The organism is Pseudomonas sp. 1L-B-1-E-C1, assembly GCF_057291835.1.
Map to the genome: position 1 here is coordinate 57,672 of NZ_JBXAWN010000011.1, position 54,923 is coordinate 112,594.

Sequence of the window (54,923 nt, forward strand, 5' to 3'; positions counted from 1 at the left end):
CGGTCAGGGTGAAAAAGTCTGTCTTAAGGATGTGCAACAGGTGTTCGAGCAACGGTTTGCCGGCTTCGAGGCCAGCAAGATCGACCCACCAGGCGCCATCGCGAAAGTATTGCAGCAGCAATTCCGCCACGCGCAATGCCACAGTGGTTTTGCCAACACCCGGCGCACCGGTAATTGTCATCAAGCGGCACACCGGCATTTGTCGAACCAGACTCCCGACCAAGGCATCGCGCCCGCTGACTGGCGTCAGTCGTGCCGGAAGATTGTGCAGAGCCGTGAGCGCGGCGACGGGCGTGGGCAGCGCATCACTTGTGTGCCGCTGCACCGGGGCGACAAAACTGTAGCCGCATTGCGCCACGTGAATGATATAACGCTGCCCGTTGCTGCCGTCGCCCAGTGCGCGCCGCAATGCCGCAATGTGCACCCGCAGATTGATCTCTTCGACGATCGACGTCGGCCACACCTGAGCAATCAATTGCTCTTTGCTGACCACCTCGCCCGCGTTATCGAGCAGCACCTGCAGAATGTCCATGGCGCGCCCGCCCATGCGCAGCGGCTGCTCTCCTTCAAGGACCAGACGCTGGCGCACATGAAAGGCGTAGGGGCCAAAACGCAGCACCGAACCCTGGTTTGTGTCGTTGGGATTATTCATGCCAGACATCTTGGCACCCTTGCGTGACGATACAACCGCCACAGCCGACACAGTACGGACATCCGGCTGCGCCAGACGGACAGAACCGCTCTAGCTGAACTGTTCCCGGTACTGCAAAGGCGTAAGGCCGAGCTTTTCGGCGAACAACGAGCGCATGTGCCGGACACTGCCGAAGCCACTTTTGTAGGCAATTGTTTTGAGGGGCAGATCGCTGGTCTCCAACAGGTTTCGCGCGCAGTCGATGCGGGCGTTCTGCAGGAATTCCATCGGCGTCATGTTGACGTCACGAGTAAACAGACGAGCGAAGTGGCGTGCGCTCATGTTCGCCAATCCGGCCATGCGCTCGACGGTAAAGACCTCGTCAAGATGCTCAAGCACGTAATTCTGCGCGCGGGTAATGGGTGTCTCCTGCGGAGAGACTGCCGCCATCAAAGGGCTGAACTGCGCTTGCCCGCCTTGGCGCTTCATCACCACCAACAAGACCTTGGCCACGTCCTGAGCGATTTTCTTGCCGTGATCTCTGGCCACCACCGCCAGTGCCAGGTCGATGCCGGCGGTCACACCACCCGAGGTGATCAGATTACGATCCTCGACGTAGATCTGATCGGTGGTCACCGTGGTTTTCGGAAAGGCCTTGATCAGCCGCTCGGTGTAATTCCAGTGCGTGGTGACGCGATAACCGTCCAGCAAACAGGCATGGCCGAGGATGAACGCGCCAGTGCAAATCGAACCGTAGCGTTCGGCGCGCGGCACGGCGTTTTTCAGCCAGGTGAACAGCTGCGGAAATCTCTGGTTGTAAGCGCCGGGTCCGCCGGGCACCAATAACAGGTCATAGCGCTCGGCCGCTTCGTCAATATGCAGATCAGCCTGGACCTGCACGCCATTGGAAGCCCTCAGCAAGCCGCGCTCCGTGCCCAACGTCGTCAGTTGATAATGCAAATCCGGTTTCAGATAACGGTTGGCGACGGAAAACACTTCCAGCGGCCCGGCCATGTCGAGCATCAGAAAGTCAGGAAACAGCACCATTGCCACGGTTTTCATGGGAGGCATCACACATTTCAGGGGTAAAAACGCACGCTGCAACCCGGCCATTATGGCCAACTCAGGCGTAATCAGCGCACACGAATGGGTGAACCATAACGCAAAACTGTCAACCTGAGCCGGACAGTCTTTCAATTTCCATCTACTTATTGCCTTGTCCGGTAACCAGTAACCTTCTCCTCACTCGGACGAATTCACGTCCCGCCAGGAGATTTCATCATGCTGACTCTTCGCAAAGCCTCCGATCGCGGCCTCGCCAATCACGGCTGGTTGAAGTCGTTTCACACCTTCTCTTTCGCCAGCTACCGCAACCCGCGTGAACAAGGGTTTTCCGACCTGCTGGTGATCAACGATGACCGGGTCGCCGCCGGCAAAGGTTTTGGCCAGCACCCGCACCGCGACATGGAAATCTTTTCCTATGTGCTCGAAGGCGCGTTGGAACACAAGGACACCCTCGGTACTGGCTCGGTGATCCGCCCCGGTGATGTGCAATTGATGAGTGCCGGCAGCGGCGTGGCGCACAGTGAGTTCAACCACTCGGCCACAAAGCCCGTGCACTTTCTGCAAATCTGGATCGTGCCGGATGTCAGCGGCGCCAAGCCGCGCTATCAACAGGAACACTTCAGCGCGCAGAAAAAACGTGGTCGCCTGCAACTGATCATCTCGCCGGATGGCAGCAACGGCTCCCTGAAAGTCCGTCAGGATGCGCGGGTCTACGCCGGGTTATTTGACGGCGAGGAAAGTGCCACGCTGAAATTGCCGGCCAATCGTTACGCTTACGTGCACGTTGCGCGTGGCAGCGTCGAACTCAACGGCCAGACCTTGCAGGAAGGCGACGGCGTGCGGGTTCGTGAAGAACAGCTGCTCACCTTGAGCAACGGGGTCGATGCCGAAGTGCTGGTATTCGACCTGCGCCCACAGGAGTTGCCTGAAATGCCATGATTTGGCGCGCTGCAGAACGGCCTTCCACTGAAGGCCGTTTTTCATGGCGGCGGCACCGTTGTGGGTCGTGCGACTGGGTGGGGGACAGACACCTCTTTGCCAATCTGAATCGCCGCCAGCGTGGTTTGTATTGTGGTCAACACCGCCGCCTGATTGGCGAAATGCGCGCCTACCAGCAACGAAGCAACGCCGAGGAAATGCACGGTGGTGGCAGCCCAATAGTTGGCCTTTACCGTCGATGCCTGCCTGATCGCTTCCCGCGATTCGTCGGCGATTTTCTGCACGCCCATCCACATCAGGTCATAACGCTTGTCCCGTTCCAATAGGGCCTTGTTCTGCTCTGCCTGAGCAGCGAGGAACCCGCGAATGTCGGCGCGCATTTCTGCTACGCGGCCGTCCATTCTCGTCTCGATGGTTTCTATCCTGGCATCGAATTCTTCGCGGCTTAAGGTGCTCATGATTTGCCTATCCCGACTTGCGTCCGATCTGTCCGTGACTGCATATGGATTCACTTCCCTGATTTTCAATTCGACACCTTTGTGTGGCTACCGAGGCCTTCCCTGGCGCTTCGTTTCGATGCGGGCCTGAGGTCTGCATCGAGCTGCGGTCACAATAGAATTCATCAGTGTCGACGACAAGCCGGCCCATTCTGCCTCGGACGTAGGCTGTTTCGTCAGACGTTGTAGCCTCGGCAAACCCCTGAATCCACTATTGGTTTTCCAGCGCAAAAGCCTCAACGATTTGCTCGATGGCCGCACGTACCCGCGCGGTGTGACGCAGGTCGGCGTGGGTGACCAGCCACACTTCATACGGCCACGGCCGGGTCCGCTCCGGCCAGAGTCTGACCAGGCCGTCGCGCTCGCCCATGTACACCGGGATCTCCCCTACGCCGAGGCCGGCAGCAAGGGAGCGACGCACCAACAGGCTGGAACTGAGCGTCGCGACGATGCGCCCTTTGTTCAACGGTTCGGAGACCAGGGTCAGATCTTTTTTATTCTGCAGATAGGGCTGATACACCACCAGATCATGCCCCTCGAAAGCACTGCCGGGCTGCGGTTCGCCATGACGGTCGACATAGGCCTGCGCTGCGAAAAGTCCTACAGGCCAACGGGCGATTCGCCGGGCGATGAGATCCGGGTTATCCGGCCGGGTATTGCGCACCGCGATATCCGCCTCGCGCTTGGCCAGACTGAGGATTTGCGTCGAGGCATCCAGCTGGATCTGCACATCAGGATGCTGATCATGCAAGCGCGCCATCGCCGGAATAATGAAGTCAATGGCCAGCGAGTCGGTGGTGCTGACCCGCACATTCCCTGTCAGGCGATCATCCAGCCCATGGATGTGCCGCTCCAGTTCAAGCGCCGAGTGCTCCATTTTTTCCACACTTTTGAGCGCCGCTTCACCGACGGCAGTCAGTGCGTAACCGTCGGACGTGCGCAGGAACAGCGTCGCACTCAAAGACTTCTCCAGCGCAGCAACGCGGCGTCCGACCGTGGCTTGATCCACGCCCAGAACCCGCGCAGCACCGCGCAATGTTGACTCCCTGCAAACCGCCAGAAATACCCGCGCATCATCCCAATTCATGCTGAACCTCTTCGAAGCGTTTTTGCATCACCGTGCTGCTTAATCGCTGCATATGCGCAGCAACGATAGCCGATAAGCTGAGCGCCATACACCTCTTGTGAGATCGCAATCATGCGTACTTCTAACTTTTCCGGCATCTGGCTGCCGATCTTCGCCGGACTTTGCGCCAGTCTGGTCAGCATCGGCCTGGCGCGTTTCGCTTACACGCCATTGATCCCTTCGCTTATTCAGGCGCAGTGGTTTTCGGCCAATGATGTCGTTTATCTCGGCGCGGCGAATCTGGTCGGCTATCTGATCGGCGCCCTGCTCGGTCGGCCAATGGCCCATCGACTGGGTAATCGCAACGCTTTGCGACTGATGATGCTGGCGGTCACGGCAGCATTTTTTGCCTGTGCTTATCCGCTGTCGGTGAGCTGGTTCTTCGGCTGGCGTTTGCTGTCCGGCATTGCCGGTGGCGCGATCATGGTGCTGGTGGCGGCAACCGTGCTGCCTCACGTTCCGGCGGCGCGCAGAGGTCTGGCCAGTGGCGCAATCTTCCTGGGCATCGGCCTCGGAATCGCCGGCTCCGGGACCATCGTACCGCCGCTGCTGAGCCTCGGCTTGCAAGCGACCTGGCTGGGACTGGGCGCGCTGGCGTTATTGCTGACCGCGTTGAGCTGGTTCGGCTGGCCTGCGGATACCGCGCATCCTCTGGCTGCGCACGCAACGTCGGCTGATGAGCCGACACCGCCGGGCGTTTACCTGTTGTTCGCTCAATACGCGTTCATGGCCGCCGGGCTCGTGCCAGCAATGGTTTTTCTGGTGGATTACGTTGCTCGCGGATTGGGTGCCGGGGCGCATGTCGGCGCAATGGTCTGGGTGATGTATGGCCTGGGAGCGATAGTCGGGCCGGTGACGTACGGTTTTCTGGCCGACCAGCTTGGCGCACGCACTGGCATTCGCGTGGTGCTGGTGGTGCAGGCCATTGCCCTCGGTTTGCTAGCCGTCTCCCATTCGTTTCTGGCGCTGGCGTTACTGGCGGTGATTCTCGGCTCGTTCCCGCCGGGCATCGTGCCGCTGGCCTTGGCTCGGGTGCATGAACTGGTGCCATCCCATCACCGCCAGCAGATTGCCTGGAGCCGCGCCACCGTGTCGTTCGCCACCTTTCAGGCGCTGGCAGGGTTTGCCTACTCCGCACTGTTCAACGCTTCGGGTGGGCAGCACACATTGCTGTTTGTGATCGCCGCCGGCGCAATCGTCGTTGCCCTGCTGCTGGAGCAAGCCATGCGCTGGCTGCCCTCGGCGCCAGAAACCCGTTGCGCGGCGAACTGAAGGGAATCATTGCGCGCTACCAGTGCTCCCATCTACACGACCTTTTTTCACAGGAATCGACATGTCACTGCCCAACGAAATGACCCGTATCGAAATCACCGAGCCCGGCGGCCCTGACGTATTGCAAGCCAGACGCGTGCCTCTGCCAACCGTCGCCGAAGGTCAGGTGCTGATCCGCGTTCACGCCGCCGGTATCAATCGCCCCGATGCCTTGCAGCGTGCCGGCAAATACCCGATGAAACCGGGCATGGATCCGATTCCTGGCCTGGAAGTGGCTGGCGAAGTGGTTGCACTGGGAGCCGGAGTAACGCGGTTCGCAGTCGGCGATCGCGTCTGCGCGCTGACCAATGGCGGTGGCTACGCCGAATATTGCGCGGTTCCAGCCGGGCAAACGCTTCCCGTGCCGGACGGAATCGATTGGGTCCAGGCCGCCGCGATTCCGGAAACCTTTTTCACCGTATGGGCGAACCTGTTCGGCCTCGGCGGTGCCCAGTCAGGCCAGCGGGTACTGATTCACGGTGGCACCAGCGGCATCGGCACCACCGCGCTGATGCTCTGTCGTGAATTTGGCATCGAGGCGTTCGCTACCGCTGGCAGCGTTGAAAAATGCGCCGCGATCAGTCAGCTGGGCGGACAACCGATCAACTATCGCGAAGAAGACTTCGCCAAGGTCATTGCCGAGAAGACGGCAGATCAGGGCGTGAACGTGATTCTCGACATCATGGGTGGCTCGTATTTGAACGGCAATATCAGTGCCTTGGCAATGGACGGGCGTCTGGTAATGCTCGGCTTCCTCGGCGGCGCCCGCGCCAATGACGTTGATTTGTTGGCCATCCTCGGCAAACGCGCGGTGGTCACCGGTTCGCTGCTGCGCGCGCGCACGGCTGCGGAGAAAGCCGCGATCGCCGATCAATTGCAGAAACATGTGTGGCCTGCCCTCGCCGCCGGACGCTGCCTGCCGATCATCGACAAGGTTTACCCGCTTGCTGACGCGGCGCAGGCCCATGCCCGCATGGAGGGCGGCGACCACATCGGCAAGATCGTGCTGCAGGTGGCGTGAGCGATTGCAGCATCTTGTAATCGTTGCGCATGCACGGTGGTCAAAAAACAGTCACGCGCAAACCGAGGCATCTGGTAAAAAGCGTTCTTTGTCTGCGCCGTGGTGAAACGATTGATGTTCCTGTCCTTCCTGACTCGTCTGCGACGCCGCCGCCTGGCGTTCGCCATGATGGCCGCGCTGATTATTGGCGTGCCGACGAGTTGTGCGGTGCTGGAACACACCGAGCGCAAACTGCTGTTCCGCATCGAACCCGGCACCGCCGGCTGGTATCGCGGTCTGCCCGGTAGCGTTCAGGAACTCGATCTGCAACCGAAAAGCTTCAAGGCCGGGCAGAATATCCATGCCTGGTGGTGGCCGGCCGAACGTGCCAATGCGCCAGCGATTCTGTACCTGCATGGCGTGCGCTGGAACCTGACCGGGCAATTGTTTCGCATCGAACAGCTGCGCGCGGCGGGTTATTCGGTGTTGGCTATCGACTATCGCGGGTTCGGCCAGAGCAAGGGCGATTTACCGTCCGAAAGCAGCGTTTATGAAGATGCCCGCGTAGCTTGGGAGCGCTTCCAGCTGCTGCAACCCGATCCGAACAAGCGCCTGATCTACGGCCATTCTCTCGGTGGCGCAGTGGCGATCGATCTGGCGGCTGAGCTTGGGAAGAATGCCGCGCGCAACCACACGCCTCTGCCGGTGCGCGGGCTGGTCATTGAATCGACCTTCACCTCGCTGGCCGATGTGGCCGCCGCGGTGGCTAAGACCTCGCTACCGGTGCGCTGGTTGCTGTCGCAGAAATTCGATTCCATCGACAAGATCGCCGACATTCACATGCCGCTGCTGGTGGTGCATGGCTTGGCTGATGCCTTTGTACCGCCGCGCTTCAGTGAGCAGCTGTTCAATGCCGCTGAGCAGCCCAAGCGCCTGTTGCTGGTGCCAGGGGCAACTCATAACAACAGCATGGCGCTAGGCGGGCAGGGTTATCGCAAGGCTCTGGATGCGCTGATGCAGAGCAAACCGTTGCCGCGAATTGCGGGGCCGACGCTGGGCAAGGGTTCTCGCGACTCCTGAGCCATGTAGTCAGTATCGGTAGAACAGCATCAACGTCGGGCCAATTCGTGGCGCACGCATTGTTCGTAATAGGTCTGCTTGACCGCCGCAGGTTTGAGCCGGGAGCTGCTGTTATAGGTCTGCTCGGTAATCCCCATTGCCGTCATGCGCATCCAGGGCTGCTGAAATCGGCGAACCTGCAATTGCCTGCGAGCGCCGTACAGCGAAACGCCGGACAGCTTGGATTGCTGCGCACCGGCAGCAATGTCCGAGCCCCACGTGCAGGCAAAGCGATGGCCCTTGCTTAACTCTTTTGCCTGCACTCCCGAGGCGATCAAAGCCAGGGAAAGCGTCGCAACGGTGATCACAATCGTCCGCATATAGCCAACCTAACCTTTTGAAAAAAGGCGATTTTGCCGGGGTGTATTGCGTCTGGGGGCCAGCAATTTGCCTGCTGTCGGGGATATTTTTCATCAGGTGAAATTCGCCGCTCGTCCAGTCCCGCGCACCTTTGGCAGGCAGGCCTATCCAAAGCAGTACATCCCCCGAGTAGAAGGCCCACGAGATGAACAAGAAAATTCTCGCACTGTCGTTCTTCAGCCTGTGCCTGATCGGCCCACTCCATGCATGGGCAGCCGAAACGACAGCGGGCGCCGCCACCCCCGCCACCGCCCTGCCCGGCGTCAATCACGCAGAAAGCTCACGCGATCATGATGAGAAGGCGAACAAGAAAGGCGAAGAGTCATCAGGCGCCAATGCGGGCTCAGAGCCGCATGAGACGGAAAAGGATGCGGCGACGTCGAGCGACTCCAACGACATCGATAAAAAACCCGCGCAGTAAGAGTGGTTTCGCTTTTAGTTACGAAAATCCGATGTCGAAACTAGCGCAACACAGGGTGATATCAATATGATGCGCGCACTGGCGACCATAGAGGGTGGCCAGAGGAAAATACACCCAAGGAATGCAAATGAAAGATTTCGTCATCGGCGTCAACAACATCGTTCTCTACATCGCACTGGCAGTCATCCTGATCGTGTCTCTCTTCATGATGAGTCAGAGCTTTCTCTCGGGTCTCGGCATGTTCGTAGGCGGCACCTTGGGCTGGTGCATCGTCTCCGGCTTCTGGTTCGTGCAGTCGGCAACTTATGAAGAACTGCGCAAGTTGAACTCGAAAACCAACTGATCGGCGCCGAGTATTCGTTAAAGAGAAAAGGCCAATGTCATCGACATTGGCCTTTCTTTTTTAGCGGCGAAAAGACTGCTTCGTCATTGCTTGGTGCATTGAGCGCCCAGCCCCATGCCCATGGAACCCAGAGCGACCATCGGGCCGCTTGGCAGTTCGCAGGTGTATTCACCACCTTCGGTTTGAGCGGTGTAGAAGGTTGTATTGAAATCGCTGCGGATGTTGGAAACCTTGATGACGGGTTTGCCGATGGTGGTCTGTGCTCGATTCTTGAGATCACTCTCTCCCGGCTTGACGGTCTGGCATCCAGTGACCACTAGCGCCAACGTTGCGAATAAAGCGAGAACCGGGATAGTCCTTGATGAGTTCATGCAGATCGACCTTTTTGATTTTCATACCGGAAAAATTGTGGCAATAAGCTGCCAAGCGAAAGGACTTTAAAGTCGAGCCGGGACAGGGGCAATTAGGTCGGATGTGCTAATGGCCGAAGGCTAGCGGCGCTCGATGAGGTTTCGCAACAGATTTCGGGGCGGCCCGCCGCTGCTGAGCAGTTTGGTCATGTGCGGCATAGTGAACGCTCCACCACTTGCCATCGTCGGCAGTACGTGGCGTTATCCTTTGACGCACACCACCTGACGCAAGGTGTGCAGCACTTCCACCAGCTCACGCTGGGCGTGCATGACTTTGTCGATGTCCTTGTAGGCCATCGGAATTTCGTCGATGACCGCTTCGTCCTTGCGACACTCCACATGGGCGGTGGCGCGGATCTGATCGGCGACGGTGAAGGTATTCTTGGCCTTGGTGCGGCTCATGGTGCGGCCGGCGCCGTGGCTGCAGGAACTGAACGATTCTGTGTTGCCCAGACCGCGAACGATAAAGCTCTTGGCGCCCATCGAGCCCGGAATAATCCCCAGTTCGCCCTTCTTCGCTGACACCGCGCCTTTGCGGGTGATCAGTACCTCCTGACCAAAATGCCGCTCTTTCTGCACATAATTGTGGTGGCAGTTGACGGCCTCCAGCGCCACTTCGAACGGCTTGCGGATGATCTGCCGCGTGGCCTGAATCACTGCGCGCATCATCAGTTCGCGGTTCTGTCTGGCGAAGTCCTGCGCCCACCCCACTGCTTCCGCGTAATCATCAAAGTGCTGGCTGCCTTCTTCGAAATAGGCAAGGTCACGGTCCGGCAGGTTGGCGATGTGCTGACGCATATCGGCTTGGGCCAGTTGGATGAACAGGTTGCCAATGGCGTTGCCGACGCCGCGCGAGCCACTGTGCAGCATGAACCACACCCGGTTGGCTTCATCCAGGCACACTTCGATGAAGTGGTTGCCGCTACCGAGAGTTCCCAAGTGCCCACGATTGTTGGTGTGGGCCAGTTTCGGATACTTGTCGGTGATCAATTTGAAGCGCGGCTGCAAGCCCGCCCAGGCCTGATCGGCTTGCTGCGGAATCTCGTCCCAAGCGCCTTTGTCTCGCCGCGAACGACTCAAACTGCGGCCATGGGGAACCGCCTGTTCAATGGCACTGCGCAACCCGTGCAGGTTGTCAGGCAAATCGGCGGCAGTCAGCGATGTGCGCGCAGCGATCATGCCGCAACCGATGTCGACGCCCACCGCCGCCGGAATGATCGCGCCAATTGTTGGAATCACGCTGCCAATCGTCGACCCCTTGCCCAGGTGCACATCGGGCATCACCGCCAGATGCTTGAAGATGAATGGCATTTTCGCCGTGTTCATCAACTGTGCGCGGGCTTCGTTTTCAACCGGGACGCCTTCGGTCCACAGTTTGATGGGTTTGCCGTTGGCGACTTCGAGGAGTTGGTAGGTTTGGTCTTTCATATCGGTTGTCCTGTTCGTTTCCATCAGCTGAAATCGCAGGCACAAAGTGAACTGCAGCGCCCTGATCACACAGCCTCAATGATTACCGTAGAAAAAATGAATTAGCCGCCTGATCCCTCGGTCAAGAATTATGAACGCAGTAAATCTGACGAGGTGACAGCAATGACTATCCAGGCAGAGACACTCGTACAATTGACCGAAGCGCTTCAAGAGCGCGGCATGAAGATGGTCTCAGACGTCCACTTTACGCGCGCGCCATACCGATACAACCACCGCTGGATCTGCATAGTAGAGTGAACATGCTTGCTGCCGGCGCCTGGATCGAAACGTCCAGCCGCCGGCGCCGTATGGCTTCGCCCACTCAAAACCAGATGACCACCTCCGTTTAGATCTCGGCTACGTTGCTAGCGAGTTCGATGGCAATAAAAAAACCCGGCACGTTGGGCCGGGTCTTGTACACGATATGAATTCCATGCGCCTATTTCGCGCCGCCGTTATTTCGGCCCGTCTGGGCATCTTGATCTGAGCCAGGATTCCCGGGTGGCGGATTCCAGTCCTCTGGTCGTTCGTCGGCACCTTGCTTTGGCTCAGAGTCAGCCTGCTCCAGGCCGGAATCATGACCCTGGCCAGAGTCAGGGGTTTGCTCGCCTGGTCCCGGATATGGCGCTTCAGGGCCGTTGTTGTCGTCGATCATCATTTTCTCCCGTCGGTGGCGCAGGGGCTGCGCATATTATTGAGAGAAAATGCGCAGCCCCGGAGTGCAATCTGCTCGACGAGCGGGCATAAAAAAGCCTCATACAACGACGAGGCGACAAATCACTTATTCCGTTGCAGCCACCCTATCAACATGAACACCAAGCCAGGTATCAATAGCCCCGGCGCTACGTGAGCCAAGGTTCCGCTGGCGAGAAGACCATTGAGGCCGAAAACGAAGCCGCAAATTGCAAGTGGCAGCCCAACAACAAACATTGGCTGTTTGAACGCCTTATCCATGACTCGACTCCATTCGCAAATCTCACGCACATGAAAAAGGCCAATGCTGTGAACATCGGCCTAAGTCATTGAAAAATATGGTCGGGACGGAGTGATTCGAACACTCGACCCCTAGCACCCCATGCTAGTGCGCTACCGGACTGCGCTACGCCCCGACTGATGTTGCGTTTCGCTCTTCACCTCGAAGAGCGCTCAAGAATATATCGCAAGCATTTGAAAACTGGAAGTATTCAAACGCAGCTTTTTATTTCTTGAGCACCACCAGGACATCTTCCAATTCCGCAATCATCTGCCGAATCATCTGTTTGTACTGCGTGGTGTCGTCCTTGGCTTCATCGCCGGATAGGCGCAGACGCGCGCCGCCGATGGTGAAACCCTGATCGTAAAGGAGCGCGCGGATCTGCCGGATCATCAGCACGTCTTGGCGCTGATAATACCGGCGGTTTCCGCGGCGTTTGACGGGGTTGAGCTGAGGAAACTCCTGCTCCCAATAGCGCAGCACGTGTGGTTTTACCGCACACAGCTCGCTGACTTCACCGATGGTGAAGTAGCGTTTGCCCGGGATGACGGGTAGCTCGTCGTTATGACTTGGTTCCAGCATAAGCCTCAACTCGGGCCTTCAACTTCTGCCCTGGACGAAAGGTGACCACACGGCGAGCCGTGATCGGGATTTCTTCCCCCGTTTTCGGGTTGCGGCCAGGCCGCTGGCGTTTGTCCCGAAGATCGAAATTGCCGAAACCGGACAATTTGACCTGCTCGTTGTCTTCAAGAGCGTGCCTGATTTCCTCGAAAAACAGTTCGACCAATTCCTTGGCTTCCCGCTTGTTCAGGCCCAGCTCTTCATACAGACGTTCCGCCATCTCAGCTTTCGTCAAAGCCCCCATACGTCACTTCCTTAACGTGGCGTTCAACCTTTGTTCGAGCGAGGTGAGGATGTTTTGCGTCGTCGAATTCACCTCATCGTCATTAAGAGTGCGCGATGGATGCTGCCAGGTCAAGCCGACTGCAAGGCTTTTTCTATCAGGATCAATACCTTTACCCTGATACACGTCAAACAGCCTGAGCTCTGTGAGCCATTCGCCTGCATTTTCACGGATTACGTCCAGTACAGCCGAGGCCGCGACGTCTTTATATGCGATCAATGCAAGGTCACGACGCACTTCAGGAAAGCGCGACAACTCGTGGAATTTCGGCATTTTACCGAGTGCCACTTCCGCCAGAACCAGCTCGAAAACGAACACCGGACGATCCAGCCCCAGAGTTTTCGACAATTCTGGGTGGATTGCACCGATGAAGCCCACTTCGCGACCTTCACGCTCAATGCGGGCGGTCTGACCCGGATGCAGCGCCGGATGTTTGCCCGGAGCGAAAGTGAACGAGTCCAGTGCACCGGCGAAACCCAGCACCGCTTCAACATCGGCCTTCACATCGAAGAAGTCGACGGTGTCGCGGCCCTGCGCCCAGCCTTCCGGCAAGCGGCTACCGCAGACAACACCGGACAGCATCGGCTCTTGCTTCAAGCCTTCAAGCTGGCCGACGAAGCGCAGACCACTCTCGAACAGACGCACGCGATCCTGCTGTCGGTTGAGGTTGTGCTGCAGCGCCTTGACCAGACCTGGCCACAGCGACGAACGCATGGCCGCCATGTCGTTGGAAATCGGATTGGCCAGCAACAGTGGCTCGACGCCCGGGTTGAACAGCTCGAACTGCTTCGGATCGATGAAGCTGTAGGTAATCGCTTCCTGATAACCCCGCGCGACCAGCAGACGGCGCAGCTCAGGCAGATCGCTACGCGCTTCAGCCTTGGCTTGCGGCGCCAGGCGCGCTTGCGGGTAGCGAACCGGCAGACGATTGTAACCGTACAGACGAGCCAGTTCTTCGATCAGGTCGACTTCCAGACTGATATCGAAGCGGTGGCTTGGCACTTCGACGCGCCACTGCCCTTCCCCGTCAGCGCTAATGTTCAGGCCCAGGGCGCTGAGCAGACGCTCGACCTGTGCCGCATCCATTTCCATGCCGAGCATCTGAGTGATGCGCTGGGCACGCAGAGTGATCGGCGCGATCGACGGCAGATGTTGCTCGCTGACGGTCTCGATGATGGGGCCAGCTTCGCCGCCGGTGATCTCCAACAGCAGGCCAGTGGCGCGCTCCATGGCTTCACGGGCCAGTTGCCAGTCAACACCGCGCTCGTAACGATGCGACGCGTCGGTGTGCAGGCCGTAGGAGCGGGCCTTGCCGGCAACAGCGATCTGGTCGAAGAACGCAGATTCGAGGAACACATCACGCGTGGTCTCGGAAACACCGCTATGCTCACCGCCCATGACACCGGCAATTGCCAGCGCCCGGGTGTGGTCGGCGATCACCAGAGTATCGCTACGCAGGCTGACTTCCTGACCGTCGAGCAGCACCAGCTTCTCGCCCTCTTCAGCCATGCGCACACGAATGCCGCCGTTGATTTCGGCGAGATCGAAAGCGTGCAACGGCTGACCCAATTCGAGCATCACGTAGTTGGTGATGTCGACGGCAGCGTCGATGCTGCGCACGTCAGCACGACGCAAACGCTCAACCATCCACAGCGGGGTTGGCCTGGACAGATCGACGTTACGGATGACCCGACCCAAGTAACGTGGGCAGGCTGCTGGCGCCAGCACCTCGACCGAACGCACTTCGTCGTGTACAGCGGGAACCGCAGCCACTGCAGGGCGGGTGACCGGCACGGCGTACAGAGCGCCCACTTCACGGGCCAGACCGGCCAGGGACAGGCAGTCGCCACGGTTCGGGGTCAGGTCGACCTCGATGCTGGAGTCTTCCAGATCCAGGTACACACGGAAGTCTTCGCCCAACGGCGCATCGGCCGGCAGCTCCATGAGACCATCGTTGCCTTCACCGACCTGCAGCTCGGCTTGCGAGCACAGCATGCCGTTGGACTCGACGCCGCGCAGCTTGGCTTTCTTGATCTTGAAGTCGCCCGGCAGTTCTGCGCCGATCATGGCGAATGGAATCTTCAGGCCCGGGCGCACATTTGGCGCTCCGCACACGACCTGGAAGGTTTCCGCGCCATTGCTGACCTGGCACACACGCAACTTGTCGGCGTCCGGGTGCTGCTCAGTGCTCAGCACTTCGCCCACCACGACGCCACTGAATACACCGGCGGCCGGAGTAACACTATCGACCTCAAGACCGGCCATCGACAGACGGGCAACCAGCTCGTCGCGATCTACCTGCGGGCTAACCCAGCCACGCAGCCATTGTTCACTGAATTTCATCCTGCTCTCCTAAGAATTCGTTACGACTAGCGAAATTGCGCGAGGAACCGCAAGTCGTTGTCGAAGAACAGACGCAAGTCGTTCACGCCGTAACGGAGCATCGCCAGACGCTCGACACCCATGCCAAAGGCAAAGCCGGAGAACTCTTCCGGATCGATGCCGGACATGCGCAGCACGTTCGGGTGAACCATGCCGCAGCCCATCACTTCCAGCCAGCCGGTCTGCTTGCAGACGCGGCAGCCTTTACCGCTGCACATCACGCATTCCATATCGACTTCGGCGGATGGCTCGGTGAACGGGAAGTACGAAGGACGGAAACGAACGGCCAGTTCTTTCTCGAAGAACACTCGCAGGAATTCTTCGATGGTGCCTTTGAGGTCGGCAAAATTGATGTCGCGATCAACCAGCAGACCTTCGACCTGGTGGAACATCGGCGAGTGGGTGATATCGGAGTCGCTGCGATACACGCGGCCTGGGCAGACGATGCGGATCGGCGGCTGCTTCGATTCCATGGTGCGGACCTGTACCGGCGAGGTATGGGTGCGCAGCAACATGTTGGCATTGAAATAGAAGGTGTCATGCATCGACCGGGCCGGGTGATGGCCTGGGATGTTGAGCGCTTCGAAGTTGTGATAGTCGTCTTCGACCTCAGGGCCTTCGGCGATGCCGTAGCCGATGCGGGTGAAGAACTGCTCGACGCGTTCCAGAGTCCGGGTGACCGGATGCAGACCGCCAGAGGTCTGGCCACGGCCCGGCAATGTCACATCGATGGATTCGGCGGACAGTTTGGCAGCCAGCTCGGCTTCTTCAAACAGGGCCATGCGCGCATTGAGAACGCCTGTAACACGTTCCTTGGCAACGTTGATCAGCGCACCGACTTGCGGACGCTCTTCGGCGGGCAGATTCCCCAGGGTCTTCATCACCTGAGTCAATTCGCCCTTCTTGCCAAGGTATTGAACCCGGATTTGCTCCAGGGCATTGATATCTTCAGCGCTTTGCACAGCCTCTAGTGCTTGAGAGACCAGCGCATCCAGGTTTTCCATGTACAGACTCCAGATACAAAATAGGGGAAGAGCTTGAAGGCTCTTCCCCTATTTATGACGTTTAACACCTGGCCCCACAGAGGTGAGGCCGGGTGACTGTCGGGGGTACTTAAGCCAAGGTGGCTTTAGCTTTCTCGACAATCGCAGCAAACGCCGCTTTTTCGTTCACTGCCAGATCAGCCAGAACCTTACGGTCGATCTCGATGGACGCTTTTTTCAGGCCAGCGATGAAACGGCTGTAGGACAGACCGTTAACACGAGCACCAGCGTTGATACGAGCGATCCACAGAGCGCGGAACTGACGTTTTTTCTGACGACGGTCACGGTAGGCGTATTGGCCTGCCTTGATTACCGCTTGCTTGGCAACACGGAATACGCGGGAGCGTGCGCCGTAGTAGCCTTTAGCAAGTTTCAGAATTTTTTTGTGACGCTTACGGGCAATGACGCCACGCTTTACACGAGCCATGAGTTACTTCCTCTATTCTTGACTAAATTAACGAAGGCGCAGCATGCGCTCGACTTTTGCCACGTCAGACGGATGCAGCAAGCTGCTACCGCGCAGTTGACGCTTACGCTTGGTCGACATTTTAGTCAGGATGTGGCTCTTGAAAGCGTGCTTGTGCTTGATGCCGTTAGCAGTTTTCAGAAACCGCTTGGCAGCACCACTTTTGGTTTTCATTTTTGGCATGTTCGGATACTCCGCATTCAGTTGATAAACATAATCAGAAGGCCTGCCGTGCCCTGTTGATTACTTCTTCTTTTTCGGGGCGATGACCATGATCAGCTGGCGTCCTTCCATCTTAGGATGCTGTTCGACCGAACCGTACTCGAGCAGGTCTTGTTCAACCCGCTTGAGGAGTTCCATCCCCAGCTCCTGGTGGGCCATCTCACGGCCGCGGAATCGCAAGGATACCTTGGCCCTGTCCCCGTCACTCAGGAAACGTACCAGGTTGCGCAGTTTTACCTGGTAATCCCCTTCCTCCGTCCCTGGACGAAACTTGATTTCTTTAACCTGAATCTGCTTCTGGTTTTTCTTCGCCGCGGCAATCTGCTTCTTCTTCTCGAAGATCGATTTGCCGTAGTCCATCACCCGGCAAACAGGCGGGACTGCATCTGCGGAAATTTCCACCAGATCAAGCTTTGCTTCTTCAGCGATACGAAGCGCTTCATCAATCGAGACGATGCCAATCTGCTCGCCATCAGCGCCAATTAACCGAACCTCGCGTGCCGAGATATTCTCGTTGATCGGGGCTTTCGGTGCAGCTCGTTTATCTTGTCTCATTTCACGCTTAATAATAATTACTCCGAATCTGGGCGACCACGCCGGGAAACCGCTTGCGCGAGAAACTCAGCGAACCGGGCGACGGGCATCGAGCCCAGGTCAGCACCTTCACGAGTACGCACAGCGACAGTCTGCATCTCGACTTCCTTATCTCCGATAACCAAAAGATAGGGAACCTTGAGCAAAGTATGCTCGCGGATTTTAAAGCCGATCTTTTCATTTCTCAAGTCGGACTTGGCACGAAATCCGCTTTCGTTGAGAGTTTTTTCAACCTCTGCAACAAAATCTGCCTGTTTATCAGTGATATTCATGATCACCGCCTGGGTCGGCGCGAGCCACGCAGGGAAAGCACCTTCGTAGTGCTCGATCAGAATCCCGACGAAACGCTCGAACGAACCGAGGATGGCCCGGTGCAACATCACCGGGTGTTTGCGGCTGTTGTCTTCAGAGACGTATTCAGCGCCCAAACGCACAGGCAGGTTAAAATCGAGCTGCAAGGTACCACACTGCCAGACTCGACCGAGACAATCTTTCAGCGAGAACTCGATCTTCGGCCCGTAGAAAGCACCCTCGCCCGGCTGCAGATCGTACGGCAGACCAGCGGAATCAAGGGCTGCAGCCAATGCAGCTTCAGCGCGATCCCACAATTCATCGGAGCCGACGCGTTTTTCCGGACGAGTGGACAGTTTCATCTCGACTTCGGTAAAGCCGAAATCGCGATAGACGTCCATGGTCAGCTTGATGAACGCAGCGGACTCGGCCTGCATCTGCTCTTCGGTGCAGAAGATGTGCGCGTCGTCCTGAGTGAACGCTCGCACGCGCATGATGCCGTGCAACGCACCCGACGGCTCGTTACGGTGGCAGGCACCGAACTCGGCCAGACGCATCGGCAACTCGCGGTAGCTTTTCAGGCCCTGATTGAACACCTGCACGTGGCACGGGCAGTTCATCGGCTTGATCGCGTAGTCGCGGTTTTCCGACTGAGTGGTGAACATGTTGTCGGCGTAGTTGGCCCAGTGCCCGGATTTCTCCCACAGGCTGCGATCGACGACTTGAGGAGTCTTGATCTCAAGGTAACCGTTGTCGCGCTGGATCTTGCGCATGTACTGCTCGAGCACTTGGTACAAAGTCCAGCCGTTCGGGTGCCAGAACACCATGCCCGGAGATTCTTCCTGGGTATGGAACAGGCCCAGACGCTTGCCGATCTTGCGGTGATCGCGCTTTTCAGCTTCTTCGATGCGCTGGATGTACGCCGCCAGCTGCTTCTTGTCAGCCCAGGCGGTGCCGTAAACGCGCTGCAATTGCTCGTTCTTGGCGTCGCCGCGCCAGTAGGCGCCCGACAGCTTGGTCAGCTTGAAGGATTTCAGGAAACGTGTGTTCGGCACGTGCGGACCGCGGCACATGTCGACGTATTCTTCGTGATAGTACAGACCCATGGCCTGCTCGTTCGGCATGTCTTCGACCAGACGCAGCTTGTAGTCCTCGCCACGAGCCTTGAACACTTCGATCACTTCGGCACGCGGGGTGACTTTCTTGATGACGTCATAATCCTTTTCGATCAGCTGCTGCATGCGCTGTTCGATGGCCGCCATGTCTTCCGGCGTGAAAGGACGCTCGTAGGCGATGTCGTAATAGAAGCCTTCGTCGATGACCGGGCCAATGACCATTTTCGCGGTCGGGTACAGCTGTTTGACCGCGTGGCCGACCAGGTGCGCGCAAGAGTGGCGAATGATCTCCAGCCCCTCTTCATCCTTTGGCGTAATGATTTGCAGGGTCGCGTCGCTGCTGATGATGTCGCTGGCGTCGACCAGCTGGCCATTGACCTTGCCGGCGAGCGTGGCCTTGGCCAGGCCTGCACCAATGGATGCGGCGACCTCGGCTACGGAAACCGGGTGATCGAATGAACGTTGACTGCCGTCGGGAAGAGTAATAGTTGGCATGGCGCCTCCTCTCCTAGTGGTGACCCCTACCAAAGGTCACGTGGGTTGGGATGAGCCAGTACAAGATCCGATCCAGGCCATTCAATGACGAACGCCTGCCTTACAGCGGCAGGAGCCTTGCGGCCAACCGGAAAACCGAACCAGAGTGACTGGGATTCAAATCGGGAAAATTCGCACGCCGACCGCTTCGGGACTGAAGGTCATCCGAAGCCTGAGAACGCTTGAGCCCGGCATGCTAGCACAGATGAGCGGTCGCCTACGCCCTGATTTGGCAGAAGGCCAAATGTCCGTTTTTATGCCAGAGTGCTGAACTTGATCGGGCCTTGCGCCCTCAGATAACAAGACATTGACCCACAAGGAGCATCCTCGCATGCGTCTGAAAAGCTTATTCGCCGCCGTCGCCCCCGTCGTTCTGCTGCTGCCACTGAGCGCCCATGCCGACTGGCCGAAGGGCGAGCGCGAGAAGTACATGGCCCAGTGCACCCAGGCTGCCACCCCACAAATCGGTGCTGCCGCAGCGAAATCGCACTGCGCTTGCGGTGCTGACGCCATCAAGTCCTATCCGGCCAGCGATATTCAGGCACTGATGGACAACAAGGCGGCTCCGGAACTGCAGCAGAAAGCCCTTGGCCAGATCGCCAAATGCAAAGCAAATACCCCGGCCAAAAAATAACAAAACCGAGCATCCGGATCGCTTGAAAGGCCGAAAAAAGTGTTGGAAATGAGCCTTTTTGGACGATTTATGCAGGTTTTACAGGTTTTTTTATCGTCTTTACGTTTCGCTGCAAGCCTTTCAAACCGGGGCTTTCAGCAGAAACAGGCGGTAAAGAAAACACGACTGATTGGCAAACAGCACGTCCGGGGGGCTACCAAAGCGAACATTTCGACTATGATACCCGGGTGTGCCCAGTTGGCCTGAGCAGCACAGTACTACTGAAAATATATGTTTCTTGGAGATACACCATGTCTAATCGCCAAACCGGCACCGTTAAATGGTTCAACGATGAAAAAGGCTTCGGCTTCATCACTCCTCAAGGTGGCGGTGACGACCTGTTCGTACACTTCAAAGCTATCGAATCCGACGGTTTCAAAAGCCTGAAAGAAGGCCAGACCGTCTCTTTCGTGGCTGAGAAAGGCCAAAAGGGTATGCAAGCTGCACAGGTTCGCCCAGAGTAATTTCCCGGCGCACTAAAAAAACCCCGTCCAGGTGACGGGGTTTTTTATGCCTGAAACAAAAGGACTCAGCCGCAGTTGACGCGGGTAACCACCAGGTTGTTGTCGGTGTTGAGGTTCAGCCGGTCGGAGCGATATTCCAGAGTGATCATGTCGTTCGGCTTGAGGAAGCGCGCGTTTTGCGCTCCAGCCTTGGCACGCGCCTGATCCAGCAGCTCAGGGGATGCTTTCTTGCCAACGGCAAATTGTGCTGCCGATGCTTCGCAGCGGCTATTTCCGGATTCAGCCGCCACGGGCTCCTTTGCCGACTCGCTGGAGGTTGTGCTGCAACCGGCCAATAGAGCAGCGGCCATAAGTGCACCCAGTGTCGCGAACTTCAAAGGCATGAAGCCTCCTTGTTTTCAAATGTTTAAGCAGAGATCGTGCGACCGCCAGCTTGGCGTTTGGTTTCACGGCCACAGCCATGCCCCACGAGCGGAAAAATGCCAAGTGTGCCTGAGCTGCCCTGCCCGGCTCATCAAACAATCGTGACTGAATATTAACAACGCTTAATAAACGTCGATGTAATCAAAGGGCGGATTCGGCCAGTTGTCCTTGAGCGCGTTGAAAATCTGCATCACCCAGACTTCATCGCTGGCCGCGACCTTGCCGACATAGCCCGAGCCCTTCGCCCAGGTTTCAAGACGAAACCGCAGACCGTCGATATCCTGCCCGCCAGTCACGCTGGACAAATAGGCGATGCCGCTCTTGGTCACGCGCAATTGAGTATGTTCGTCGTCGCTGCCCGAGGCGAGCAATTGGCGCACAGCGTCGAGCGTGAGGCCGTCAGGGGTATTCAGATCGATCTGCACAACAGGGTCCTTGGTAAACCGTAAAAGACCAAGTGTCGCATAGCACTCCGCTCATGCCTAAGTCGCAGTGCCAAACGCCGCGCAAAATGGTTAACTCGAAATACAGACATCCTGACTTTTCGAGCCTTCTCATGACCAGCCTCAGCATCGACGCCGACATCAAAGCCAAATGGGCAGACGGACACAGCTCCTACAGCCCCGGTACGACGGAAGAGCTGGCGCTGATCGGCATCGATCTATTGGTCAAGGAGCTGGGAATCGAGGCGGCGCAGCAATTCATCAATCAGGTATTCGAACGATACCCGACCGTACCGGCCGAACACGCGCAGTGAAACCCGCAGGCAGAAGCCTGCGGGTCAGCGGACTTATTTGAGGCGTTTCAGGCGCTCGGTCAGCAGATCAAAGAAGCCCTGGGCGTCGCCATTTTCGACCCAGAACGCATTCTTCGGTGCTTTCAGACCGTCGTACCAGTCAACAATGGTCTGGCCGAATGTCGGACCTTCCCGACTGTCCACCACGACATTGACCGCCCGACCGGTAAACAGCTCAGGCTTGAGCAGGTACGCCACAACAGTCGCGTCATGCACCGGGCCGCCGGGAATGCCGTAGTGCTCCATATCGCCCTTGATATATTCGTTGAGAATGTCGCCGACGATCTTGCTCGCATTGTTGTTCAGCGCGGCAATCTGCTTGAGGCGTGCGTCACTGGTCAAGATCTTGTGCGTCACGTCCAGCGGCAGATACGTAAGCTTCACCCCGCTCTTGAGAACCACCTCGGCAGCCTGTGGATCAGCGAACAGGTTGAATTCGGCGACGGGGGTGATGTTGCCACCGTTGAAATGCGCCCCGCCCATGATCACCACTTCCTTGATGCCCTGAACAATCTCCGGCTCCTGGATCAGCGCCAGCGCCAGATTGGTCTGTGGACCGAGCATGGCAATGGTGATGCTGTGTGGCTTGGCTGATTTCAGGGTGTCGATCAGATAGTTGACCGCACTGCCTTGCGCCAGGCCTTTCTTCGGTTCGTGAACCGTAACGCCCGACAAGCCTTCCTTGCCATGAATGTTCTCGGCGTAGATCGGCGTGCGCATCAGCGGTTTCGGCGCACCGGCGTAAACCGGCACGTCTTCGCGCCCCGCCCATTCGCGAGCCAGGCGCGCGTTTCGCGAGGTCTTGTCCAGACGCACATTGCCGGCGACGGTAGTCAGAGCGCGGATATTCAACTCGTCGGGCGATGCCAGCGCGAAGAGCAAGGCGACCACGTCGTCAGCGCCGGGATCGGTGTCGATGATCAGGTCGATCTTTTCCGCCGCCTGAGCGCCGGTCGCAGTTAGCACGGACACAAGCAGCAGGCTCCGGATCAGTTGGTGAAGTTTTTCAGCATGGCGTTGCATGGCGCATTCCTTGTGCAGGTGAATCGGAAATCAGAATGTAACCCCGGCGACCAGAACGATGTTGCAGTACGGCTGACATTCTCCTGTACGAATGATCGCCCTGGCCTGTCGGCTCAACACCTTGAACTGTTCGTGGGTGAGCAGATCCCTACGGCCCAGGGCGCCCTCTTCGTTCAATGCGTCCAGATCCGCCTGCGCCGTCGGTTGCTTGTCGAAGATCTCCTTGGCCAGCACATGGCTCTCCACCTGCATTTCGCTGAGTACGACTTTCAGCGTGCTGACGAAATCAGGGATGCCATGGGTCAGCGCCAGATCGATCACTTCGACACCCGGCGGCACCGGCAAACCGGCGTCGCCAATCACCACCATGTCACCGTGGCCAAGAGATGCGATCAGTCGCGACAGCGCGACGTTGAGCAAAGGAGTCTTTTTCATGCGGGTCTGAACGCCTGTACTTCGGAAATGGTTGGAATGGAGGGTTGCGCACCGGCGCGGGTAACCGACAATGCGGCGGCGATCTGCCCGTAGCGAATCGCCTCGGCCTCGGACTTGCCGCTGGCCAGCGCTGCGGCGAAACCGCCGACAAAAGTGTCGCCCGCCGCCGTGGTATCCACCGCCTTCACGGTCGGCGCGGGGAAATGTTCGAAGCCATTGCCATTGGCGAACAACGAACCCTGCGCGCCCAAGGTGACGATGACTTTGCCCGCGCCCATGGCAATCAATTGGCTGGCAGCCGTTTCAGCCGTGTGCAACGAGTCGACAGTCAATCCGCTCAACGCGGCGGCTTCGCTCTCGTTGGGAATCAGGTAATCGATCGCGGCAAACCAGTCTGCCGGCAGAGGGCGACTGGCCGGCGCCGGGTTGAGGATTACGGTTTTTCCCAGTTCACGCGCACGCTTGAGCGCATGCCCAACCGTTGCATCGGGAATCTCGAGCTGACAGATCACCACGTCAGCGGCCTGCAACACCGCATCAAAACGGTCGATCACACACGGGGTCATCGCGCCGTTGGCACCGGCGACAATCACGATCGCGTTCTGGCTGTTGTCATCCACCACAATCAGCGCTACGCCACTGGAGTCCTCGACGACGCTGACAGCCTGGCAATCGATGTGCTCGGCAAGCAACGCATCGCGCAACCGCACACCGTAGTCGTCATTACCGACGCAACCGATCATCGCCACCTGCGCGCCCAGGCGCGCTGCGGCAACTGCCTGATTGGCGCCCTTGCCGCCGGACACGGTGGCGAAGGTATGACCGATCAGTGTTTCACCGCCGCGAGGCAGCCGTGGCGCCCGGGTGACCAGGTCCATGTTCAGGCTACCAATTACCACTACATTTGCTGGCATACATCACTACTCATCAATTCGGTTTCAGCGATATTCGGTGAACACGCCGGACAGCGGCGCGGTCGATTCGCGCAGGACAATGCTCGGGGTCACGATGCGCTGATCGGTGCCCGAATCCGGCGCAGCAATTCTGCGCAACAGCACTTCGGCGGCCATCTCGCCCAGTTGCAGGATCGACTGGCCGACCGTGGTAAGCGCCGGATAGACGTAACGGCTCATCTGGATGTCATCGAAGCCGATCACCGACAATTCAGCCGGCACCCTGACATTCCGTTCGGCCGCTGCACGCAGCACACCGATGCCAATCATGTCGTTACCGGCAAAAATCGCACTCGGCGGATTGCTTTCAAGCAGGCGGGCGGCGGCGTTGTAGCCACCGGTGCTGGTGAAGTCGCTCTCGAGCATGCGCTCTTCGCGCACCTCGATCCCTGCCTCTTGCAGCGCTCGGCAATAACCGGCCTGACGCATTTGCGCCACGCTGGTACTGGCCGGACCGCCGATGGTGGCGATGTCGCGATGTCCCAATTCGAGCAGGTGACGGGTTGCCAGATAAGCGCCGTATTCGTGGTCAATGCGCACCAGATCGGCATTCACCCCTTCCAGGCCCCGGTCGACGATGACCATCGGCGTTTTCACACCCGCCAGCCCTTCCGCCAGACCACTGTCACCGCCGGCGGAGGCGACGATCAAACCGTCGATGCGTTTTTCCAGCAACACGCGCAAATAACTGCGCTGTTTTTCCGGGTTGTCATCGGAGTTGCAGAGGATCACGCAGTAGCCATTTCGCTCGCAGTAATCCTCGATTCCCCGCGCCAGTTCGGCGAAGTACGGGTTGAGACTGTTCGGCACCAGCAAGCCGATGGTCGCGGTGGTCTTGGCTTTCAGTGAGCGCGCCACGGCACTGGGCACATAGTCGAGGCTCTTGATTGCCGCCTCCACTTTGCGCCGCACTTCCTGACTCACCGGGCGGGTGTTGTTTACCACGTGCGACACGGTCGTGTAGGAAATGCCCGCGAGTGCCGCTACATCCTTGATCGTTGCCATGGTTCAGCCCCGGCGACTGGCGCGTTGACTGCGATAGGTGTCGAGCACCACGGCAATAACGATCACCGCACCGGTAATAATGCGCTTGGTCGGCTCCGTCGCACCAATCTGTGCGAGTCCGGCCGCGAGCACGGAAATGATCAATACGCCAAAGAAAGTGCTGATCACCGAACCGCGCCCACCCATCAGGCTGGTGCCGCCGATAACCACCGCTGCGATCACTTGCAGCTCCAGGCCCGAACCTGCGTTCGGGTCGGCCGCTTCCAGACGCGAAATCTGAAACAGCGCAGCAATGCCCGCCAGCAAACCCATCAGGCTGAACACCAGAATCTTGTAGGGCTTGGGATTGATCCCGGCCAGACGCACCGCCTCTTCGTTGGTGCCGATGCCGATCAGATAGCGACCGAAAACGGTGCGGGTCAAAACCGCCTGCGCGATGAAAATCACCAGCAAAGCGATGATGAACGAGGGGGAAATACCGAACGCGATCGGATTCGACAGCCAGGCAAACGCATCACCAATGTAAGCGGTACGCGAGCCGGTCATCTGATAGGCCACACCGCGGGCCATCTCCAGCACGCCGAGGGAGACGATGAACGACGGAATCCGCCAGGCCACGGTGATCGAGCCCGTGATGGTCCCGGCCAGAGCCGCTACCGCCATGCCGAGCAGGGCCGCCGGCAAAACGCTCCAGCCCCAACCGAGAATCGCCACGCTGACCGTCGATGCGGCCAGCGCCAGCACCGAGCCGACCGACAGGTCGATGCCACCGATGATCAGCACAAAGGTCATGCCCACCGCCAGCACCATCAGGTCGGGAATCTGGTTGGCCAGGGTGCTGAAAGTGTTGTACGAGAGGAAATGGCTGCTCAGGACCGAGAACAGCGCAATCATCGCCAGCAAGGCACCGGCCAGGCCCAGATAAGTACCCAGGCCGAAAAAATTGCCACTACGTTTACTGGCAGAGGATGCAGTTTTCATGGGAGATCCCTAGGCGCTGCTTCGTTGAGCAACGCATCACGTTTTTGGTAGCCGGCGAATGCGGCGGCAAGCAAATCATCCTGGGTCCAGCTGTCGCGCTCGAAAGTGTCGATCAGCCGCCCCGCCGAGAGCACGCCGATCCGGTCGCAGATCAGCATCAACTCGCGCAGGTCACTGGACACCACGACCAGCGCTTTGCCCTGACGGGTCAGTTCCCCGAGCAAACCGTAAATGTCGAACTTGGCGCCGACATCGATTCCGCGAGTGGGCTCGTCGAACAGCAGCACGGAGCAATCACGTTCCAGCCAGCGACCGATCACTACTTTTTGCTGATTGCCGCCGGACAGCTCCGAGACCAATTGCGTCGGGCTCGAACTGCGGATGCGCATGGCCTCGATCTGACGCTGTGCCAGGGAGATTTCGTCGCCGTCGTTGATGAAACCGCCACTGGAAATTTCCGGCATGTTGCCCAAGGCAATGTTGGCGCTGATCGATTGACTGAGCAGCAGCCCTTCGCCCTTGCGATCCTCGGTGATCAGGGCAATGCCATTGCGCACGGCATCCACTGGCGAGCGAACACTCACAACTTTGGCCGGGGAGCCGAGAGCGATGGTTCCGCTGTCAGCAGCGTCGGCACCGAATATCAGCCGCAACAACTCCGTGCGCCCTGCCCCGATCAATCCGGAAATGCCGAAAATCTCTCCGGCTCGCACCTCGAAGGACACGTCGCGGACTTTGTCAGAACGCGTCAGACCTTTCACCGTCAACGCCGGAGCGCCGATCTTGCGCGGCCCCATATCGATGTGTTCGCCCAGTTCGCGACCGACCATCAAGGTGACCAGTTGCTCGCTGTTGTAGTTGGCCATCGGCTCGACGCAGACCAGATTGCCGTCACGCAGCACGGCGATACGCTGTGCCACCCGCGCCAGTTCTTCGAGGCGGTGAGAAATATAAATGATGGAAACGCCACGGGCCTGCAATCGCGTGATCTGCTCGAAGAGCATTTCGACTTCGCGCGCCGTCAGCATCGCGGTCGGCTCATCGAGGATCAGCACGTGGCAGTCGCCGATCAGGTTGCGCGCGATTTCGACCATCTGTTGATGACCGATTCCAAGCTCACCGACCAGCGTGTCCGGATCGATCGCATCGAGGCCGACCTGCGCCATGGCTTCGATCGCCGCCTTGCGCAACTGCTTGCGGCTGATCCAGCCAGCGCTGCTTGGCAAATTATCCAGAAACAGATTCTCCGCGACCGACAGCGTCGGCAACAGATTGAGTTCTTGCATGACCATGCGCACGCCAAGCTCTTCTGCCTGGGTACGGCTGCCCGGACGATAGTCCTTGCCGTGAAATTGCATCTGGCCGGTGGTCGGTGTGACCAGACCACCAATGATTTTCGACAGGGTACTTTTGCCGGCACCATTTTCGCCGGTCAGCGCCAGTACTTCACCGCGCATCAGCGTCAGATCGATGCCGGTGAGCACCGGTTGCGCATAGGTCTTGCCGATACCGCTGACCGAGAGGACAGCGTTCGGAGCGGAAACTGACATAGGAATCTCCATGCGCTCGCCCGGACGGACGAGCGCCGTTGTATCGCCAGATGACTTACTTGGTGACCAGCTCGACCGGTGTTTCGATCACGCCGTTGGCACCGCTGTCGACTTTCTCGCCCTTGATGATTTTCAGCGCGGTTTCGATACCGAACACGGCTTGCTTCGCAGCAAACTGATCAGCCGTGGCCAGCACGCGGCCGTCCTTGAGCATTGGCTTGATCGCGTTGATGTTGTCGTAACCGACGACCTGAACCTGGCCCGCCTTGCCGGCGGCACGGACGGCGGAAACGGCGCCGACCGCCATGCTGTCGTTACCGGCCAGCAGCGCTTTGACGTCCGGATATTCGCTGAGGATCGAAGCGGCGACCTTGTTGCCCTTGTCGATTTCCCAGTCACCGGATTGCAGCGAGACCACTTTGATCTGCGCGGCTTCCATCGCGTCCTTGAAACCGGCTGTGCGTGCCTGCGCGTTGGTGGTGGTGGACACGCCTTCGATGATGCCGACCTCGTCGCCCGCCTTCAGTTGTTTGGCCAGGTATTCGCCGACCAGACGCGCACCCTTGCGGTTGTCCGGCCCTACGAACGGCACGTTGATGTTTTTGCTTTTGACCACGGCGGGATCGAGCTGGTTGTCGATGTTGATCACGGTGATACCGGCGTCTACAGCCTTCTTGATCACCGGCACCATGGCTTTGGAGTCGGAAGGCGCGATCACCAGTGCGTTCACCTTGGCCAGGATCATTTGTTCGACGATGCGGGTCTGGCCGGCGGTGTCGGTTTCGTCCTTGATACCGTTGGAGACCAGATCGAAATCGGCGGAGTGTTCTTTCTGGTAGGCCTTGGCGCCGTCTTCCATGGTCAGGAAGAATTCGTTGGCCAGAGATTTCATGACCAGCGCGACCTTGGGTTTTTCCGTGGTTTCGGCGAACGCCGAGGAGACAGGTAGTGCAGCGGCTGTAGTAGCCAGCATAGCGACAGCAAGAAGACGTGCAGCGAAGGGCAGCTTCATGGGTTCACTCCGATCTTATGATTATTGTGAGCAACGTTTGCGTTCACGTAAGCTACGTCACGGCTGTATGGACATGTGCCCTGCTAAAGCCGCGCAAACGTTTGCGTAGACCGAACTATGAGAATCCCGCCGACTTTTGTCAACAATCAGAAATCGTCATTTGTTGTAGGCCGAATCGCTGACTCGGCCATCTGGTGCTTCAGGCGGTCGTGTTGACCAGGCCACCGCTGGTAGCGCTTTTCGACATTTCCTTGACCAACGCACCCGCCACTTCCGCAAGTGCGGCGCTGGTTTGCGCGATCTGGCCCTGAATCGACATCACTGCCTGGGACTTCGCTTCGGGAGTCGGATAGCTTGCAGCCTGAGCCGCAGCCAATTGCTGTTGCTGCTCCTGAAGTTGCTTTTGCAATTCCTTCATCCGCTTGAGCAACGTCTTGACGGTAATGCTGAGATTGCTGTCAGCCTCGGTTTCACTGTTTTCCTGCACAGGCCCCCCACCGGTTCTGACCTGATTCTTCTCAGTCTTCTCGGTACCCAGCGCCTGCGCCGATGCCTCGTTGGTCGCGTAGTTCAGGGTGTTGATCGTCGCTGCAGTTTTACCGCCGATGGTGACTGCAGCGGGATTGGCAAAACCGACCGTCAGTGACATGTGAACTCCTAAGATTTGGTTTCCTTGAGGACGCATCGGCCCGAAAGCGCATTTCTTTAGCAGGGATTTGTCACTCGCCCTGCATTTCAAACATTGCCTATCGGTGCGCCGAACAATAATCCGCCCGTCGTTCGGGATCCCGGATGGGTTAGTCAGCAGGAGTATTCTGACTGTCGAAAAATATTGATGTAAATCATCGGGTTAAACATTTTCCGCAGGCACATTACGCATGGTATGAATCCTGCTCCCCTCCCTGCACCTCGAGCATTCAGATCGGCTTGGGGCGCATCTAGATGAACCTGCATCAGCACCGTCTCACGACTAGAGAGAAAAATAATGAAATCTGCTTTCAATACCTTGATTCCGGGCGCATTGGCCCTCCTCCTGCTCCTGCCAACCGCCGTTCAGGCAAAAGAAGTCGAATCCCAGACCCAACTGGCCAACGTAGTCGTTCTCGCCACGGGCGGCACAATCGCCGGCGCAGGCGCGAGCGCCGCAAACAGTGCCACTTATCAGGCAGCCAAAGTCGGTATCGAACAACTGATCGCCGGCATTCCCGAGTTGAGCAAACTGGCTAACGTGCGTGGCGAACAAGTCATGCAGATCGCTTCGGAAAGCATCACCAACGACAACCTGCTGCAATTGGGTCGTCGCGTTTCCGAACTGGCTGACAGCAAGGATGTCGACGGCATCGTTATCACCCACGGTACCGATACCCTGGAAGAGACCGCTTACTTCCTGAATCTGGTCGAGAAGACCGACAAGCCGATCATCGTCGTCGGCTCGATGCGTCCGGGCACTGCCATGTCGGCAGACGGCATGCTCAACCTGTACAACGCCGTGGCCGTGGCGAGCAGCAAAGAGGCGCGCGGCAAAGGCGTGCTGGTGACCATGAACGACGAGATCCAGTCCGGTCGCGACGTCAGCAAAATGATCAACATCAAGACCGAAGCATTCAAAAGTGCCTGGGGCCCGCTGGGCATGGTCGTTGAGGGAAAATCCTACTGGTTCCGCCTGCCGGCCAAGCGTCACACCATGGATTCGGAATTCGACATCAAGAACATCAAGAGCCTGCCTGACGTCGAAATCGCCTATTCCTACGGCAACGTCAGCGATACCGCCTACAAGGCACTCGCCCAATCAGGTGCCAAAGCGATCATCCACGCCGGCACTGGCAACGGTTCGGTCTCCTCTCGCGTAGTTCCATCCCTGCAAGCACTGCGCAAGGATGGCGTGCAGATCATTCGTTCTTCCCACGTCAATGCCGGCGGTTTTGTCCTGCGTAACGCCGAACAGCCTGACGACAAATATGACTGGGTTGTCGCCCACGACCTGAACCCGCAAAAAGCCCGCATCCTGGCGATGGTCGCACTGACCAAGACCAACGACAGCAAAGAGCTGCAACGGATGTTCTGGGAATATTGATTGACCTTCGCCTGATCAGCTCTCGATCAGGCAATTGCGCACCACCTGCCGGATTTGGCGGGTGGCGCCTCCCTTACACACCTCAAGTATTCTTCCCACAAAAAACTCGACGAGCCTTACACCAAAATCGGAAACCTGCTGTCAGAGGATTTTCTTGAATTTTAAGCAGTTGCGAAATCGCTTACAGTTAAATACTGTATGCACGTACAGCTTAATAAGGATAACCTCGTGGCCACCTCTCCTGCTGCTCCTGACGCTTACGAACGCATGGGCATGCGCGTTCAGAAAATCATCAATTCCCCCACCGCACAAAAAGCCAAAGCCGCACTGATTTTCCGTTTGCCGGATGAGCCGATGGATGACTGGGAGCGCTTGCTCGAGGAAATCGACGAGAACGACAACGTTACCCTCGCTTATCGCGATGACGGTGGCGTGCAGATTTTTTGGGTTGTGCCGAAGGAAGACTGATTCAATGAGTGTCCGCTGTGTTGCTTTGCTGTTGTTATTTATTGCCGTAGGCGCCCAGGCTGGCGCCCCACGCACCTTTTCCGAAGCCAAGAAAGCCGCGTGGAAACTCTACGCGCCGCAGTCCACGGAGTTTTACTGCGGCTGCAAGTACACCGGCAACAAGGTCGATCTGAAAGCTTGCGGTTATGTGCCACGCAAGAACGCCAAGCGTGCATCGAGAATCGAATGGGAGCACATCGTGCCGGCCTGGCAGATCGGTCACCAGCGACAATGCTGGCAGCAAGGCGGACGCAAGAATTGCACACGCTACGACCCGGTTTATCAAAAGGCCGAAGCTGATTTGCACAATCTGGTGCCGAGCATTGGTGAGGTCAACGGTGACCGCAGCAACTTCAGCTACGGCTGGTTGCCGGTACAGTCCGGTCAGTACGGATCCTGCCTGACCCAGGTCGATTTCAAGGCGAAGAAGGTCATGCCCCGCCCTTCGATTCGCGGCATGATCGCCCGCACCTATTTTTATATGAGCAAACAATACGGACTGCGATTGTCGAAGCAGGATCGGCAGCTGTATGAGGCGTGGGACAAGACTTATCCGGTGCAGGACTGGGAGCGTCAGCGCAACCAAAGCGTGGCTTGCGTGATGGGGCGCGGCAATGAATTTGTCGGCTCGGTGAATCTGAAAGCCTGCGGCTGATCGCAGCACAAAATAAAAAGGCCTCGAGCGTTATGCTCGAGGCCTTTTTCATATCTGTGCGTCCGAGCCGGTTTGAAGGCGCTTCGCTTATGGCGTAAGCGGATGCTCGATCACCACCGATTCGATATTTTGTTTCTTGGCTTTTACCAACGCCGCATCGACCTGCACCTTGCGCGCCTCGGCGTCAGCCTGGGAATTGAACGGACCGATCAGAATTCGTGTTTTACCGCTACCGTCCTTGACGACCGTTGGAACGAAAGCGTGCTCGATCAACCAGCCGCTCAGGTCACTGACGGCCTGAGGCGTTTCGCCACGCACTTCCAGATCCCACTGTGGCGCGGCAACCGCCGGCGCAGTTGCAACCTTCGTCTCAGGCTTCGGCGCATCTACATTTTTGCCATCACCGCAGCCTGCCAATGCCAGTGCCGCTACCAGCCAAACCAATTTGCGCACAACGCTGTCCTCGGAATTCGTAAAGCGGCGATCTTATCATTCATAAATACTTCGCGAGCCCCGCAAAATGGGCACAAAACAACGAGAATGATGATTGCAGCCTCTGTATAGTTACGCCCTGGGAATTAATGCCGCATCTGCGCGTCAGAAAGAGGCACCCAAACCGTGAGACTTCGCACTAATCTATAGATACCACCGACCTCTGCACTGTCTGAATCAGGTGCCCTACAAAGCAATCAAGGAGAAGACCATGCTGATACTCACCCGCAAAGTCGGTGAAAGCATAAACATTGGTGATGACATCACGATCACCATCCTCGGAGTCAGCGGCCAACAGGTTCGCATCGGCATCAACGCTCCGAAAAACGTGGCAGTGCACCGTGAAGAAATCTACCAGCGCATCCAGGCTGGCCTGACCGCCCCGGACAAGCCGCAAACGCCCTGAGCCACACTGCCTCACGTAGCCAGTCCTTTTGCCACCGTGCAAGACTGGCTAAAGATTCACGCGCCGTTTAGCCATCCGCATTTCACCCCGCTGGGCACGGCGCCTGAAGCAGGCTAACTCCCTTCATTGGTCCCCTCCTCCTCACTTGCGCCGATATTACCTTTCACTCCTGGAGCTGGCTGTCGGACGTTTCCGAGAGAGCGCGGAGAATTTCGCCTTCTAAGTGAGTATTACCCCACGCGCCATGCCTGTCGCCGCGACCATCATCAAGATCAGGAGCAGCGCTTCAACGTGACTGATTCGCGCGTACAGCCTGGCACGTCCGATATCAGGCGCTGCCCCGCGCGATGATGCGATACGCCATTTGATGAGCGTGACCATCGGTGCAAACTCCATGAGAAGGATCAGCACAAACAGCGTCATCTTCAAATGAAACAGCGGCTGATGCAGGTAATAGTCAGAGCCTTTCTCATAACCGCCAAATGCACGCATGCCACCGGTGACCAGCAGCGCCAAAGCCGAAAGTCCCCACAGATTATCAGCAAGCAAAACACGCTTGACCTCTCCCGTGCCGGCCGCGAGCTGGCTGAATGCTCTACCACGCGTCAGTACCGCCCAGAAAGCCAAGGCGAAAGCGAATAGATGAACAGCCGCAAGAATCCACTGACTCAGCATCGACGTACTCCTTTATAAAGAGTTGGAAATCGGCCAGTCAGTAGTAGACGAAAACACGGGACCTCGCTCGGAGGTGATGGAGGGATAAATGCCCAAACGCCAAATCGCAGGCAAAAAAAATCCCAAGCAGCTGATGGAAGCTTGGGATTTAAAAATGCATAAACCGTGGTGGTGAACGCGGGATGGATGTTACTTAAATTCACAATCACCAACAAGGCTTTTTCGATAGCCGGTTGGAGGAAAAAAGCTGTAAGCCTTTAAATATCCACATCTTTTTTATCAAACAGGAGCATGCAGCGCACCAGGGTGGCGCGTTACAACCTGCGTTGCCGGAAGAATCGCGTGTCACAGGCCATTCCTGTGAACCGTAGTTGCCCGTCATTTTCAGATCCAGCCAATCTGGTGAGCCTCGCCGTAGCACAACCGAGGCACCGAAGGATGAACATACGTTCATCGAAATCATCACTGCAAGCGTCTAGTCTGCGGGTTCCGACATAGTGACTACAGGAGTAACCCACCATGTTCTCGCACGAAAGCATCCCGCTCATCATCATCTTCATCATCATGCTGCTTGGCGTCCTGGCTACTGTCCTCCATCCGGTGCATGCGCTGATCACCTGGCTTCGCAGGCGAAGCGAAGGACCTTCCACCAGCCGCGCGCAAAAAGCAGAATCACGCTGATTATTCCCACATACGCCCGGCAAGGTCCGGGCTTTCTTTCGCCTGCACGAATCCTCGGTAACTCCCCGTCATCAGCCAATTGTGGAGCGGAACACCGTCAGGGTTTACCCCAGGAATACTTCAAAGCGCTACTGGGCCACGTAGAAGAGCAAATGACGAAGCACTACCAGGAGGGACATGGCGACAAGTCGATCGACTATGTTGAGGTGAGCGCCGAATTGGCGTTCTGAGGTGGGAGCTCTGCAAAAGCTTTGCAAAAGTTTTGCAAATCGCAGACAACAAAAAAGGGCCCACCTTTCGGTGAGCCCTTCCAGACCGCCCAGCAGAGCGGATTTTGTTTGGTAGGCGCGATTGGACTCGAACCAACGACCCCCACCATGTCAAGGTGGTGCTCTAACCAACTGAGCTACGTGCCTGCTGTGAGGCGGCATTCTACGGAATTCCGGAGGGGTGTCAACACCTTTTTTTCACCTAACCCTATGAATATGCAAAATATTTAATTTCGCCTCGGCCAAGAAGATTTTCCGGTGGCTGGCGGAGGTTTTTCAACTCGGGTAGGATCGACGCTCTCGTAAAATATATTAAACAGAGGCGGCAGGATGGCGAACACCCAATACCCAGAGTCTTATTACGCTGCGTCGGCCAATGCCGCACCGCCACGTCCTGTGCTGCAGGATGATGTGGAGACGGACGTCTGCGTGATCGGTGCCGGGTATACCGGGCTGTCCTGCGCTTTGTTTCTGCTGGAGAACGGTTTTCGCGTAACCGTGCTGGAAGCGGCCAAAGTCGGTTTTGGCGCCTCGGGCCGCAACGGTGGGCAGATCGTCAACAGCTATAGCCGCGACATTGACGTCATCGAACGCACGGTCGGCCCCAGGCAAGCGCAACTGCTCGGTGAAATGGCCTTTGAAGGCGGTCGGATCATTCGCGAGCGCGTGGCGAAATACAACATCCAGTGCGACCTGAAAGACGGCGGTGTATTCGCCGCCCTCTCCGCCAAACAAATGGGTCACCTGGAATCGCAAAAGCGCCTTTGGGAGCGCTTCGGCCACACGCAACTCGAACTGATGGATCAACGCCGCATCCGTGAAGTGGTCGGTTGCGATCAGTACATCGGTGGCATGCTCGATATGAGCGGCGGCCACATTCATCCGCTCAACCTGGCACTTGGCGAAGCAGCGGCAGTCGAGTCTCTCGGCGGCACCATCTATGAGCAATCACCTGCCGTGCGCATCGAGCGCGGTGCCAATCCGGTCGTGCATACGCCGCAAGGCAAGGTCAGGGCCCGGTTCATCATCGTCGCCGGCAACGCCTACCTCGGTAATCTGGTGCCGGAACTGGCGGCCAAATCGATGCCGTGTGGCACTCAGGTGATCACCACCGAGCCGCTGGGCGACGAGCTGGCGAAGGCGCTATTGCCGCAGGATTACTGCGTGGAGGATTGCAACTATCTTCTCGACTACTACCGGCTTACTGCAGACAAGCGCTTGATCTTCGGCGGCGGCGTCGTCTACGGCGCGCGTGATCCGGCAAACATCGAGGCGATCATTCGCCCGAAGATGCTCAAGGCCTTCCCGCAACTCAAGAACGTCAAGATCGACTACGCCTGGACCGGCAATTTCCTGCTGACCCTTTCGCGCCTGCCGCAGGTCGGACGCCTGGGCGACAACATTTATTACTCGCAGGGCTGCAGCGGTCACGGCGTCACCTACACGCATCTGGCTGGCAAAGTCCTCGCCGAAGCGTTGCGCGGTCAGGCCGAGCGTTTCGATGCCTTTGCCGACCTCCCCCACTACCCCTTCCCCGGCGGGCAACTGCTGCGTACACCGTTTGCCGCGCTGGGCGCCTGGTATTACGGGCTGCGCGATAAATTCGGGATGTAAAAAAAGGGCCGCAAATTGCGGCCCTCTTCATTTCTACGTAAAGCTCAAAGCTGATCCCGAGCAATCCCGTTGCGAATCCGCAGGATATCCGCCAGCACCGCCAGCGCAATTTCCGCCGGTGTCTTGCTGCCGAGGTTGAGGCCGATCGGCGCATGAATCCGCGCCAGCTCCGCCTCGCTCAAACCACCAATGCGACGCAAGCGCTCAAAGCGTTTTTGCGATGTCTGCAGCGATCCCATCACACCGACGTAAAACGCTTCGGTGCGCACCGCTTCCATCATCGCCAGATCGTCGATACGTGGATCGTGGGTCAGCGCCACCACTGCTGTGTCGCGATGGCAGCCACCGTCGGCAATGAACACCGAAGGCAACTGCCGACGGATTTCCACGCCATCAAGCACCACACCTTCGAGCACTTCATCACGCGGATCGCAAAGAATCACTTCGAAGCCAAGCCCTACCGCGAACTCGGCACAGGCCTGAGCCACACTGGAATAGCCAGCGAGCAACAAGCGCTGTGCTGCGCCGATACGAATGCGCACCCGGTCGATCTCACGCTCGATCCGCGCGCCCTGCTCGCGATCAGCAAACACAGTGCGCGCACCGCTGCTCAAATCGACCTCGCGAATCAAACGTCGCTGACCGAGCAACGCCGATTCCAGTTCACGCAGATGCGCCTGTACCTCGCAGTCGGCGTCAAGTTTCTCCACCAACACATCGAGAATGCCGCCACAAGGCAGACTGACCCGCGAGCGCGGATCGTCGCCTTCGCCGTAGCGCACGACGCTGACCGCCTCGAGAAACGCACCTTCGGCGACGCGCTGAAGAAAATCCTCCTCGATGCAACCGCCCGACAGCGAGCCGATCCACCGCCCGCCGTCGTTCACCGCCAGCAGCGAACCCGGCGCGCGCGGTGCCGAGCCGTAGGTGCTCAGCACTGTGCACAGCCAGATTCGCTGCCCGGCCACCGACCATTCCAGCGCCCGGCGCACCACTTGCAGATCGAGATGCTGCATATCAGTGGGCCTTGTGCTCGACGCTCGGCGCGTCGGTTTGCAGCTTCTGCACTTCGCTCACTGCCAGCTCAGCGCTCTGCCCGCCCCAACCCTGACGCAGATAGTTGAGCAGATCGGTCAATTGCTCCGGACTGAGCTTGTCGGCAAAACCCGGCATCGGCTGCATGTGTTCGAACCCGGAGAACTTCTGTTCGCCAATGCCATCTTCGATCACGCGCAACAGGTTGCGCGGATCGTCCAGGCGCAACGTGGTGTTGCCGCGCATGGCCACTGCGATGTGCGGCTTGCCTTCACCGCCAGCCGCGTGGCAACCGGCGCAGACGTTGAGGTATTCCTGACGGCCGCGCTGGGCACTCGGGCTGAGCTTGTCCAGCGGCACTTCGACGAGCTCTTTGGCTGGCGGAGGTTGCTCACCCAGCAGGAATGTTGCCATTGCTGCCAGATCAGCATCGCTCAGCCCCTGAGTACTGTTGTGGAACACTGGGAACATTTCGTTGAACATCGTTCCTTGCGCGCTCATTCCGTGCTTGAGAAACGTGCTCAGATCCTGCTGATTCCAGCCGCGCGCAGCCAGGTCAGTGGCCAGCAGGCTTGGTGCCAGATAACCATTGAGGATGCCGCCGGTCATGCGCTTGTCCATTTGCATCGCGCCCGGCAGGCCCCGTGGCGTATGGCATTCACCGCAGTGACCGAGAACGTCGACCATATACTGGCCGCGCTTCCACGCCTCACTTTTGCCTTCGGCGGGCTCGAGCTTGACGTCTTTGCCGTAGAGCATGTTCCATCCGGTCAGCCCCAGACGGACGTTGAACGGAAAGCTCAGGCTGGTTACCGGTGCAGCGCGCTCGATCGGCTCGATGGTTTTCAGATACGCGTGAATCGCATCGGAATCGGCGCGCGGCATCAGGTGATACGAGGTGTACGGCATCGCCGGATAGAGATTCGCGCCGTCGCGACGCTTGCCTTCGGTCAACGCGGCGAAGAACTCGTCATCGTTGTACAGACCGATGCCGTGTTCCTTGCTCGGGGTGATGTTGGTGCCGTAGATCGTGCCGAACGGCGAGACGATCGGCAGGCCGCCGGCATAGGGCGCGCCACCCGGTGCGGTGTGGCAGGCCATGCAATCGGCGGCGCGAGCGAGGTATTCGCCGCGCTTGACCTGATCGTCGGCGTGGGCAAAAAACGCTGGCGCAGCGACGCCAACCGCTAGGGCCAAGCGGGTCAGTAAACGCTTCATGCTCAACCCTCCTTGACCAGACCAAGATCGGTCAGCACGTTGCGCGTGGCGTTGTAATAACGCACATACCCGGTGCAGCGGCAGACGTGGTGGCCAAGACTGTCCTCGATCACCTGTTCAAGCTGACTTTTGACGATCGGCTGGCGTTGCAGCTTCTCGACCAACACCGTCGCGGCGTTGACGAAGCCCGGCGCGCAGTAGCTGCACTGGAAGGCGAACTCGTCGACGAAGCGCTGCTGGATCGGATTGAGCTCGGTGACCTGACCTTGCTCGTCGCGGCTGGCATGGCCTTCGATCGTGCGAACTTTCTTGCCCTCGAAGTAATGCGCGCCGGTGATGCAGGTGCGCACTTCTTCGCTGGTGCCGTCGGGGTTGTCGACGATCACTACGCAGGCGTGGCAGATGCCCTGGCCGCAGCCCAGACGCGAGCCGGTGAGGTTTTTGTATTCGTGCAGGTAGTCGATCATCGGCAGGTCATCAGGGATGTCCACCGGACCGACGGATTGACCATTGAGGGTCAGTTGAAGCGGACGGTTAGCCATTGAGGGCCTCCTTGATGCGCGCAGCGGTGATAGGCAGGTCACGAACACGTTTACCGATGGCATGCGCCACGGCGTTACCGATGGCACCGACGATCGGGATCATCACCACTTCGGCGATGCCTTTGGACGGATCGCTCGGCGACAGTGGCGGCAGAATTTCCGCGGTCTGTTTCCACACTGCAACGTGACGCGCCATCGGCAGACGATAACGGTTGAAGTTCCAGTCACCCTCCCCCGGACCGCCTTCGTACAGCGGCATCTCTTCCATCAGCGCATGGCCAATCCCCATAGCGATACCGCCTTCGAGCTGGCCCTTGACCAACTCTTCAACCAGCACGCGACCGCACTCGATCCACGAATGGTGATTGAGCACCTGGACTTCCGCCGAGCCTTTGTTGACCTTCAGCTCCACCAGGGTGGCGACCGGGCTGTAATAGGTCACGGCGGCGTTGTTCAACTGCACCACCGGGTAGTTGACGTTCTGCCGATCGAGCAGGTGGAAGCCAGCGCTGTTCATCTGCGCTTTCTTCGCTCGCGGCGCGCCATCGCCGTATTTCACCGCCAGACCGTCGAGCGGCAGGCGCTCGCGCACACCGTCGATGCTGTACTCGGCCTCGGCCCAGCTCCAGCGGTTGAAACCGTGCACCGTCGCGCCGGTCACCAGACCGCGTTCGTGGGCGTGTTTGGCCAGCTCTTCGAAGCTCAGCGGTTGCATGCCGTTGGCGGTCAGCTTGCCATCGACCCAATGCGCATCTTCGCGACGCACCACGTAAGGGTTGGCCTGGCCGCCGTACGGGCCCTGACGCCAGATCTCCAGCGCCGCCGGCCACAAACCATGGTTGAACAGCACGCGTGCCGCTTCCCGGGTCGCATGACTGAAGTAATAGGCGGAGTTGGTCGCCGACGACGCCGAGGCCAGCTTGCCGACCCAGCGCGGGTTGCGCAGCAGATTGTCCTGCTCCGCCTGACTCATGATGTACGGGTTGCCGCTGGTGATCAGCTGCATTTCCTGCCATTCGGTTTCGCCGGTCTTCACATCGTGCGCCGGGCTGCCGAGGAAATCGGCGACGACCAACGCTTGCGAGGTGGACATGCCGGTGCCGATTTCGATACCAATGTGGCGCAGCGTGATTCGGCCATCAGCGGTGAATTCGATGCTGGCCATCGGCGCTTCGGAGCCGGTGCCGAAATCTTTCTGGCAGATGGCGAAACCGACGCCGTACCAGTTATCCGGGTCTGCCGCTTCACGTTGCTGCTTGATCGCATCGCGGTTTTTCCAGACCTCGTGCACCGAGGCCTTGTCGAGAATTTCGTGCAGGCGCAGCGCACCGGCCGGGATCGCGCCCTGAGTATTCTTCATGCCGGAACGCAGAGCGTTCCTGCGGCGCAAATCGATCGCGTCGACACCCAGGCGATTGGCGATCTCGTCGACCATCATCTCGGTCGCCGCCATGCTTTGCAGGGTGCCGTAACCGCGCATCGAGCCCGCCTCGACCGCACGCGAGTGATACGCGGTGACTTGCAGATCGTTCTGCGGCATGTAATAGATCGACTGCGCTGCTGTGGCACCAACCGCCGCCACCGATGGGCTGTAGTTGACCCGACCGCCACCGTCGACGCTCATTTCCGCGCGGAAAATCTTGAAGGTGTAGTCGTTCTTGTCCACGGCCAGCTGATAGCGGATGTCGAACGGGTGACGCTTGATGCCGCTCTGGAACTGCTCGTAGCGATCATTGGCCAGACGCACCGGCACACCGGCGCCGTACAGCGCGGCCAAGGCTGCATAGTAGACAAAAATGTTGTGGTCTTTGGAGCCATACCCGACGGTGTAACCCGGGTGCATGTTCAGATTGGCCAGGCCAAACCGCGACGGCCCGATCATCTTCGCGGTCTCGGTCGCGACTTCCAGCGGGCACTGGGTCGCCACGACAAAATGCAGGGTTTTGGTTCTGGGGTCGTACCAGCCGTTGCCGTTGTCCGGCTCGAGGGCAGCCGGTTCGATGGACGGAGTTTTGTAGCGCTCATCGAACACCAGCCAGTTGTCCGGCGGCGTGTCGATTTCCTGCTTCATGCGGTCAGCGTAGAACAGGCCGCGCTCGGTGAGGTTGCCATGCAGGTTCGGCGAGGCATTCCACACCGGACGGCGGTTCTTCAGCATCGGGAACAGGATCGAATCCTTGAGGCTGGCGAACTCGTCTTCATCCGCCGAAGTCGCGCCGCCGACGCGCACGTAGCGGAAGCTGCCGTAGGGATCGCCTTCGTAGAACGGCACCTTGGCGCCGTAACGAATCGCTTTGTCATTGAATTTGAGTTGGTTCTTGGCCTGACGGAAACGCTCGAAATCGTTCCAGATAAGGATCGCCACCGGATGACCGATGAACATCGGCACTTTGCCTTCTGGCAGCAATGGATCGGGAGCGTGCTCTTCGGGAAAGACGATACCGTCCTTGTCCAGATCGGCAGCGGTGACGATGCGGTCGGGCTGCAGATCGGCGCCGAGCCACGACAGGTCGTAGCCTGCGTAGATGCGGTCGGCCTTGATGGTTTTCAGCAGCATCGCGTGGCCCTGTTGCTCAGGCCAGCCGGGCATGTCCTTGGCGCGGATGTCGCGGGCAAACACTTTGCTGCCGCAGACCTTGGACAGGGCATCGTTGCGTTGGCGCGCCTTGCCGTTATTGCCGAGCCATTTCTCGGACGGCACGGTGACGCTGTTTTCCATCAAGGCAGCCAGCGCCTGACTGCTGAGCGGCGTAAGCGTAACGCTCACACCCGCCACCAGCCCGCCCTGGAGGAACGAGCGCCGGGATATTTCACGGTTGGACATGGATCATCCTCTAGGCGGTTATAGGTCCGCCCTTGTGGTTATCTACTGGGGATCTCGAGTCGTGCAGAAGCTCTTTCTGGCGAAGCAAAGAGCTGTGTTGACAGTGCAAAGCTGACCGAAAGGTTAACTTTAAAGGTTTCTGCGCTCGCAGCAAACAACCAGTTACAAAAACCTGACCAAATAATCAAAAAAATCAATGCGACGTGGGATCGCAGGGGATTTGCAGGGATTCTTGTAGGAGCTGTCGAGTGAAACGAGGCTGCGATCTTTTGATCCTGTTTTTTAAAATCAAGATCAAAAGATCGCAGCGTGCCGCAGCTCCTACAGGGGATTTGTGCAGGAGTTCGAGAGGGGAATAGCCAAATTTCAGACACAAAAAACCCCGGCCTTTCGACCAGGGTCTTTGCTATCGGGTCCGAATCAACCAATGGTTGCTTACGGTGCTTCAAGGCGTTCAGTGGTCCTTGAAACAGATATGGCGCAGCGGACGGGACTCGAACCCGCGACCCCCGGCGTGACAGGCCGGTATTCTAACCGACTGAACTACCGCTGCGTATCGCTTTGAGCTTGCGCTCAAGTAACTCGTTTTGACTGCAGGCTTCGGTGCCTGGCAATCGCGAACCAGATAAATCTGACTCGTAAAATATGGCGCAGCGGACGGGACTCGAACCCGCGACCCCCGGCGTGACAGGCCGGTATTCTAACCGACTGAACTACCGCTGCGCGTCGGTGCAGGCACTTTCAGCCTACTCTCTTGCTTGTGCAAGCTTCTCGGGAGTGGTGGGTGATGACGGGATCGAACCGCCGACATTCTGCTTGTAAGGCAGACGCTCTCCCAGCTGAGCTAATCACCCGTTTGCATCTCCGAGGCCGCGAAATTTACGCAGGTGGCGAAGCTAAGTCAATAGCAGGATTGGAGTTTTTCTGAAAAAGACAAAATTGCTTCATTCCTGAAGAAGCCATCGACCCATAGACCGCATTCGCGAGCAGGCTCGCTCCCACAGGACGCGGCTTCGCTTGTTATTCGGTGTAGATCATCTTCTTGGTCATACCGCCATCGACGACGAATTCCTGGCCGGTGACAAACCCGGCATTGCGCGACAGCAACCAAGCGACCATCGCCGCCACATCCTCGACCGTTCCCACCCTGCCCGCCGGATGCTGGGCATGATCGGCATCGGCCAGAGGTTGGGCGCGCCGTACCGAGGGATCACGCGCATCGATCCAGCCCGGGCTGACGGCATTGACTCGAATTTCCGGCCCGAGGCTGATGGCCAGCGCATGGGTCAGCGCCAACAATCCGCCCTTGCTCGCGGCGTAGGCCTCGGTATCCGGTTCCGACTGCCCGGCGCGGGTCGAGGCCAGGTTGACGATCGAACCGTTGTGGGCACGCAGATACGGCGCACAGTGCTTGGCCAGCAACATTGGCCCGCTCAGGTTCACCGCCAGCACCCGATTCCAATAGGCGAGATCGAGGCTTTCCAGAGTGATGTTGTGCGGATCGGCCACCGCCGCGTTGCAGACCAGCGCATCCAGGCGACCAAACTGACCCAGCACCTCGGCCACGCCCAGCGCAACCTGACTTTCGTCCGCGACATCCATGGCGATAAACCAGGCATTCTCGCCCAGCACCTTCGCCACTTTCGAACCACGCGCCCGATCGAGATCGGTCAGCACCACTTGCCAGCCCTCGCTGATCAGCCAGGCGGCAATGCCCAGACCGATGCCACGCGCGGCACCCGTGACCAACGCAACGCGGCCATGGGTACCTGCGGTCGGGGTAGACAACTCGATCACAACGCGGCCAGACCGCGCGCCAGGTCGGCTTGCAGGTCAGCGACGTCCTCCAGACCCACCGCAACGCGGATCAGGCTGTCACGAATGCCCGCCGCTTCACGCTCTTGCGGCGCCAGACGCCCGTGAGAGGTGGTGCTCGGGTGCGTGATCGTGGTCTTGCTGTCGCCGAGGTTGGCGGTGATCGAAATCAACCGCGTGGCATCGATAAAGCGCCAGGCGCCCTCTTTGCCGCCCTTGACCTCGAAGCTGACCACAGCACCGAAGCCCTTCTGCTGGCGCTGGGCCAACTCGTGCTGCGGATGGCTCTTGAGACCGGCGTAATGGACTTTCTCGATGCCGTCCTGCTGCTCCAGCCATTCGGCCAGCGCCTGAGCGTTGGCGCAATGCGCTTTCATGCGCAGGTTGAGGGTCTCGAGGCCTTTGAGGAAGATCCACGCATTGAACGGGCTGAGGGTCGGCCCGGCGGTACGCAGGAAACCCACCACTTCCTTCATCTGTTCGCTGCGTCCGGCGACAACGCCGCCCATGCAGCGGCCCTGACCGTCGATAAACTTGGTCGCCGAGTGCACGACAATGTCCGCGCCGAGCTTCAGCGGTTGTTGCAGCGCCGGGGTGCAGAAGCAATTGTCGACCACCAGTTGCGCGCCCTTGGCATGGGCAATTTCTGCCAGCGCGGCGATATCTACCAACTCGGCCAACGGATTGGACGGCGACTCGACAAAAAGCAGTTTGGTGTTGGACTTGATCGCCGCGTCCCAGGCCGACAGATCGGCCAGCGGCACGTAATCGACTTCGACGCCGAAGCGTTTGAAGTACTTTTCGAACAGGCTGATGGTCGAGCCGAACACACTGCGCGACACCAGCACATGATCGCCAGCACTGCACAGACTCATCACAACCGCCATGATCGCAGCCATGCCGGTTGCCGTGGCGACGGCTTGCTCGGCGCCCTCCAGCGCGGCAATGCGTTCTTCGAACGCGCGCACGGTCGGGTTGGTGTAGCGCGAATACACGTTGCCGGGCACTTCGCCGGCAAAGCGCGCCGCTGCATCGGCAGCGGTGCGGAACACGTAACTGGAGGTGAAGAACATCGGGTCACCGTGTTCGCCTTCCGGCGTGCGGTGCTGACCGGCACGGACGGCCAGGGTATCGAACGCTACGCCTTCGAGGTCGCTGTCCAGCCGACCGGCATCCCATTCCTGACTCATGCTGTCTCTCCTTGCTGTTCTCGAACAATAAATATCAGATACAAAACCGGCCCCTCAGGGCCGGTGGAAACTCAGTTGTTGTACAGATCGATGATCGCACTGACTGCCTGGGTCTTGACCTTCGAGGCATCGTTGCGCGCCTGTTCGATCTTGTCCAGGTAAGCCTCGTCGACGTCACCGGTCACGTACTTGCCATCGAATACCGCGCAATCGAAGTTTTCGATCTTGATCTTGCCGCCGCCGACCGCTTCGATCAAGTCAGACAGGTCCTGATAGATCAGCCAGTCTGCGCCGATGAGGTCGGCCACGTCCTGGGTCGAACGGTTGTGCGCGATCAGTTCGTGAGCACTCGGCATGTCGATACCGTAAACGTTCGGGAAGCGCACCGCAGGTGCCGCCGAGCAGAAGTAGACGTTTTTCGCACCGGCTTCGCGGGCCATCTGGATAATCTGCTTGCAGGTGGTGCCACGCACGATCGAGTCATCGACCAGCATCACGTTCTTGCCGCGGAATTCCAGCTCGATGGCATTGAGCTTCTGGCGTACCGACTTCTTGCGCGCCGCCTGGCCGGGCATGATGAAGGTGCGGCCAATGTAGCGGTTCTTGACGAAGCCTTCGCGGAATTTCACGCCCAGGTGATTGGCCAGTTCCAGCGCAGCGGTACGGCTGGTGTCGGGAATCGGGATAACCACGTCAATGTCGTGCTCAGGGCGCTCGCGCAGGATTTTCTCGGCAAGCTTCTCGCCCATGCGCAGACGCGCCTTGTAAACCGACACGCCGTCGATGATCGAGTCCGGACGCGCCAGGTAGACGTGTTCGAAAATGCACGGGGTCAGCGACGGGTTGGTTGCGCACTGACGGGTGTGCAGCTTGCCGTCTTCAGTGATGTACACCGCTTCGCCCGGCGCGAGGTCGCGAATCAGGGTGAAACCAAGCACGTCCAGCGAAACGCTCTCCGAGGCAATCATGTACTCGACGCCTTCGTCAGTGTGACGCTGGCCGAACACGATTGGACGAATGCCGTGCGGGTCGCGGAAACCGACGATACCGTAACCGGTGATCATCGCGACAACGGCGTAACCACCGACGCAACGGTTGTGCACGTCGGTCACGGCGGCGAAAACGTCCTCTTCGGTCGGCTGCAGCTTGCCGCGCTGGGCCAGCTCGTGGGCGAACACGTTGAGCAGCACTTCCGAGTCGGAACTGGTGTTGACGTGGCGCAGATCGGATTCGTAGATCTCTTTGGCCAACTGTTCAACGTTGGTCAGATTACCGTTGTGCGCCAGGGTGATGCCGTACGGCGAGTTGACGTAGAACGGCTGAGCTTCGGCCGACGTCGAGCTGCCGGCGGTCGGGTAGCGGACGTGACCGATACCCATGTGGCCGACCAGACGCTGCATGTGACGCTGCTGAAACACGTCACGCACCAGGCCATTATCCTTGCGCAGGAACAACCGGCCATCATGGCTGGTCACGATACCGGCAGCGTCCTGGCCGCGGTGCTGGAGCACGGTTAGCGCGTCATACAGCGCCTGATTGACGTTCGACTTACCGACGATACCGACGATGCCACACATGCGACGCAACCCCTACTTAATGGATCTGAACTGAACAACACTCACTGAGGCGTTTTCGCCGTCGGCAAGAGCTGCTCCTTGAACGGAATCTCAGCGGGTACGCTGATTCCGCTGGCAAGCCACTGACTGCTCCACCCCAGTATCAGGTTTTTGGACCAGTCGGCGACCAATAGAAACTTGGGCACGAGCTGTGATTCTTTCCACCACCCGTCCTGCTGTACCGGCCCCAGGCTCAACAGCCCGACCGCCACGACCACCAGCAACACGCCACGCGCTGCGCCGAAGGCCATGCCGAGGAATCGATCGGTCCCGGACAACCCGGTGACGCGAACCAACTCGCCGATAAGATAATTGATCATTGCGCCCACGATCAGTGTGGCGACAAACATGATGGCACAGCCCGCGATCACGCGAGCCGATGGGGTTTCGATGTATCCGGCGAGGTACTCGGACAGTGAGCCACCAAACATCCAGGCAACCGCTCCTGCGATGATCCAGGTCAGCAGCGATAAAGCTTCCTTTACGAAGCCGCGGCTCAGACTGATCAAAGCGGAGATGGCGATGATTGCAACGATCGCCCAGTCAACCCAGGTAAATGGCACAGTGCAGCCTACAGACGGATAAGGCGGCGCATTTTAGCAGAGCGCATGGCTGTCGGTAAGCTGCGATTGTCTGTGCTTTTCAATCGAGGTGATAGATTTCAGCCACGTTCAGGCTGAAAACGGACAACGAAGCCCTTGAGGTTCTGCTGGCGACTCAGCAGATCGCGCAGGCGATCAGCTTCGGCGCGCTCGATCAGCGGACCGACGAACACCCGATTCTTGCCGTCAGCCGATCGAATGTAGGCGTTGTAGCCTTGGCTGCGGAGGTTTTTCTGCAGGCTTTCGGCGCTGGCACGGCTGGACAGACTGGCCAGTTGTACCGACCAGCTCACCGACAGACCGTTGGCATCGACGCGGCTCTGCGTGGTATCGGGCTTGCTCGTTGCAGAGGTGATCGGCTGGGCCGGCGCCGGTATCGGCTTGGCCACCGGTGGCGGCGTCGCCGGGCGGGCAATCTGCGCAGGGATGGTCGGTGCTGGCGCAGCCGGGGCAGCCGGAGCAGCAGGCACTGCTTCTTCAGCGACCTCTTCGGCAGTCGGCACCGGCTCTTGCGGCAAAGCCTGCGGCTCAGGCACGGCGACCGGGTCCATTTGCACTTGCGGCAGGGCCGAAGGCTGAGGCGCAGCCGGGGCCTCGACTGTCACCTGACGCTGCTCGTCCTGGCGGGAAAACAGCATCGGCAGGAAGATCACCGCCAGCGCTACCAGCACCAGCGCGCCGACCATGCGCTGCTTGTACGCTTTATCCAGCAAAGCCATTCGCCGCTTCCTCCGTGGAGCGCCGGGCCAGCCACTCAAGGGCCTCGGCGACACAATAAAATGATCCGAACAACAGAATCTCGTCGTCGCTGGTCGCTACCGCGCACTGCCCTTCCAGAGCAGCGGCGACGCTGTCGTAGGACGCGACCGAAGCGCCAAGGTTCTGCAGCGCGGCCTGCAACTCCGCGACCGGACGCGCGCGTGGCGAATCCAGCGGCGCGACAGCCCAATGCGCGACACTAGCATTCAATTCGCCAACAACACCATCCAGATCCTTGTCCGCCAGCAGGCCGAACACCGCCAGGTGCTTGCCAACCGGCGGCCGCGCGGCCAGACGACGCGCGAGATATTCGGCGGCGTGCGGGTTGTGGCCAACGTCCAGCAACAGGTTCAGGCGCTTGCCATTCCATTCGAACGATCGACGATCGAGGCGTCCGACCACGCGCGTCGCCTGCAACGCCGCGACAATCTGTTCGGCATTCCACGGCAAACCCGTCAGCAGATAGGCTTGCAGCGCCAGTGCGGCGTTCTCCATCGGCAGATCAAGCAATGGCAAATCGTGTAACTCGACTGCCTGCCCCTGTGCATCAGTACCGCGCCATTGCCAATGCTGCTCGGTGATGCCGAGATCGAAATCGCGTCCACGCAGGAAGAGCGGGCAAGCCAGTTCGTGCACCTTGTCGAGCAGTGGTTGCGGAGGATTCAGATCGCCACACAAGGCCGGCTTGCCGTGACGGAAGATCCCGGCCTTTTCGAAGGCTACGGATTCGCGGGTATCGCCCAGATAGTCGGCATGATCGACGCCAATGCTGGTGACCAGTGCGATATCGGCATCGACCACATTGACCGTGTCCAGACGTCCGCCCAGCCCCACCTCAAGCACCACAGCGTCAAGCGCGGACTGTTGGAACAGCCAGAACGCCGCCAGGGTACCCATCTCGAAGTAAGTCAGGGAAGTGTCGCCGCGGCCAGCCTCGACCGCAGCAAAGGCTTCGCACAGCTGGGCGTCAGTGGCTTCGACGCCATTGAGCTGCACCCGCTCGTTGTAGCGCAGCAGGTGCGGAGAATTGTAGACACCAACGCTCAGGCCCTGCGCGCGCAGCAACGAAGCCACGAACGCGCAGGTCGAGCCCTTGCCGTTGGTGCCGGTGACCGTGATCACCCGAGGCGCCGGCTGGCCCAGCCCCATGCGGGACGCTACCTGTTGCGAACGCTCCAGGCCCATGTCGATGGCCGACGGATGCAACTGCTCGAGGTAGGCGAGCCATTCACCAAGGGTGCGCTGGGTCATACGTTGGCAGGCACCGGCGGCACCACGATCGGCTCGATCGGCGCGGCGACGAACTTCGGCGTCGGCTTGCCGGTCATCTGCGCCAGCAGGTTACCCAGACGCGGGCGCAGTTCCTGACGGTGGATGATCATGTCGATGGCGCCGTGCTCCAGCAGGAATTCGCTGCGCTGGAAGCCTTCCGGCAGTTTTTCGCGCACGGTCTGCTCGATAACACGCGGACCGGCGAAGCCGATCAGGGCTTTCGGCTCGCCGACAATGACGTCGCCGAGCATCGCCAGACTGGCCGACACACCGCCGTAGACCGGGTCGGTCAGTACGGAAATGAACGGAATGCCTTCTTCACGCAGACGCGCCAGCACGGCCGAGGTCTTGGCCATCTGCATCAGCGAGATCAGCGCTTCCTGCATGCGCGCACCACCGGAAGCAGCGAAGCAGATCATCGGGCAGCGGTTTTCCAGTGCGTAGTTGGCAGCGCGAACGAAGCGCTCACCAACGATGGCGCCCATGGAACCGCCCATGAAGTTGAATTCGAATGCCGAAACCACCACCGGCATGCCCAGCAAGGTACCGCTGACCGAGATCAGCGCGTCTTTTTCGCCGGTCTGCTTTTGCGCAGCAACCAGGCGATCCTTGTACTTCTTGCCGTCGCGGAATTTCAGGCGGTCAACCGGCTCCAGATCGGCGCCCAGTTCGTTGCGGCCTTCCGGATCGAGGAAGATGTCGATGCGCGCACGTGCGCCGATGCGCATGTGATGGTTGCACTTGGGGCAAACGTCCAGGGTCTTTTCCAGTTCCGGACGGTACAACACCGCCTCGCAGGACGGGCATTTGTGCCACAGACCTTCAGGCACCGAGCTCTTCTTGACCTCCGAGCGCATGATCGAAGGGATCAGTTTGTCTACTAACCAGTTGCTCATGCTTTCTTTCTCCAGTACCGGCGGCCCGAACGCTCTGGTTCGCAGCCCCGCGTATGCCCTTGAGCTAAATTCATGTGTGTGGCGATGGTTGATGAACGGTCGCGGTCAGCGCGAAACATGACCTGCGTACGATTCAGCAACCCTCAGCCGCGCCTGCTTTGTGCAAGTGCATTGATGGACGGCGGCAGACTGCCAGCCGTCACATCGACGATATATTGCCGCGCACCGCGTTGATGAATGCGCGAATCTTCTGGTGATCCTTGATGCCTTTGCTCGCTTCTACCCCGCCGCTGACATCCACCGCGTAGGGCTTGACCCGTGCTACCGCGTCGGCAACGTTCTCCGGCGTCAGGCCACCGGCCAGAATCAGCGGTTTGCTCAAATGCTGCGGAATCAGTGACCAGTCAAACGCCTCGCCGGTTCCACCGGGCACCCCTTCGACATAGGTGTCGAGCAGCACGCCACTGGCGCCGGGAAAGGCATCGCAGGCAGCAGCAATGTCATCACCCGCTTTGACCCGCAGCGCTTTGATGTAAGGACGATGCCAGCCTTCGCATTCTTCGGCGCTTTCGTCGCCATGGAATTGCAGCAGATCCAGCGGCACCGCATCGAGGATTTCTCCCAGCTCGCAACGGCTGGCATTGACGAACAGCCCGACAGTGGTCACGAACGGCGGCAGCGCCTTGATGATCGCCCGCGCCTGCTGCACGTTCACCGCTCGCGGGCTCTTGGCGTAGAACACCAGGCCGATCGCGTCGGCACCGGCTTCGACCGCGGCCAATGCATCTTCGATGCGGGTAATGCCGCAGATCTTGCTGCGAACGGCTGACATGTCAGGAAAACCTCAAGGCAAAATCCGAAAACGTCCCGGATGGTAACAAAAGCGTTCGAGGGCGTCAGCCGTCAAGTTCGGAGAAACCCGTAAGGAAATGTGGCCCGATAAAGCGCTCGGGCAACGGGAATTCGTCGTGGTACTCGACCTGCACCAGATACAACCCGTATGGATGCGCCGTCACCCCGCCGGAGCGACGCTCGCGGCTTTCCAGCACTTCCTTCATCCACTCCACCGGACGCTCACCGGCACCGATGGTCATCAGCACACCGGCAATGTTGCGCACCATGTGGTGCAGGAACGCGTTGGCACGAATGTCGAGCACGATCATCTTGCCGTGGCGGGTCACGCGCAGATGATGCATCTTCTTGATCGGCGACTTGGCCTGGCACTGACCGGCCCGGAACGCGCTGAAATCGTGGGTACCGATCAGGTATTGAGCCGCCTCGGCCATACGTTCGACGTCGAGCGGACGGTGATTCCAGGTGATTTCTTCGTTGAGGTGCGCCGGGCGAATCTGATCGTTGTAGATCACATAGCGATAACGCCGCGCGATGGCTTTGAAGCGCGCGTGAAAATGCGCCGGCATGACCCTGGCCCAACTGACGCTGATGTCGTGGGGCAGATTGATGTTGGCGCCCATGACCCAGGCTTTCAGCGAGCGATCGACCTGGGTGTCGAAGTGCACCACCTGGCCACAGGCATGTACGCCGGCATCGGTACGCCCGGCGCATTGCAGGGAAACCGGCGAGTTGGCGACTTTCGACAAGGCTTTTTCCAGCTCTTCCTGCACCGTCGCCACGCCGGTCAGTTGCCGCTGCCAGCCGCTGTAGCGCGAGCCTTTGTACTCAACGCCCAGCGCGACGCGGTAAAAGCCGTCGGGCGCCATTTCGGCGACCGGGTTATCTATGTTTGCCAAGGTGGGACAGCCTGCTGATTTGCAAAGGCGGGCATTATAAGGCGGTGGGCCGGGGATGCCAGTTTCAAGATCAAAAGATCGCAGCCTTCGGCAGCTCCCACATGGGAATGCGCCCTCTGTAGGAGCTGCCGAAGGCTGCGATCTTTTGATTCCAGTGACTCAAACAAAAACGGCAGCCCCACCGGGCTGCCGTTTTTGTCTACTGCTGAACTCAGACCAGGTTGGAAAGCATTTCCTTGGCCTCGCCCCGCTGCTTCTCGTCACCCTCGGTCAACACTTCGTTGAGGATGTCACGCGCACCGTCAGCGTCGCCCATGTCGATGTAAGCCTGGGCCAGATCGAGTTTGGTCGCCGCTTCGTCAGTCCCGGCGAGGAAGTCGAAATCGTCTTCGCCCAGATCGTCACCCATCGCAGCGTCCGCTTCGGTAAAGGTCGGCTCGGCCATGCTTTGCGACAGGCGATCCAGCTCGGCATTGACGTCGTCCAGTTCGGCCGCGAAGGCGTCCGGCTCGGCGGCGGGATTGGTGTCCATTTCGTCTGCCAGCGACAGGTCGAAATCGGCCGGCAACTCCAGATCGTCCTGCGGCACGTCGGCGACTACCGGCGTCTCGACCGGCGGCAGATCTTTCACACCGTCATCCAGATCGAGCAGGAAGTCATCTTCAGCCAACGTGGCCGGCGATGGTTCGGCGCCGAGGTCCATGTCCAGATCGAAGTCCGACAGATCGTCGAGATTGTCTTTCATCTCGGTCTGCTCTTGCAGCACCGAGGCGAAGCTCAGATCGTCTTCGGCCGGGAATTCATCCAGCTCGACCGGCGCTTCTGGCTCAACCACTGGCGCAGGATCTACCGGGGTGATGTTGTCGAGGTCGTCCAGACTCAAATCGAACGCCGTGTCCAGATCGTCAGCAGCAGGCTCAGGCGCTTGTGGCTCGTCCTGCAACAGTTCCTTGACATACTGCGCGTCCAGCTCGGCAGCGACGGCCGCAGCCGCGAGCCCACCGGCAGCAACCACGGCCATGGCCGGGAAGCGGCTTTTCAGCGCTTCGACCTTGGCGAAATTGTCGCCGTTGGCCACCAGTTGACGCTCTTGCGCAACGAACGCATCGCGGTCGCCCTGCTGACCGTAGACTTCCATCAGCTTCAGGCGCAGATCGCTGCGTTCCGGCTCGAGGCTGACGCCCTCTTCCAGCAGCGCGGCGGCCTGGTTCAGGCGACCGGCGTTGATGTGCGATTGCGCCTTGTCAAGGACGTCATCCGAGCGTTCGCCGGCCGGGGCCACCAGAGGCGCGGCGATCGGCGCGGCCATCACCACCGGAGTGACAACCGGTGCGGGCGTTGGCGCAGGTGCCGGAGCAGGCGTGTTGAGCTTGACGCTCGCCGCAGGAGTTTCCAGGCCAGAGAAGCTGCTTTCCGGCAAATCATGCTCGGCGGAAAACTCTTGTTCTTCAGCCAGGGCGCGCGCCATGCGCAGGTGCTTTTCGGCTTCCTGCTGAGCTTTGCGACGACGCGCCAGCAGCAACAACAGAAGCAGCAGAACCACCGCACCGCCGCCGATCAGGCCGAGCAGGATCGGATTGGTCAGCAGTTCGTTGAAAGCTTTGTCATCGTCAGCAGCGGGCGTGGTTTCAACCACCGGCTCGACGACCGGCTCGACCGGCGTTTCCGCTGGAGGCGCAATGGCCGACTCCGGAGTGGGTGAAGCGGCTGCGGCGTCCGCCGGGGTGGCCGGCGGAGTCGCGGCCAGCTCGGCAGTGATCGCCGGCACCGGCGGCACAGCAGCAGTGGCGCCAGGCGCAGCGCCGGCGCCGTCGGCCTGCATCTTCGCCAGCTGATTGTTCTTCAGCTCGATCAGCTTTTGCAGCTTGTCCAACTGGCTCTGCAGATCAGCCATTCGGCTTTTCAGTTCCTCGTTGTCACGACGGGTCGTGTCGAGGTTTTCCTGAGTGATTGCCAGTTTGTTGCTCAGCGCCTTGGCGTCGCCCGCCGGGCCTTTCGCACCGGGCTTGGCGCTTTCTGCCGAGACCAGGCTCAGATTGTCCTGAGTGTTGGGCGCCGCACCGGTGTTGCCACGGCCGCGATTGGTCGCATCCAACTGCTGCTGACCGGTGCCCGGCTTGGCCACGTAACGACGACCCTGACGCCAGGCTTCGTTCTGCGCCGCCACTTCAGCGATGGCTGCCGATTGCGGCAGCGCGGTGCTTTGTACCGAGTCCGGCAGACGCAGCACCTGACCGGTTTTCAGACGGTTGATGTTGCCGTCGATAAAGGCATTCGGATTGAGTGCTTGGATCGCCAGCATGGTCTGCTGCACCGATCCGCCGTTACGCGCCTTCGCGGCGATTTCCCACAGGGTGTCGCGCGGCGTAGTGGTGTACTGATTGCGATGGGTGGCGCCAGTGGTTGGCGCGGTGATGGTCTGCGACGGCGCCGGTTGCGCAGCGGCGTCAGCGGTCTGCGGCGAAAACTTCGACGGATCGAGCAGCACGCTGTAATCACGTAGCAAGCGGCCATTGGGCCACATCACCTGCACGAGAAACTTCACCATCGGTTCCGACAGCGGTTGGCTCGAGGTCACGCGCAACACGCTTTTGCCGTTGGCGTTGAGCACCGGGGTGAAGGTCAGATCATTGAGAAAGGCCTGGCGATCGACGCCGGCCTTGGCGAAATCTTCGGGTGAAGCCAGGCTCGGCACCACCTCGGCGGCGGTGAGATCCTTGACGTCGAGCAGCTCGATTTCAGCCACCAACGGCTGGTTCAGGGTCGACTTCAGGGTCAGCTCCCCGAGCCCGAGGGCATGCGCCATACCGGAGGACAGCGCCGAGGCGGCCGCTATTGCTAACACCAGTTTGCGAACTTGAACCATAGCCTCATCCTTTGTTTGAACGTTCCTCGGCCAGCGAGAAGCTTTTGAATACCGCTGCCGTAAGGCATTGCGCGCGACGACGGAAGTCGCCGCGCGCGATCATTTCTGTGCTGCCCCGGAAAGTCCCGGAGAGTGACTCGTCATCGATCGCTTCGGGCAAGCATAGCGCGCACCTAGAATCAGTCGACAAATTGTTGCCAAGTATCTTTTACAGCAGGTCTTTTATCAACAACTCAGCCAGTTGCACGGCATTGAGGGCCGCGCCTTTGCGTACGTTATCTGACGTCAGCCAAAGATTTAGTTCCGCCGGGTCGTCGACGCCGCTGCGCACGCGCCCGACATAGACCATGTCCTGCCCCACTGCATCGCCGACAGCGGTCGGATAATCGCCGGCATCAACCAGCTCGATGCCCGGCGCAGCTTCGAGCGCTGCGTTGACCTTTTCCAGGTCAACAGCACTTGCTGACTGCAAGGTCACGCTAAAGCTATCGCCAAAAAACACCGGGGCTTGAACGCAAGTGGCAGAAATCTTCAATAAAGGTTTCGCCAGGACTTGGCGCAGCTCACGCACCAGACGTTTTTCCAGCAGCGTGTGACCCTGCGCATCCGGCGTGCCGACCTGGGCCAGCAAGTTGA

The 54,923-nt window shown here is 59.0% G+C and carries 58 protein-coding genes and 5 tRNA genes (2 of these 63 cut by a window edge); 15 read left to right on the top strand and 48 right to left on the bottom strand.

Going from position 1 to position 54,923, the window contains the following annotated elements:
* Together AC0Z4S_RS19565 and AC0Z4S_RS19570 are read right to left on the bottom strand one after the other, a co-directional pair.
* Nucleotides 1-652 carry the 5' portion of an ATP-binding protein gene (locus AC0Z4S_RS19565; RefSeq protein ID WP_485624273.1) on the bottom strand. 821 nt of this gene lie to the left of the window's left edge, so 652 of the gene's 1,473 nt are visible here — the first part of the coding sequence; it begins with the start codon at nt 650-652; its stop codon lies beyond the left edge, outside the window.
* Nucleotides 653-742: 90 nt separating this feature from the next.
* Complete coding sequence (locus tag AC0Z4S_RS19570; protein ID WP_471879758.1) at nt 743-1,693, bottom strand: GlxA family transcriptional regulator; 951 nt, start codon at nt 1,691-1,693, stop codon at nt 743-745.
* 219 nt (nt 1,694-1,912) lie between these two features.
* On the opposite strand from AC0Z4S_RS19570, the gene AC0Z4S_RS19575 reads away from it, so the two are divergent.
* Entirely contained in the window at nt 1,913-2,635 is a 723-nt protein-coding gene (locus AC0Z4S_RS19575) for a pirin family protein (protein WP_485624274.1), read from the top strand.
* Between the two features lie 41 nt (nt 2,636-2,676).
* Here AC0Z4S_RS19575 and AC0Z4S_RS19580 read toward each other — a convergent pair whose 3' ends face one another.
* Together AC0Z4S_RS19580 and AC0Z4S_RS19585 are read right to left on the bottom strand one after the other, a co-directional pair.
* Entirely contained in the window at nt 2,677-3,093 is a 417-nt protein-coding gene (locus AC0Z4S_RS19580) for a hypothetical protein (RefSeq protein WP_485624275.1), read from the bottom strand.
* A gap of 250 nt (nt 3,094-3,343) precedes the next feature.
* Nucleotides 3,344-4,219, bottom strand: a complete 876-nt coding sequence (locus tag AC0Z4S_RS19585) for a LysR family transcriptional regulator (RefSeq protein WP_485624276.1) — start codon at nt 4,217-4,219, stop codon at nt 3,344-3,346.
* A gap of 111 nt (nt 4,220-4,330) precedes the next feature.
* Here AC0Z4S_RS19585 and AC0Z4S_RS19590 point away from each other — a divergent pair, with 111 nt between their 5' ends.
* The 3 genes from AC0Z4S_RS19590 (at nt 4,331) to AC0Z4S_RS19600 (ending at nt 7,649) form a co-directional block, all read left to right on the top strand.
* Nucleotides 4,331-5,530: a YbfB/YjiJ family MFS transporter gene (locus AC0Z4S_RS19590; RefSeq protein WP_485624277.1), complete on the top strand. Its 1,200-nt coding sequence runs from the start codon at nt 4,331-4,333 to the stop codon at nt 5,528-5,530.
* 61 nt (nt 5,531-5,591) lie between these two features.
* On the top strand, nt 5,592-6,590 hold the full coding sequence (locus AC0Z4S_RS19595) for an NAD(P)H-quinone oxidoreductase (RefSeq protein WP_485624278.1): 999 nt from the start codon (nt 5,592-5,594) through the stop codon (nt 6,588-6,590).
* A 114-nt stretch (nt 6,591-6,704) separates the two neighbouring features.
* Entirely contained in the window at nt 6,705-7,649 is a 945-nt protein-coding gene (locus tag AC0Z4S_RS19600) for an alpha/beta hydrolase (protein ID WP_485624279.1), read from the top strand.
* Between the two features lie 29 nt (nt 7,650-7,678).
* Here the strand turns inward: AC0Z4S_RS19600 and AC0Z4S_RS19605 are convergent, their stop codons facing one another.
* The gene (locus tag AC0Z4S_RS19605) at nt 7,679-8,008 is read right to left on the bottom strand and encodes a hypothetical protein (protein WP_485624281.1); all 330 of its coding nucleotides are present in this window, start codon (nt 8,006-8,008) and stop codon (nt 7,679-7,681) included.
* A gap of 185 nt (nt 8,009-8,193) precedes the next feature.
* Here AC0Z4S_RS19605 and AC0Z4S_RS19610 point away from each other — a divergent pair, with 185 nt between their 5' ends.
* Together AC0Z4S_RS19610 and AC0Z4S_RS19615 are read left to right on the top strand one after the other, a co-directional pair.
* Complete coding sequence (locus AC0Z4S_RS19610) at nt 8,194-8,469, top strand: hypothetical protein (RefSeq protein ID WP_485624283.1); 276 nt, start codon at nt 8,194-8,196, stop codon at nt 8,467-8,469.
* A gap of 127 nt (nt 8,470-8,596) precedes the next feature.
* Nucleotides 8,597-8,812, top strand: coding sequence for a hypothetical protein (locus AC0Z4S_RS19615; RefSeq protein WP_016774063.1), 216 nt, complete (start codon nt 8,597-8,599; stop codon nt 8,810-8,812).
* A gap of 83 nt (nt 8,813-8,895) precedes the next feature.
* Here the strand turns inward: AC0Z4S_RS19615 and AC0Z4S_RS19620 are convergent, their stop codons facing one another.
* The 12 genes from AC0Z4S_RS19620 to thrS form a co-directional block, all read right to left on the bottom strand.
* Nucleotides 8,896-9,183: a hypothetical protein gene (locus tag AC0Z4S_RS19620; protein WP_485624284.1), complete on the bottom strand. Its 288-nt coding sequence runs from the start codon at nt 9,181-9,183 to the stop codon at nt 8,896-8,898.
* A 240-nt stretch (nt 9,184-9,423) separates the two neighbouring features.
* Nucleotides 9,424-10,650, bottom strand: a complete 1,227-nt coding sequence (locus AC0Z4S_RS19625; protein ID WP_485624285.1) for an RtcB family protein — start codon at nt 10,648-10,650, stop codon at nt 9,424-9,426.
* A gap of 816 nt (nt 10,651-11,466) precedes the next feature.
* Complete coding sequence (locus AC0Z4S_RS19630; RefSeq protein ID WP_253500739.1) at nt 11,467-11,643, bottom strand: hypothetical protein; 177 nt, start codon at nt 11,641-11,643, stop codon at nt 11,467-11,469.
* 78 nt (nt 11,644-11,721) lie between these two features.
* Nucleotides 11,722-11,798, bottom strand: a tRNA-Pro gene (locus tag AC0Z4S_RS19635).
* An 89-nt stretch (nt 11,799-11,887) separates the two neighbouring features.
* Nucleotides 11,888-12,244 carry a MerR family transcriptional regulator gene (locus AC0Z4S_RS19640; RefSeq protein ID WP_003179985.1) on the bottom strand — a complete coding sequence of 119 codons (357 nt, stop codon included), beginning with the start codon at nt 12,242-12,244 and terminating at the stop codon, nt 11,888-11,890.
* Nucleotides 12,225-12,527 (bottom strand): integration host factor subunit alpha, encoded by a 303-nt coding sequence (gene ihfA / locus AC0Z4S_RS19645; protein ID WP_002553164.1) that lies wholly within the window; start codon nt 12,525-12,527, stop codon nt 12,225-12,227. Before ihfA ends, AC0Z4S_RS19640 begins: the two co-directional genes overlap by 20 nt.
* A gap of 3 nt (nt 12,528-12,530) precedes the next feature.
* A complete protein-coding gene (gene pheT, locus AC0Z4S_RS19650; protein WP_485624286.1) occupies nt 12,531-14,909 on the bottom strand; it encodes a phenylalanine--tRNA ligase subunit beta in 2,379 nt (792 codons plus the stop codon).
* 26 nt (nt 14,910-14,935) lie between these two features.
* Nucleotides 14,936-15,952: a phenylalanine--tRNA ligase subunit alpha gene (pheS, locus tag AC0Z4S_RS19655; protein WP_003226365.1), complete on the bottom strand. Its 1,017-nt coding sequence runs from the start codon at nt 15,950-15,952 to the stop codon at nt 14,936-14,938.
* 109 nt (nt 15,953-16,061) lie between these two features.
* Nucleotides 16,062-16,418, bottom strand: coding sequence for a 50S ribosomal protein L20 (gene rplT, locus AC0Z4S_RS19660; RefSeq protein WP_002553161.1), 357 nt, complete (start codon nt 16,416-16,418; stop codon nt 16,062-16,064).
* A gap of 27 nt (nt 16,419-16,445) precedes the next feature.
* Entirely contained in the window at nt 16,446-16,640 is a 195-nt protein-coding gene (gene rpmI / locus AC0Z4S_RS19665; RefSeq protein ID WP_002553160.1) for a 50S ribosomal protein L35, read from the bottom strand.
* Nucleotides 16,641-16,700: 60 nt separating this feature from the next.
* Nucleotides 16,701-17,252, bottom strand: a complete 552-nt coding sequence (gene infC / locus AC0Z4S_RS19670; RefSeq protein WP_169432615.1) for a translation initiation factor IF-3 — start codon at nt 17,250-17,252, stop codon at nt 16,701-16,703.
* Entirely contained in the window at nt 17,252-19,174 is a 1,923-nt protein-coding gene (gene thrS, locus AC0Z4S_RS19675) for a threonine--tRNA ligase (protein ID WP_485624287.1), read from the bottom strand. Before thrS ends, infC begins: the two co-directional genes overlap by 1 nt.
* 370 nt (nt 19,175-19,544) lie before the next feature.
* Between thrS and AC0Z4S_RS19680 the strand changes: the two genes are divergently transcribed.
* Entirely contained in the window at nt 19,545-19,847 is a 303-nt protein-coding gene (locus tag AC0Z4S_RS19680; protein ID WP_042609454.1) for a hypothetical protein, read from the top strand.
* 290 nt (nt 19,848-20,137) lie between these two features.
* Nucleotides 20,138-20,350: a cold-shock protein gene (locus AC0Z4S_RS19685; protein ID WP_003179963.1), complete on the top strand. Its 213-nt coding sequence runs from the start codon at nt 20,138-20,140 to the stop codon at nt 20,348-20,350.
* A 65-nt stretch (nt 20,351-20,415) separates the two neighbouring features.
* Here AC0Z4S_RS19685 and AC0Z4S_RS19690 read toward each other — a convergent pair whose 3' ends face one another.
* Nucleotides 20,416-20,733: an I78 family peptidase inhibitor gene (locus AC0Z4S_RS19690; protein WP_065615026.1), complete on the bottom strand. Its 318-nt coding sequence runs from the start codon at nt 20,731-20,733 to the stop codon at nt 20,416-20,418.
* Between the two features lie 162 nt (nt 20,734-20,895).
* Complete coding sequence (locus tag AC0Z4S_RS19695; RefSeq protein WP_485624288.1) at nt 20,896-21,198, bottom strand: hypothetical protein; 303 nt, start codon at nt 21,196-21,198, stop codon at nt 20,896-20,898.
* A 131-nt stretch (nt 21,199-21,329) separates the two neighbouring features.
* Between AC0Z4S_RS19695 and AC0Z4S_RS19700 the strand changes: the two genes are divergently transcribed.
* Nucleotides 21,330-21,530, top strand: coding sequence for a hypothetical protein (locus AC0Z4S_RS19700; protein WP_253500735.1), 201 nt, complete (start codon nt 21,330-21,332; stop codon nt 21,528-21,530).
* A 33-nt stretch (nt 21,531-21,563) separates the two neighbouring features.
* Here AC0Z4S_RS19700 and AC0Z4S_RS19705 read toward each other — a convergent pair whose 3' ends face one another.
* The 8 genes from AC0Z4S_RS19705 to AC0Z4S_RS19740 all read right to left on the bottom strand — a co-directional run bounded on the left by AC0Z4S_RS19705 (nt 21,564) and on the right by AC0Z4S_RS19740 (nt 29,177).
* Nucleotides 21,564-22,592, bottom strand: a complete 1,029-nt coding sequence (locus tag AC0Z4S_RS19705; RefSeq protein ID WP_485624289.1) for a nucleoside hydrolase — start codon at nt 22,590-22,592, stop codon at nt 21,564-21,566.
* Nucleotides 22,593-22,622: 30 nt separating this feature from the next.
* Nucleotides 22,623-23,027, bottom strand: coding sequence for a D-ribose pyranase (gene rbsD / locus AC0Z4S_RS19710; RefSeq protein WP_485624291.1), 405 nt, complete (start codon nt 23,025-23,027; stop codon nt 22,623-22,625).
* Nucleotides 23,024-23,941 carry a ribokinase gene (gene rbsK, locus AC0Z4S_RS19715; protein ID WP_485624293.1) on the bottom strand — a complete coding sequence of 306 codons (918 nt, stop codon included), beginning with the start codon at nt 23,939-23,941 and terminating at the stop codon, nt 23,024-23,026. Before rbsK ends, rbsD begins: the two co-directional genes overlap by 4 nt.
* Nucleotides 23,942-23,965: 24 nt before the next feature.
* Nucleotides 23,966-24,985, bottom strand: coding sequence for a LacI family DNA-binding transcriptional regulator (locus AC0Z4S_RS19720; protein WP_123418625.1), 1,020 nt, complete (start codon nt 24,983-24,985; stop codon nt 23,966-23,968).
* 3 nt (nt 24,986-24,988) lie between these two features.
* Nucleotides 24,989-25,966, bottom strand: a complete 978-nt coding sequence (locus tag AC0Z4S_RS19725; protein WP_016774040.1) for an ABC transporter permease — start codon at nt 25,964-25,966, stop codon at nt 24,989-24,991.
* Complete coding sequence (locus AC0Z4S_RS19730; protein ID WP_485624294.1) at nt 25,963-27,516, bottom strand: sugar ABC transporter ATP-binding protein; 1,554 nt, start codon at nt 27,514-27,516, stop codon at nt 25,963-25,965. Before AC0Z4S_RS19730 ends, AC0Z4S_RS19725 begins: the two co-directional genes overlap by 4 nt.
* A 55-nt stretch (nt 27,517-27,571) precedes the next feature.
* Nucleotides 27,572-28,528, bottom strand: coding sequence for a substrate-binding domain-containing protein (locus AC0Z4S_RS19735; protein WP_485624295.1), 957 nt, complete (start codon nt 28,526-28,528; stop codon nt 27,572-27,574).
* 199 nt (nt 28,529-28,727) lie between these two features.
* Nucleotides 28,728-29,177: a hypothetical protein gene (locus tag AC0Z4S_RS19740; protein ID WP_485624296.1), complete on the bottom strand. Its 450-nt coding sequence runs from the start codon at nt 29,175-29,177 to the stop codon at nt 28,728-28,730.
* A gap of 336 nt (nt 29,178-29,513) precedes the next feature.
* On the opposite strand from AC0Z4S_RS19740, the gene AC0Z4S_RS19745 reads away from it, so the two are divergent.
* The 3 genes from AC0Z4S_RS19745 (at nt 29,514) to AC0Z4S_RS19755 (ending at nt 31,764) form a co-directional block, all read left to right on the top strand.
* Nucleotides 29,514-30,602 (top strand): asparaginase, encoded by a 1,089-nt coding sequence (locus AC0Z4S_RS19745; RefSeq protein ID WP_485624297.1) that lies wholly within the window; start codon nt 29,514-29,516, stop codon nt 30,600-30,602.
* 198 nt (nt 30,603-30,800) lie between these two features.
* Nucleotides 30,801-31,070, top strand: coding sequence for a DUF1654 domain-containing protein (locus tag AC0Z4S_RS19750; RefSeq protein WP_016774035.1), 270 nt, complete (start codon nt 30,801-30,803; stop codon nt 31,068-31,070).
* Between the two features lie 4 nt (nt 31,071-31,074).
* Nucleotides 31,075-31,764: an endonuclease gene (locus tag AC0Z4S_RS19755; RefSeq protein WP_485624299.1), complete on the top strand. Its 690-nt coding sequence runs from the start codon at nt 31,075-31,077 to the stop codon at nt 31,762-31,764.
* 87 nt (nt 31,765-31,851) lie between these two features.
* Here the strand turns inward: AC0Z4S_RS19755 and AC0Z4S_RS19760 are convergent, their stop codons facing one another.
* Complete coding sequence (locus AC0Z4S_RS19760; protein WP_253500724.1) at nt 31,852-32,217, bottom strand: SPOR domain-containing protein; 366 nt, start codon at nt 32,215-32,217, stop codon at nt 31,852-31,854.
* 250 nt (nt 32,218-32,467) lie between these two features.
* On the opposite strand from AC0Z4S_RS19760, the gene csrA reads away from it, so the two are divergent.
* Nucleotides 32,468-32,662: a carbon storage regulator CsrA gene (gene csrA / locus AC0Z4S_RS19765; protein WP_003179932.1), complete on the top strand. Its 195-nt coding sequence runs from the start codon at nt 32,468-32,470 to the stop codon at nt 32,660-32,662.
* A gap of 219 nt (nt 32,663-32,881) precedes the next feature.
* Here csrA and AC0Z4S_RS19770 read toward each other — a convergent pair whose 3' ends face one another.
* On the bottom strand, nt 32,882-33,337 hold the full coding sequence (locus AC0Z4S_RS19770; protein WP_485624301.1) for a DUF2214 family protein: 456 nt from the start codon (nt 33,335-33,337) through the stop codon (nt 32,882-32,884).
* Nucleotides 33,338-33,856: 519 nt separating this feature from the next.
* On the opposite strand from AC0Z4S_RS19770, the gene AC0Z4S_RS19775 reads away from it, so the two are divergent.
* Complete coding sequence (locus tag AC0Z4S_RS19775; RefSeq protein WP_485624302.1) at nt 33,857-34,018, top strand: hypothetical protein; 162 nt, start codon at nt 33,857-33,859, stop codon at nt 34,016-34,018.
* Nucleotides 34,019-34,357: 339 nt separating this feature from the next.
* On the opposite strand, the gene AC0Z4S_RS19780 is transcribed toward AC0Z4S_RS19775, so the two are convergent.
* A tRNA-Val gene (locus AC0Z4S_RS19780) sits at nt 34,358-34,434 on the bottom strand.
* 183 nt (nt 34,435-34,617) lie between these two features.
* On the opposite strand from AC0Z4S_RS19780, the gene AC0Z4S_RS19785 reads away from it, so the two are divergent.
* Nucleotides 34,618-35,901: an NAD(P)/FAD-dependent oxidoreductase gene (locus tag AC0Z4S_RS19785; RefSeq protein WP_485624303.1), complete on the top strand. Its 1,284-nt coding sequence runs from the start codon at nt 34,618-34,620 to the stop codon at nt 35,899-35,901.
* 44 nt (nt 35,902-35,945) lie between these two features.
* Here AC0Z4S_RS19785 and AC0Z4S_RS19790 read toward each other — a convergent pair whose 3' ends face one another.
* The 18 genes from AC0Z4S_RS19790 to AC0Z4S_RS19875 all read right to left on the bottom strand — a co-directional run.
* Nucleotides 35,946-36,917, bottom strand: a complete 972-nt coding sequence (locus AC0Z4S_RS19790; protein WP_485624305.1) for an XdhC family protein — start codon at nt 36,915-36,917, stop codon at nt 35,946-35,948.
* A 1-nt stretch (nt 36,918) separates the two neighbouring features.
* The gene (locus AC0Z4S_RS19795; RefSeq protein ID WP_485624307.1) at nt 36,919-38,154 is read right to left on the bottom strand and encodes a c-type cytochrome; all 1,236 of its coding nucleotides are present in this window, start codon (nt 38,152-38,154) and stop codon (nt 36,919-36,921) included.
* Nucleotides 38,155-38,156: 2 nt separating this feature from the next.
* Nucleotides 38,157-38,696 carry a (2Fe-2S)-binding protein gene (locus AC0Z4S_RS19800; protein ID WP_101159989.1) on the bottom strand — a complete coding sequence of 180 codons (540 nt, stop codon included), beginning with the start codon at nt 38,694-38,696 and terminating at the stop codon, nt 38,157-38,159.
* Nucleotides 38,689-41,520, bottom strand: a complete 2,832-nt coding sequence (locus AC0Z4S_RS19805) for a xanthine dehydrogenase family protein molybdopterin-binding subunit (protein ID WP_485624309.1) — start codon at nt 41,518-41,520, stop codon at nt 38,689-38,691. Before AC0Z4S_RS19805 ends, AC0Z4S_RS19800 begins: the two co-directional genes overlap by 8 nt.
* Nucleotides 41,521-41,996: 476 nt before the next feature.
* A tRNA-Asp gene (locus AC0Z4S_RS19810) sits at nt 41,997-42,073 on the bottom strand.
* 93 nt (nt 42,074-42,166) lie between these two features.
* Nucleotides 42,167-42,243, bottom strand: a tRNA-Asp gene (locus AC0Z4S_RS19815).
* A 55-nt stretch (nt 42,244-42,298) separates the two neighbouring features.
* Nucleotides 42,299-42,374: transfer RNA gene (locus AC0Z4S_RS19820), tRNA-Val, on the bottom strand.
* Nucleotides 42,375-42,540: 166 nt separating this feature from the next.
* Nucleotides 42,541-43,317, bottom strand: a complete 777-nt coding sequence (locus AC0Z4S_RS19825) for an SDR family oxidoreductase (RefSeq protein WP_485624310.1) — start codon at nt 43,315-43,317, stop codon at nt 42,541-42,543.
* Entirely contained in the window at nt 43,314-44,525 is a 1,212-nt protein-coding gene (locus tag AC0Z4S_RS19830) for an O-succinylhomoserine sulfhydrylase (protein ID WP_471879718.1), read from the bottom strand. Before AC0Z4S_RS19830 ends, AC0Z4S_RS19825 begins: the two co-directional genes overlap by 4 nt.
* Nucleotides 44,526-44,596: 71 nt before the next feature.
* Complete coding sequence (purF, locus tag AC0Z4S_RS19835) at nt 44,597-46,102, bottom strand: amidophosphoribosyltransferase (protein ID WP_485624312.1); 1,506 nt, start codon at nt 46,100-46,102, stop codon at nt 44,597-44,599.
* Nucleotides 46,103-46,143: 41 nt separating this feature from the next.
* Nucleotides 46,144-46,704: a CvpA family protein gene (locus AC0Z4S_RS19840; protein ID WP_016773942.1), complete on the bottom strand. Its 561-nt coding sequence runs from the start codon at nt 46,702-46,704 to the stop codon at nt 46,144-46,146.
* Between the two features lie 98 nt (nt 46,705-46,802).
* The gene (locus tag AC0Z4S_RS19845; protein ID WP_485624314.1) at nt 46,803-47,462 is read right to left on the bottom strand and encodes an SPOR domain-containing protein; all 660 of its coding nucleotides are present in this window, start codon (nt 47,460-47,462) and stop codon (nt 46,803-46,805) included.
* The gene (gene folC / locus AC0Z4S_RS19850) at nt 47,446-48,753 is read right to left on the bottom strand and encodes a bifunctional tetrahydrofolate synthase/dihydrofolate synthase (protein WP_485624315.1); all 1,308 of its coding nucleotides are present in this window, start codon (nt 48,751-48,753) and stop codon (nt 47,446-47,448) included. The genes AC0Z4S_RS19845 and folC overlap by 17 nt, the downstream gene beginning before the upstream one ends.
* Entirely contained in the window at nt 48,750-49,670 is a 921-nt protein-coding gene (gene accD / locus AC0Z4S_RS19855; RefSeq protein ID WP_016773939.1) for an acetyl-CoA carboxylase, carboxyltransferase subunit beta, read from the bottom strand. The genes folC and accD overlap by 4 nt, the downstream gene beginning before the upstream one ends.
* Nucleotides 49,671-49,869: 199 nt before the next feature.
* Entirely contained in the window at nt 49,870-50,502 is a 633-nt protein-coding gene (locus AC0Z4S_RS19860) for a phosphoribosylanthranilate isomerase (RefSeq protein ID WP_485624317.1), read from the bottom strand.
* Nucleotides 50,503-50,566: 64 nt separating this feature from the next.
* On the bottom strand, nt 50,567-51,391 hold the full coding sequence (gene truA / locus AC0Z4S_RS19865; RefSeq protein WP_047600206.1) for a tRNA pseudouridine(38-40) synthase TruA: 825 nt from the start codon (nt 51,389-51,391) through the stop codon (nt 50,567-50,569).
* A gap of 241 nt (nt 51,392-51,632) precedes the next feature.
* Complete coding sequence (locus tag AC0Z4S_RS19870; protein WP_485624318.1) at nt 51,633-54,287, bottom strand: motility hub landmark protein FimV; 2,655 nt, start codon at nt 54,285-54,287, stop codon at nt 51,633-51,635.
* Between the two features lie 208 nt (nt 54,288-54,495).
* Nucleotides 54,496-54,923: the 3' end of an aspartate-semialdehyde dehydrogenase gene (locus tag AC0Z4S_RS19875; protein ID WP_485624320.1), read on the bottom strand. It continues 583 nt past the right edge of the window; only the last 428 of its 1,011 coding nucleotides appear in the window; its start codon lies off the right edge, out of view; its stop codon occupies nt 54,496-54,498.

What these genes read in the sequence shown, in the direction of transcription:
- AC0Z4S_RS19570 (WP_471879758.1), bottom strand. Translation starts at nt 1,693, where the DNA reads ATGAAAACCGTGGCAATGGTGCTGTTTCCTGACTTTCTGATGCTCGAC.
- AC0Z4S_RS19575 (WP_485624274.1), top strand. Translation starts at nt 1,913, where the DNA reads ATGCTGACTCTTCGCAAAGCCTCCGATCGCGGCCTCGCCAATCACGGC.
- AC0Z4S_RS19580 (WP_485624275.1), bottom strand. Translation starts at nt 3,093, where the DNA reads ATGAGCACCTTAAGCCGCGAAGAATTCGATGCCAGGATAGAAACCATC.
- AC0Z4S_RS19585 (WP_485624276.1), bottom strand. Translation starts at nt 4,219, where the DNA reads ATGAATTGGGATGATGCGCGGGTATTTCTGGCGGTTTGCAGGGAGTCA.
- AC0Z4S_RS19590 (WP_485624277.1), top strand. Translation starts at nt 4,331, where the DNA reads ATGCGTACTTCTAACTTTTCCGGCATCTGGCTGCCGATCTTCGCCGGA.
- AC0Z4S_RS19595 (WP_485624278.1), top strand. Translation starts at nt 5,592, where the DNA reads ATGTCACTGCCCAACGAAATGACCCGTATCGAAATCACCGAGCCCGGC.
- AC0Z4S_RS19600 (WP_485624279.1), top strand. Translation starts at nt 6,705, where the DNA reads ATGTTCCTGTCCTTCCTGACTCGTCTGCGACGCCGCCGCCTGGCGTTC.
- AC0Z4S_RS19605 (WP_485624281.1), bottom strand. Translation starts at nt 8,008, where the DNA reads ATGCGGACGATTGTGATCACCGTTGCGACGCTTTCCCTGGCTTTGATC.
- AC0Z4S_RS19610 (WP_485624283.1), top strand. Translation starts at nt 8,194, where the DNA reads ATGAACAAGAAAATTCTCGCACTGTCGTTCTTCAGCCTGTGCCTGATC.
- AC0Z4S_RS19615 (WP_016774063.1), top strand. Translation starts at nt 8,597, where the DNA reads ATGAAAGATTTCGTCATCGGCGTCAACAACATCGTTCTCTACATCGCA.
- AC0Z4S_RS19620 (WP_485624284.1), bottom strand. Translation starts at nt 9,183, where the DNA reads ATGAACTCATCAAGGACTATCCCGGTTCTCGCTTTATTCGCAACGTTG.
- AC0Z4S_RS19625 (WP_485624285.1), bottom strand. Translation starts at nt 10,650, where the DNA reads ATGAAAGACCAAACCTACCAACTCCTCGAAGTCGCCAACGGCAAACCC.
- AC0Z4S_RS19630 (WP_253500739.1), bottom strand. Translation starts at nt 11,643, where the DNA reads ATGGATAAGGCGTTCAAACAGCCAATGTTTGTTGTTGGGCTGCCACTT.
- AC0Z4S_RS19640 (WP_003179985.1), bottom strand. Translation starts at nt 12,244, where the DNA reads ATGCTGGAACCAAGTCATAACGACGAGCTACCCGTCATCCCGGGCAAA.
- ihfA (WP_002553164.1), bottom strand. Translation starts at nt 12,527, where the DNA reads ATGGGGGCTTTGACGAAAGCTGAGATGGCGGAACGTCTGTATGAAGAG.
- pheT (WP_485624286.1), bottom strand. Translation starts at nt 14,909, where the DNA reads ATGAAATTCAGTGAACAATGGCTGCGTGGCTGGGTTAGCCCGCAGGTA.
- pheS (WP_003226365.1), bottom strand. Translation starts at nt 15,952, where the DNA reads ATGGAAAACCTGGATGCGCTGGTCTCTCAAGCACTAGAGGCTGTGCAA.
- rplT (WP_002553161.1), bottom strand. Translation starts at nt 16,418, where the DNA reads ATGGCTCGTGTAAAGCGTGGCGTCATTGCCCGTAAGCGTCACAAAAAA.
- rpmI (WP_002553160.1), bottom strand. Translation starts at nt 16,640, where the DNA reads ATGCCAAAAATGAAAACCAAAAGTGGTGCTGCCAAGCGGTTTCTGAAA.
- thrS (WP_485624287.1), bottom strand. Translation starts at nt 19,174, where the DNA reads ATGCCAACTATTACTCTTCCCGACGGCAGTCAACGTTCATTCGATCAC.
- AC0Z4S_RS19680 (WP_042609454.1), top strand. Translation starts at nt 19,545, where the DNA reads ATGCGTCTGAAAAGCTTATTCGCCGCCGTCGCCCCCGTCGTTCTGCTG.
- AC0Z4S_RS19685 (WP_003179963.1), top strand. Translation starts at nt 20,138, where the DNA reads ATGTCTAATCGCCAAACCGGCACCGTTAAATGGTTCAACGATGAAAAA.
- AC0Z4S_RS19690 (WP_065615026.1), bottom strand. Translation starts at nt 20,733, where the DNA reads ATGCCTTTGAAGTTCGCGACACTGGGTGCACTTATGGCCGCTGCTCTA.
- AC0Z4S_RS19700 (WP_253500735.1), top strand. Translation starts at nt 21,330, where the DNA reads ATGACCAGCCTCAGCATCGACGCCGACATCAAAGCCAAATGGGCAGAC.
- AC0Z4S_RS19705 (WP_485624289.1), bottom strand. Translation starts at nt 22,592, where the DNA reads ATGCAACGCCATGCTGAAAAACTTCACCAACTGATCCGGAGCCTGCTG.
- rbsD (WP_485624291.1), bottom strand. Translation starts at nt 23,027, where the DNA reads ATGAAAAAGACTCCTTTGCTCAACGTCGCGCTGTCGCGACTGATCGCA.
- rbsK (WP_485624293.1), bottom strand. Translation starts at nt 23,941, where the DNA reads ATGCCAGCAAATGTAGTGGTAATTGGTAGCCTGAACATGGACCTGGTC.
- AC0Z4S_RS19720 (WP_123418625.1), bottom strand. Translation starts at nt 24,985, where the DNA reads ATGGCAACGATCAAGGATGTAGCGGCACTCGCGGGCATTTCCTACACG.
- AC0Z4S_RS19725 (WP_016774040.1), bottom strand. Translation starts at nt 25,966, where the DNA reads ATGAAAACTGCATCCTCTGCCAGTAAACGTAGTGGCAATTTTTTCGGC.
- AC0Z4S_RS19730 (WP_485624294.1), bottom strand. Translation starts at nt 27,516, where the DNA reads ATGTCAGTTTCCGCTCCGAACGCTGTCCTCTCGGTCAGCGGTATCGGC.
- AC0Z4S_RS19735 (WP_485624295.1), bottom strand. Translation starts at nt 28,528, where the DNA reads ATGAAGCTGCCCTTCGCTGCACGTCTTCTTGCTGTCGCTATGCTGGCT.
- AC0Z4S_RS19740 (WP_485624296.1), bottom strand. Translation starts at nt 29,177, where the DNA reads ATGTCACTGACGGTCGGTTTTGCCAATCCCGCTGCAGTCACCATCGGC.
- AC0Z4S_RS19745 (WP_485624297.1), top strand. Translation starts at nt 29,514, where the DNA reads ATGAAATCTGCTTTCAATACCTTGATTCCGGGCGCATTGGCCCTCCTC.
- AC0Z4S_RS19750 (WP_016774035.1), top strand. Translation starts at nt 30,801, where the DNA reads ATGCACGTACAGCTTAATAAGGATAACCTCGTGGCCACCTCTCCTGCT.
- AC0Z4S_RS19755 (WP_485624299.1), top strand. Translation starts at nt 31,075, where the DNA reads ATGAGTGTCCGCTGTGTTGCTTTGCTGTTGTTATTTATTGCCGTAGGC.
- csrA (WP_003179932.1), top strand. Translation starts at nt 32,468, where the DNA reads ATGCTGATACTCACCCGCAAAGTCGGTGAAAGCATAAACATTGGTGAT.
- AC0Z4S_RS19770 (WP_485624301.1), bottom strand. Translation starts at nt 33,337, where the DNA reads ATGCTGAGTCAGTGGATTCTTGCGGCTGTTCATCTATTCGCTTTCGCC.
- AC0Z4S_RS19775 (WP_485624302.1), top strand. Translation starts at nt 33,857, where the DNA reads ATGTTCTCGCACGAAAGCATCCCGCTCATCATCATCTTCATCATCATG.
- AC0Z4S_RS19785 (WP_485624303.1), top strand. Translation starts at nt 34,618, where the DNA reads ATGGCGAACACCCAATACCCAGAGTCTTATTACGCTGCGTCGGCCAAT.
- AC0Z4S_RS19790 (WP_485624305.1), bottom strand. Translation starts at nt 36,917, where the DNA reads ATGCAGCATCTCGATCTGCAAGTGGTGCGCCGGGCGCTGGAATGGTCG.
- AC0Z4S_RS19795 (WP_485624307.1), bottom strand. Translation starts at nt 38,154, where the DNA reads ATGAAGCGTTTACTGACCCGCTTGGCCCTAGCGGTTGGCGTCGCTGCG.
- AC0Z4S_RS19800 (WP_101159989.1), bottom strand. Translation starts at nt 38,696, where the DNA reads ATGGCTAACCGTCCGCTTCAACTGACCCTCAATGGTCAATCCGTCGGT.
- AC0Z4S_RS19805 (WP_485624309.1), bottom strand. Translation starts at nt 41,520, where the DNA reads ATGTCCAACCGTGAAATATCCCGGCGCTCGTTCCTCCAGGGCGGGCTG.
- AC0Z4S_RS19830 (WP_471879718.1), bottom strand. Translation starts at nt 44,525, where the DNA reads ATGAGTCAGGAATGGGATGCCGGTCGGCTGGACAGCGACCTCGAAGGC.
- purF (WP_485624312.1), bottom strand. Translation starts at nt 46,102, where the DNA reads ATGTGTGGCATCGTCGGTATCGTCGGTAAGTCGAACGTCAATCAGGCG.
- AC0Z4S_RS19845 (WP_485624314.1), bottom strand. Translation starts at nt 47,462, where the DNA reads ATGGCTTTGCTGGATAAAGCGTACAAGCAGCGCATGGTCGGCGCGCTG.
- folC (WP_485624315.1), bottom strand. Translation starts at nt 48,753, where the DNA reads ATGACCCAGCGCACCCTTGGTGAATGGCTCGCCTACCTCGAGCAGTTG.
- accD (WP_016773939.1), bottom strand. Translation starts at nt 49,670, where the DNA reads ATGAGCAACTGGTTAGTAGACAAACTGATCCCTTCGATCATGCGCTCG.
- AC0Z4S_RS19860 (WP_485624317.1), bottom strand. Translation starts at nt 50,502, where the DNA reads ATGTCAGCCGTTCGCAGCAAGATCTGCGGCATTACCCGCATCGAAGAT.
- truA (WP_047600206.1), bottom strand. Translation starts at nt 51,391, where the DNA reads ATGGCGCCCGACGGCTTTTACCGCGTCGCGCTGGGCGTTGAGTACAAA.
- AC0Z4S_RS19870 (WP_485624318.1), bottom strand. Translation starts at nt 54,287, where the DNA reads ATGGTTCAAGTTCGCAAACTGGTGTTAGCAATAGCGGCCGCCTCGGCG.